Origin of the sequence: Bacillus sp. B1-WWTP-T-0.5-Post-4, from assembly GCF_009183795.1 — a bacterium.
GTDB lineage: Bacteria > Bacillota > Bacilli > Bacillales > Bacillaceae_G > Bacillus_A > Bacillus_A cereus.
The window spans coordinates 1-57,671 of sequence record NZ_WEIJ01000009.1 but is presented as its reverse complement, the minus strand read 5'-3'; the positions used below and the strand labels follow the sequence as shown (position 1 = coordinate 57,671).

The following is a 57,671-nucleotide window of genomic DNA, read 5'->3' as shown; positions in this document are numbered from 1 at the left end:
TATTTCGCTCTGCGAATATATAGTCTTTTTATATGATTTGTGCTGCCTCCTGTTCAGAACATGAAATAGGAGGCTTTTTTATGTCGACAAATGTAGTAACGAAACAAAACAATGGGGTATCACAAGTATTAAAAAATCGGTTTGTTCAAGGGATTTTAGCATCAGCATTATTTTTACAAATAGGAATATGGGTTCGAAACTTTGCGGTATTACTATATGTAATGGAAATGACAAAAGGTGATGCTTTTGCTATTTCGATGATTTCAGTTGCTGAATTCGCTCCAATTTTTATTTTTTCATTTATTGGCGGTACTTTTGCTGATAGGTGGAAGCCAAAGAAGACAATGATATGGTGTGAAACGTTAAGTTCCATTTCAGTATTCGCTGTATTAATTACGCTTATGTTTGGAACGTGGAAAATTGTGTTTTTTGTGACACTCATCTCTGCAATCCTTTCACAGTTTTCACAACCATCTGGAATGAAATTGTTTAAACAACATTTATCAACGGAACAAATTCAATTAGCAATGTCTATATATCAAACGATATTTGCAATATTTATGGTATTAGGACCAATACTAGGGACATTTATCTTTCATAGTTTTGGAATTTATATTTCAATCATCATAACAGGTATCTCGTTTTTACTTGCGGCAGTTGTATTGTTATTTCTTCCGAAAGATCTTGAAAACGACGTAGAAAAGAAGGATATCACTCTGTTGCAAGAGATGAAGGATGGTATTAAGTATGTCAAAAAGAAAAAAGCATTAACTTTGCTAGGGCTTTGTTTTATGGCTGCAGGACTAGGTATAGGATTAATTCAGCCATTAGGTATATTTATTGTGACTGAGCAGTTAGGATTATCAAAAGAGAGTTTACAGTGGCTACTAACAGTAAATGGTGCGGGAATGATTGTTGGCGGAGCATTAGCAATGGTATTTGCGAAAAATGTTGCTCCGCAAAAGATGTTAATTATCGGTATGCTTGGTCAAGCAATTGGTATTGGCATTATAGGATATTCTACAAATTTATGGGTGACACTTACAGCGCAGCTTTTTAGTGGTTTAGCTCTTCCTTGTATCCAAATTGGTATAAATACACTTATTATTCAAAATAGCGATACCGATTTTATAGGTCGTGTAAATGGTATTTTAAGTCCGCTTTTTACCGGTTCAATGGTAGTAACGATGAGTATAGCTGGCTCATTAAAAGAGATGTTTTCATTAAGTATGATGTATGAAGGGACGGCTTTACTTTTTATAATTGGATTATTGTTTATTTTACCTATATACAATTTAAAGCCAGTAATAGCGGTAGAAAGTGAAATAAGTGGTAAAGGAAGTGCCGTACAAAATGAATCCTAATCCAAATGTTAAATACCCTATTGAAGGAAATCAAAACGTTCAATTTATAAAAAATATAATAACAAAACCTAATATACTTGTTGGTGACTATTCTTATTATGATGCGAAAGATGGAGAAACATTTGAAGATCGAGTATTACATCATTATGAATTTCTTGGAGATCGCCTTATTATTGGAAAGTTTTGTTGTATTGCATCTGGAGTTAACTTTATTATGAACGGAGCCAATCATCGGATGGATGGATTTTCGGCATATCCATTTAATATATTTGGAAATGGGTGGGAGAAGTATACACCTAGTTTGTCTGATTTACCTTATAAAGGTGATACAGTTATAGGAAATGACGTTTGGATTGGTATGGATACAACAATTATGCCCGGAATAAAAATAGGGGATGGTGCAATCATTGCAGCTAAATCTGTTGTGACTAGAGACGTCGCACCATATACAATTGTTGGTGGAAACCCTGCAAATAAAATAAAAGAGAGATTTTCAAATGAAATAATTCAAGAATTATTGCAAATTCAATGGTGGCATTTTGATATTGAAAAAATAACTGGAAATATTGATGCTATTGTACGCGGAGATATTGAACCATTAAGAAAGCTAAAAAGGGAATGAAAAATGGATGACAAATAGTATCATACCTCCGAATTTTGTTAATGATAATAGAACAAGGAGGTGTGATACTATGGCACAAGACGTTTTATGTGAAGTAAACAACTGTAAATTTTGGGCGAACGGTAATAAATGTAGTGCAGAGGCAATTTACGTAGTAAGTCATAAAGGTAAACATGCATCTACAACGGAAGAAACAGATTGCAAAACATTCGATCCAGAAGTGTAAATTTTTTAAGGGTAGCCAAATCGTGGTTGCCCTTTTATTAATGATAGTATTGATAATAAATATCATTTTCATTCATTGTTTTTAACTTTTCTTGTTATTTTTTCATATTTTCTTCATAAGTGATGTAATCCAACTCAATTCATGTTCAATTCGTGATTTACTAAATTCAATGACTTCAGTAATAAAGGGTGAGGTAACCTCTAGAGACTGAATAGCGGTAAGTTGATTATGTAGTACGTTTTGACGTACAGTCAAAATCTCTTTTCTAGCTTCATATTCAAGTTTTTCAAATAGCGCGATACGAACAAGAAATTCTGCATTATTTGTCGCAAGTTTTTCGGGAAACTCTCGTAACATTTCAGAAAAAATTTCTTCTCCTGTTTCTGTTATATCGTACATATTTCGGTTTGGTTTTCCAACTTGTTTATGTATTTTTTTCGTTATAGCACCCATATTTTCAAAGCGCCGAAGGGCAGGGTAAAGCATGTTGTGATTTAACTCAAAATTCTCACCTAAACGATTTTGAACATTTTTTTTGATTTCATATCCATGTTTTGGTCCTGTCGTTAATTCTGCTAGCAGTAAAATGTCAACGTACATAAAAATCCCCCTTATATATTTCTCAAGTTCTCTAATGAAAAATCTCTTTTTGTATATGTTAAAATAACATATGATAGTTTATACAACTTTGAACTGCCGACCTATCACTTTTATTGTAAAAGAAAAGGGAGGAAAGAACTATGGCTTCACCTGAAAATGTTATTTTAGTTCATGAAATTTCAAAGCTGAAAACAAAAGAAGAATTATGGAATCCATATGAATGGTATCGTTTGATGAGGGATAATCACCCAGTTCATTATGATGAAGAGCAGGATGTATGGAATGTTTTTTTATATGATGATGTAAATCGTGTTTTATCAGATTATCGCTTATTTTCAAGTAGAAGGGAGCGCAGACAATTCTCAATCCCTCCTTTAGAAACTAGAATAAATATAAACTCTACAGATCCACCAGAACATCGCAATGTACGTTCCATTGTTTCTAAGGCATTTACTCCAAGAAGTTTAGAACAGTGGAAACCTCGAATACAGGCTATCGCAGATGAACTTGTACAACATATCGAAAAATGTAGTGAAGTTAATATCGTTGAACAGTTTGCTGCACCTTTACCTGTTACCGTTATTTCTGATTTATTAGGAGTCCCAACAACAGATCGTAAAAAAATTAAAGAATGGTCTGATATTTTATTTATGCCGTATAGTAAAGAAAAGTTTAATGATCTGGATGCCGAGAAAGGGATAGCATTAAATGAATTCAAAGCATACCTTTTACCGATTGTTCAGGAAAAGAGATATCATTTAACCGATGATATCATATCTGATTTAATTCGAGCTGAATATGAAGGCGAAAGATTAACCGATGAGGAAATTGTAACCTTTTCATTAGGTTTACTAGCGGCTGGGAATGAAACCACTACAAATTTAATTATTAATAGCTTTTATTGCTTTTTAGTAGATTCACCTGGAATTTATGAAGAGTTAAGAAAAGAACCTAACTTAATTTCAAAAGCGATTGAGGAAGTATTACGCTATCGCTTTCCTGTTACATTGGCCCGGAGGATTACAGAGGATACAAATATATTTGGTCCTTTAATGAAAAAGGATCAGATGATTGTTGCGTGGGTTAGTGCAGCGAATTTAGACGAGAAAAAATTTTCACAAGCCTCTCAATTTAATGTACATCGAACAGGAAATGAAAAGCATTTAACCTTTGGGAAAGGTCCTCACTTTTGCTTAGGAGCACCACTTGCACGTTTAGAGGCTGAGATTGCATTAACTACCTTTATAAATACTTTTGAAAAAATAGAGCTATCTCCATCTTTCTGTTTAGAAAAATGTATATTGGAAAATGAACAAACATTAAAATACTTACCTATTCGTTTGAAAGCTAAATAAAAATCTTAACAAGGTGCATACATTTGCATCTTGTTTTTTGTTTCTCAATTGTGAGTTTTCGGTAATTACCTTAATATGGAATTGTATAAAACGTAGAGGAGGATTCTTATGTTGACTTGTAATGGAAGTAAATCATTTCAAAAGTTTATTAAAGGTGTTACAGATCTTATGGAAAACGGTTTATTTGAAGAAGAAATAGTGTGTGGCATTGAAAAGTTACTAGAAGAACTTTTAGAAAAGAAAACATGGCTTCCGTTAGATAAACAGAAGGCCAATTTGACTCAATATGCACGACATTTATTGTATGAAGATCCGCTCAAACGTTTTGAAGTACTAGCTCTCGTATGGAAAGATGGACAATCTACACCTTTACATGATCATGACGGCACATGGGGAGTAGAAGGCGTTTTTTCAGGAAGGATTATGGTGCAGAACTTTATACAAACGAAACAACTTGGAAATTCACTTGTTTATTTAACACATACAGGAAATCTTTATTTGGGAGAAGGAGAAACAGATAAAGTAATTCCACCAGCGGATTGTCATATTCTTGAAATTAGCAAAAATGAAAGCGTTATTACGATTCATGTCTATGGAAAACGGTTAGAAAAGTTTAAAGTATATATCCCAACTGAAGAAAAAAATGTGTACATGTGTGAGACGAAATACATTAGTTATAATTCATAGTTTAAAATCCAAAGCTTTTTTAAAAAGAAAAGCTTTGGATTTTATTTTAAATTATTTCTTGACCTGAAACGCTTTTCATAAATTATAAATAAGAAGTACCTCACGAGGATTGTATGAAAACGATACCTAATAATTAATTAGAACTCGTGTATTTATAGAAAGTGGTGAAGAAATAATGAAATTAATTGCAATTGATTTAGATGGAACTCTTCTTTCGGGGAATAAAATGATAAGTAAAGAAAATGCAGAAGCAATTCGAACATGTCAAGAAGCTGGCCATGTTGTAGCAATTTGTACAGGACGTTCAATTGTTGACATTGAGCGATTATTGTTAGAAGTTGATTTAGAGTGTCCAATCATTGCGGAAAATGGTGCTCTTATATATAAAGATAAAAAAATGATGAAGAGATATCCAATTCAAAATATGCAGGCACTTGAAATTGTAGAATATCTTGAAGAGAATGGTTTATATTATCAGCTCTATACTGATAAAGGTGTGTATGTACCGGATTATGGAGTAGAGAGTGTACGTAATGAAATTGAGCATGTGAAGAATTCAAAAGAAAATTTCGACTTGAAAGAGTTAGAAACAATCGCAGCATTATATCTTGAGCATACAGCGTTTCATAGTGCGGAAAGTTGTAAACCAATTGTAGAAACAGATATACATGTGCATAAACTATTACCATTTTCTTATGAAATTGAGAAATTAAAAAAACTCAAAGAAACATTTCTTCATAATACAGATTTAGCAATTACATCTTCATATTGGCACAATTTAGAGATTAATCATCGAGATGCTCAAAAAGGGAATGGATTATATACTTTAGCAGAACATCTTAATATTCCGGTTGAAAACACTGTAGCGATAGGTGATGGGCTAAACGATGTTTCTATGATGGAAAAAGCGAACATATCAATTGCAATGGGGAATGCAGTAGAAGAAATAAAAGCAATGTGTAAATACGAAACGTTATCAAATGAAGAACATGGTGTGGCACATGCTTTATATAAATATGTAATGTAATTAAAAAAGAAAAAAGAATCCAAATGGATTCTTTTTTCTTTTTTATTAGGGGTAAGGTATTCTATGAGATTCATAGAAGCCTTATTACATTTTATTATATAGAATATATTGGAATAAATGTTTATATTTTTCATAAAAATTGTGAATATTTTATGAACTTTATACTTATTGCATGTTTATACCGCTATTAGTAACGTGTATGACTCTCAAGTGAAAATTCAGTGAATGTATGGAGGAATTCAAGTTACTAGACAATAAGTGAGGAATCAACGAAATATATACTAATTAAAGGTATATTCAGTATATATATTCTTTTCTTATTTTAATTGAAAAATAAAATTTGTTCGAATAATTATTCTACAGCTATATACCTACACTAGCTTTCTTCGTATAATGGAGAAGTATGAATTTTAGATTTGTATTAATTTTACATATTGAGGTGAAAAAGGAATGAATTCGCGGCTAATGGAACTTATTGATGTGAGTACAATAGAAACCATGGCAGAACAATTTTATAAATTAACTAATATATCACATCAACTTCTTGATGCTGAAAAAGAATGTGTTTTTTCATTCGGAATGAATGAGATAAAAAAGAGTAAACTTCCAAAGATTGAAATCCCCATTTTCTTATACAATCAACATTTAGGATCTTTTGTTGTATGGTCCAAAAAAAGTGAAATTTTCAGTTGTCAAAAATACTTTGAAATGCTCTCAAGTTTAATTTTAGATAGCGCAATAAAAGTATTTCAAAGTAAAAATACAACGTTGCTTTCTCAGAAAGAGGAGGAACTACATACGATTTTACAAAACATGCCTGTTATGGTCGATGCGCTTGATTATAATGGAGATTTTGTTTTGTGGAATCGAGAATGCGAAATTGTAACAGGTTATACCGCTGAAGAAATAATTGGAAATCCCAATGCACTGCAATTATTGTATCCTGATCATAATTATCGCCATCAAATACAAAAGAAATTTTTAACTTGTGGAAAAAATTTCAGAGATTGGGAAATGCACTTAACATGTAAAAATGGTGAAATCAAAACAATAATGTGGTCGAATATATCAGAACAGTTTCCTGTAACAGGATATAGTTATTGGGCTGTTGGTGTAGATATTACACATTTAAAAGCGATAGAAGAGCAGTTAAAACAACAAACATCTGAACTGGAATTAATTTTTAAAGCTTTACCAGATTTATGTTTTTTAACAGAAGATGATGGCACAATTATAGATTACAAGGCAGGATCTCCTACAAAGTTTTACGTACCCGCAGAAGCTTTTATGGGAAAAAAGTTTTACGAAGTATTACCATCTTCAGTAGCACAGCAGTTTCAGGAAGCCATTAATCAAGTGAAGGAAAAAGGAACGAATGTAATTGTAGAATATCCACTCACACTTAATGGAAGTATTGATTTCTTTGAGGCTAGGTGCTTACCATTATTACATGATAAAATTATGATTATTGTACGCGACATTACAGAGCGAAAAAAGACAGAAGAATTGCTAAATAAATCAGATACGCTTGCAGCAATTGGTCAATTAGCAGCTGGCGTGGCTCATGAAGTAAGAAATCCTTTAACTGTAATTAAAGGTTTTATACAGTTATTTCAAATTAATAAAGAAGATCAAGAAAAATATTTTGATCTTATGCTCTCTGAAATTGAAAGGATAGAAGCGATCCTGCAAGAATTTCTGGCAATTGCTAAAACAGATGAGATAAATACAGAAAAGAAAAATATTTATCAAATTTTTAAAAATGTCGTATCGTTAATGAATACAAAAGCAATTATGACAAATATTCAAGTTGAACTATTTACGGATGACAAAGATATAATTATTGAATGCTCAGAAAATCAATTGAAACAAGTATTTATTAATATTTTGCAAAATTCAATCGAAGCTATGCCAAATGGTGGGGGAATTTCAATTCACATAAAAGAAATAAATGATGATGGTGTCATCATTCATGTAATAGATGAAGGAATAGGAATACCTGAAGAAAGAATTAAGAGATTAGGTGAACCTTTTTATAGTACGAAAGAAAAAGGGACTGGTATTGGATTAATGTTAAGTTATAAAATTATTGAAAGTCATCAAGGGACAATTAGTATCATGAGCGAGGTTGGTGTCGGGACAACAGTAACTATTTACTTACCGAAAGTACTAAGTAAACAATCTCTTTCTAATTGTGACGACAAATGTATAGCAATACGGACTAGTAGTAATTCTTAAATCAATTAATACCCAATAACAAAGCGATTAGTGAAAACTAAGCTTTTTGTTATTGGGTATTTTTTATATTTAATTTAGTAAACTTTACCTTTTCTTTACCTTTGTTTTAATTTCTATTAAGTTTTAAACATTATATTGATATTTGTACAAAGCAATGTATAGAAATTGTACATTACTTTTAATATAGAAATGTGATTATTATTTGAAATATTGTAAGGAGGAGATTATGACAAGGTGAAAAAGCAAGAGAAGAAAAGTGGTAGAGTAGTACCTCTCCGGTTAAATATTTTATTCCTTTGTGTATTTTTATTATTTTCTGGCATTATTATTCAGTTAGGGAAAGTGCAAATTTTTGATGGAGAAACATATAAAAATGAAGTAGAGAAGAGAGAAAATGCAACCGTTGGTCTTTCTGTACCACGTGGGAAAATATTTGATCGTGAAGGAAATCCAGTAGTTGATAATAAGTCTTTACGTACGATTACATATACAAAGGTGAAAGGTGTAAAGCAAGAAGAAATATTAAAATCAGCAAGACAACTTGCAGACATTATTGAAATGCCGCAAGAAGATATAGACAAGTTAACTGAGACTGATAAGAAAGACTTTTGGATGCAATTAAATCCAGAACTTACTCAAGACTTAGTATCAAAAAAAGAAATAGATAAGTTCCGAGATAAAGATATTACCGGAAAAGAGCTAGACAAAAAAATAGAAGATTTAAAAAGGAAGCGCGTTACAGAAAAAAATCTTCAAGAACTAACGGCTAAAGATATAGAAGTGTTAGCTATTAAAAGTAAAATGACCTCAGGTTTTCAAATGGCACCTCAAATTATTAAAAAGGACGTTAGTGAACAGGAATATGCGGTGATTAGTGAAAATTTAGCGAACCTTCCAGGGGTAGACGCATCAGTTGATTGGGAGAGAATCTATGTAAATGATGGATTATTCCGTTCTGTCCTTGGTAACGTTTCAAATGCTGATGAAGGATTGCCACGTGAACGATTAGATTATTATTTAGTGCGTGATTATAGCCGAAATGATAGGGTCGGCAAAAGTTATATCGAACAGCAATACGAAGATGTACTTCATGGTACAAAAAAAGAAGTAAGAAGCATTGCTGATAAACAAGGAAATACTATTAGAACGGAAACGGTTTCGGAAGGAAAAAGCGGTAAAAATTTAACTTTAACAATAGATATGGAATTGCAAAAAAAAGTAGAGGAGAGCATAGAAAAAATATTAAAACAATATAAAGGATCAGAATCAATGTTAGACCGTGCTTTCGTAGTGATGATGAATCCTAAAAATGGCCAAGTATTATCAATGGCTGGGAAAAGGCTTGTAGAAAAAGACGGGAAAATGGAAGTAGAAGATTATGCTTTAGGCACGCTGACAAGTTCATATGAGCTTGGATCAACGGTTAAAGGTGCGACAGTGTTAACAGGGTTTGAAACAAATGCAATAACTCCTGGAACACATTTTTATGATGCACCTATGAAGTTTAAAGGAACTAAGGAAAAGAAGTCTTGGAAAAATTTTGGTGATATAGACGATCTAAGAGCGTTACAAGTTTCTTCAAACGTTTATATGTTTAATATAGCATTAAAAATTGCTGGCGTGGATTATGTAAAAAATAGTTCACTAGATATTAAACAAGAATATTTTGATAAAATGAGGTATTATTTCAGGCAATTTGGACTAGGTGTACAAACTGGTATTGATTTACCAAATGAAACTGCAGGGCAAATTGGAAAAAAAGATAATCAGCCTGGTTTCTTATTAGATTATTCTATTGGGCAATATGATACGTATACACCACTTCAGCTTGCACAATATATTTCGACTATCGCAAATGGAGGATATCGAATGAAACCACAAATTGTTCAAGAGATTAGAGAACAAACCGTTCAAAAAGATGAGGTTGGTAAAGTAGTACAATCAATAGAACCCGTTGTTTTAAATAGAATCGATATGAAACAAGAATATATTAATCAAGTAAAAGAAGGATTTAGAAAAGTATTTCAAGAAGGAGATGGAACAGGAGTAAGAGCGTTCCAAAAAGCACCATATAAACCAGCTGGTAAAACAGGGACCGCACAAACTGTATATGGTGGAGAAAATGCAATTGGGCGAAATGCGAAAGGCGATCGTAGAGAATGTTATAACTTAACATTAGCTGGATATGCGCCATATGATGATCCAGAAGTAGCATTTTCTGTTGTAGTACCGTGGGTTGAAAATGATAAATCGGGCATTAACTCCGATATTGGAAAAGAAGTTTTAGATGCTTATTTTGATTTGAAAAATAAGCGGTTAACTGGTGAAGCGCCAAAAACAGATGCCTCTAAAGAGAATTAAAATGTACGAAACGTCTCTAGCATTCCTGTAAACTAGAGGCGTTTTTATCTGGGGATAGATTAGAAATGAGGTATATATGAAGCTGTTTATTCTAAAATATTGGAGGAACATATGTAGCTACATATTCATTATAATAGGGGTTATTTTTATTAATAAGTCCTTTTTATTTTGTATGGTAGAAGGAATTTCGATGCAACCTACTTTGAATGAAAAAGATTATATACTTGTTAATAAGGTAAATGTCTGTTTATCGTCTTTTCATCATGGAGATGTTGTCATTATAAAAAAAGAAGACGAGCCTACTTACTATGTGAAACGAATTATTGGATTATCGGGGGATAATATACAACTAAAAAAGGATGAGGTATTTATTAACGGTAAAAAGCGTGATGAGTCGTATATACATTTAGATATGTCACAAGTATCCAATCGTTTTTCAAATTTTAGAGAAATAAAAGTTCCTACGCATAAATTATTTGTGTTAGGTGATAATCGTAATCATAGTAAAGATAGTAGGAATACACTTGGACTTATTGATGAGTCAAATATAATAGGTAAAGTAGAAATGGTATTTTATCCATTTGATCATATAAAATGGATAAAATAATTCTATTAACTATTCACGTTTTATAAAATCAATCATATATTAATAGCATAGGACAAGCAAAAACGCTTGTTCTAACCTCACAGAACACTCCTTATCACGGTTAGGCATCTACATAGGTAGATGCTTTTTTTATGTTGATGACTGAAAATTATTTATCAATATAATGTAGCAAGCATATTAGGACTATTAAGGGAAGATTACTTGTACAAATAACAGTATGCTTAATTAAAACAATGAAATGTAAGGAGTGAGGAATAAGTGCTAAATATTTTAGTGGTTAATTTTCCAGCAGAGGGACATGTAAACCCTACATTAAATTTAGTAAAAGCCTTTACTGAACGAGGGGATAACGTACATTATATTACAACGGCAAACTTTAAGGATAGAATTGAAGATTTAGGAGCTACTGTACATACTCATCCGGATCTATTAAAAGAGATTTCTATTGATGCTGAAACCTCATCTGGGTTAAATGCTTTCTTTCATATGCATGTTCAGACTTCTTTATATATATTAGAAATTACGAAACAATTATGTGAAAGTATAAATTTTGATTTCGTAATGTATGATATATTTGGCGCAGGAGAGTTAGTAAAGGAGTATTTACAAGTTCCAGGTGTAGTGTCCTCACCTATATTTTTAATTCCGCCAGAATTTTTGAAGACATTACCTTTTCATCCAAATGCAGATATGCCATTCCAACCAGAGGAAATCTCTGAAAAATTACTAAATCAGATGGAACATAAATTTGGAGTAAAACCAAAGAATAATCTTCAATTTATGAATAATAAAGGTGATGTTTGTCTCGTATACACAAGTCGTTATTTCCAACCTAATAGCGAATCGTTCGGAGAAAATAACATTTTTATTGGACCGAGTATTTCAAAGCGGAAAACAAATATAAAATTTCCACTGGAATCACTTAAAGAAAAGAAAGTTATTTACATTTCAATGGGAACACTGCTTGAAGGACTCGAACCATTCTTTAATACTTGTATTGATACTTTTTCAGATTTTGATGGGATAGTTGTAATGGCAATTGGTGATAGAAATGATATTTCAAAAATAAAGCAAACGCCAGATAATTTTATAATTGCTCCATACGTACCTCAATCAGAAATATTAAATGAAGCAGATGTTTTTATTACACATGGCGGTATGAATAGCGTACACGATGCCATTCATTATAATGTCCCATTTGTAATAATACCGCATGATAAAGACCAGCCAATGATAGCGCAAAGATTAACTGAGCTTGAAGCGGCACATAGACTATTGAAAGAACATGTTAATGTGCACACTTTAAAAGAGGCCGTAACAGATGTTCTTTCAAATGAAAAGTATAAACATGGTATAAGAAAACTTAATGATAGCTTTTTAGAATGTGGTGGTTCAAAAGAAGCAATTGCAGTTATTGAATCTCTTTTAAATAAAGTAAAACTTTAATCGGTAGGGATTTTACTACCCGTAAATAGCGGGATAAATAGTCGTAACTGTATACAAGCATAGAGGTTCTCACCTTTATGCTTGTATATTCTTATCCAGCAAATTGCACAGCAGTATTTGCGTGTAAAAAAGCAGTATCAAAAACGGGAACAGTAAGATCATTTTGGGAGATAAGTAAAGGTATTTCAGTACAGCCTAATAATATACCTTCAGCGCCGTTTTGAATTAATGATTTTGTAATTTGTAATAACTTTTCTTTAGATGTTTCTGAAATGATCCCTCTACTTAATTCATCTAATATGACATGGTGGATAAAGGTTCTTTCCTCTTCATTTGGGATAATTGTCTCAATGTTATATTTCGCTAATCGTGATTTATAGAAATCTTGCTCCATCGTTTGTTTTGTTCCTAATAGTCCGATACGTTTTATACTCTGTTCTACCATTTCTTTAGCACTTACATCACCAATGTGAAGAAGCGGGATAGATATTGCTTGTTCTACTTCCTCGGCAAATAGATGTACGGTATTTGAACACATTAATAAACATTCAGCCCCAGATTTTTCAACTTTCTTTGCAACTGTAACTAGTTCATTTTTCACTTCTTCATATTGATGGTTTTGTAATAAAGTAGTTACTTCACCAAAGTCCATACTATATAAAACTAACTTTGCATTTTGATCGTATTGAGAGAGTGTAAGTGTATTAATATGTTTATAGTATAATGATGTAGATTCCCAACTTAATCCTCCAATCAAACCAATAACTTTCATAATGCATTCCTCCCGAAACGATTTTGAATTTATTATTTCATAATTCCGATAAGAATACAATGATTTAAATGATCTATTTAACAAAAAATAAAAATAGTAAGAAAAGTGTTGAAATTTACATTCTTTAGTGCCATAATACGAATTACAAATTAATACTTATCCAGAGAGGTGGAGGGAACGGCCCTAAGAAACCTCAGCAACCCCTATGCAATTTTATAGGAAGGTGCTAATTCCGCAGAGGACACGATGTGTTTTTTGAAAGATAAGAGGATTCTTGAATGTGAAAGAAAATGACCTCTTATGTAAGAGGTCATTTTTTTGTTGTATAGAAAGGGAGTGTCGATGCATAATTCATTTTTAAATTAAATATAGAGTAATAAAAGTTGACTAATATGAGAGGGGAATTGTCATGAACAAATTATCAACAAAGTTAGTAGTAGCAATCGGTATTGGAGCAGCATTATACGGGGTATTAGGACTTTGGGGATTTTCTATTGCACCGAATACATTTATTAAACCAGCATTAGCTATATTAACTGTTTTTGGAGCATTATTTGGTCCAGTGGCAGGTCTGTTAATCGGACTTATCGGTCATACCGTAACAGATACGATTGCTGGCTGGGGTATTTGGTGGGGCTGGGTTATTAGTTCAGGTATTATTGGTTTTTCAATGGGGCTTATTCAAAAAAGAGTTGGTTTTAGTGTGAAAAACGGGTCATTTAACAAGGGGGATATTTCTTATTTAGCAATTACTGGGCTAGTTGGTATTGTCATTGCTATTATATTTGCTGGGGCATTCGATATTATTGTGATGGGAGAACCATTTGACAAAATTGTTATACAAGTATTAGGAGCAACAATTTCCGATGTCATCGTTTTCTTAGTACTTGGATTGCCACTTACAATTGGTTTGGCGAAATCCAATAAGAAACATACACATTTAAAAATTGAAAAGTAGGGATGTTAACATGCAACCAATTATTTCGTTTGAACAATTCACCTTTCAATATGGGCATGCTGTGCAGCCTACTTTAAGTGATATTACCTTTCATATATACCCTGGGGAAAAAGTGCTAATTGCTGGACGAAGTGGCTCAGGAAAGTCGACATTAGCTCATTGTATAAATGGGCTAATCCCATTTTCTTACGAAGGGAATAGTACAGGTAACGTTTTAATTGCCGGTAAAGATCCGAGGGAAGGAAGTATTTTTGAACAAAGTAAACAGGTAGGAACAATTTTGCAAGATCAAGATGCTCAATTTATTGGTCTGACAGTAGAAGAAGATGTAGCTTTTTATTTAGAAAATGAATGTGTAAAGCAAGATGACATGAAAAAGATTGTTTCGGACTCATTAAGAAAGGTGAAGATGCATACGTTTCATAAACAAAGTCCACATGAATTATCAGGAGGTCAAAAGCAAACAGTTTCTCTAGCGGGTTTATTAACAACAAATGCGGATATATTATTGTTCGATGAACCGTTAGCTAATTTAGATCCACTAAGCGCCTTACATACGATAAAACTTATGAAAGATATACATGAACAATATAATAAAACGATTGTTATTATCGAACATAGAATAGAAGAAATTTTAAACCTGGATTTAGACAAAGTTATATTAATTGATGAAGGTAAAGTCATTGCGATAGGAACACCAAAAGAAATCTTAGCGTCAAATATATTACCACGTATCGGCTTAAGAGAGCCTATTTACATCGAAGCATTAAAGAGATTACATTTTGATAGTAATAATGACGTAATATATCCAATGGAAAACCTTCAAAAAGAAAAGGTAAGCAACGTTATAAAAGAGTGGATGGAGAAACAAGTCATATTAAAAGGGAATACTAAAAACAAGGAATTACTTAAAGTGGAGAATTTATCATTTTCATACTCTAATAAACAAAAAGTATTAGAAAATGTAAACCTTTCAATATATGAAGGAGAAATTGTGGCACTGTTAGGACATAATGGAGCAGGGAAATCAACATTAGCTCATAGTCTTATAGGCATAAACAAAATGAAAAATGGGAAAATCTTGTTAAAAGGTGAAGATATTAGTTCTTGGTCTATTCGTAAACGTGGGGAAATCATATCTTACGTGATGCAAAATCCAAATCATATGATTACACAGCCTACTGTTTTTGAAGAAGTTTCATTTACATTAACATTACATAATTTTTCTAAGGAAGAAATTAAGAATAGAGTAGAAGGAACTTTAAAAATTTGTGGTTTATATCCATTTCGTAATTGGCCAATTCAAGCACTAAGCTATGGGCAAAAAAAGAGATTAACAATCGCATCTGTATTAACAACAAATCCTAAACTTATCATATTAGATGAACCGACAGCGGGACAAGATTATTATCACTATAAACAATTTATGTCTTTTATTAAAAACCTAGCTAAAAAGGGAATTTCATTTGTTTTTATCACTCACGATATGAATCTCGCGCTAGAATATACAGACCGTGCAGTAGTTCTACATGAAGGGAAAATTATTGCGGATAATACAGTGTTTGATGTATTAGGCGATCAAGAAACGTTACAAAGAGCCAACTTAAGAGAGAGTTCTTTAACCAAGCTTGTTAAATTTAGTGGGATTGCATGTCCAGAAAAATTTATGGAGCTTTATTTAGACAGTAATAGGAGGGAGGAAGGTGCATAGTACATATTTTCATCGTATGGATGGGATAGTGAAATTGTTTTTATTTATTTTTTGTATGACGCTTACTTTTTTGTTTTTTGATTTTCGGGTGTTGCTAATATTATTTATTATTGGGTGTATCGGGCTCAGCATTGCTAAAATTCCATTTCGTAAAATTTTAATTGTTTTTAGTGTCATATTTACATTTAGTTTATTAAACTCTGTCATGATTTTATTGATTACACCAACTCATGGATCTGAATTAACTGAATCATATACCGCGTTTTTACATGTTGGATATGCAACGATTACATATGAAACATTATTTTATGCAGCTACACTTTCATTAAAGTATTTTACGTTATTACCATTTACACTTCTTTTTATTTACACGACAGATCCAAGTGAATTTGTAAGTAACTTAAGTAAACTTGGTATTCATTATAAGATTACTTATGCAATAAATATTGCACTACGTTATATTCCTGACATCCAGTCTGAGTATAAAATTATTAAACACGCGCAAGAAGCGAGAGGAGTGGCTTTTGAAAAAGGAGAAGCAAGTTTATGGGTTCGTATGAAGAACCGTGTTTTAATTTTCTGGCCACTAATCATTCATTCTCTAGAAAGAATAGATACGGTTTCAAATGCAATGGATTTAAGAGGATTTGGAAAGAAGGATAAACGTACATGGTTTTATACAAGTAAGGCGAAACGTGAAGATTTCATCGCTTTATTTGCCGGTATTTTCATATTTATTGTTGCGGTATATTTAAAATTAAACGTATTTCAAAACTTTTGGTATCCATTTTAAAGCACTCTTACATGAGTGCTTTTACTTATTTTTATGTAGACATGCTCAAAAAAGGGATATACACATAATGTATAATACGAACCAGTTAAAATGATCAACTACCTATTAGTTTTCAAACCAAAAGGAGGAGAAAATATGAGTTACGGTGGTTCTTGTGGTTTTGGTGGAGGTTTCGCTTTATTAGTTGTGTTATTCATTCTATTAATAATTGTAGGATGCAGCTGCTGGGGCGGAGGATACTAATTTTTAATTAGTCTTCACAAATGTAAACTAAAAAAACATTGAAGATACTTATGTATCGAAACAAATAAAAAAGGAGCGACTATGCTCCTTTTTTATTTGTTTTAATGCGTATTCTTACTATATTTCGGGAACGTAATCGTTAAAGTCGTTCCTTTACTAACGATACTTCTGATTTTTAAACTTCCATGCATCGTCTCAATAATCTTAACAGCAACCATTGTACCTAAACCGGTTCCTTTTGTTTTTGTACTAAAATACGGTTCACCGAATCGATGTATTTGCTCCTGTGACATTCCAACTCCGCTATCTTCAATTCGTATTTCAACTTTACTATTATTGATAGATGAGGAAATATTTAAGGTACCACCATTAGGCATTGCTTCAATACTGTTTTTGATTAAGTTTAAAAAACATTGTTGAAAGTGCTGTTTATTACCAACAATGGTTGCCTCAGAAAAATCCTGTGTAATATGTATCGTATTCATATTACACAATGGCAATATCATATTAATAACTCGATTTAACTCTTGTTTTACTGAAATTTGATCTAATTTTTCTGGAGCAGGTTTGGCAAACGTTAAGTAATCATCGATAATTTCTTGGGCACGATTTAACTCTTCAAGTATATGTTTAATATATTCGTCTCTTGATTCAGGAGTTAAATTTTGTGTTTTTAAAAGCTGTGTAAATCCTTTTACCACCGTTAAGGGATTCCTTACTTCGTGCGATATACTTGCAGCGAGTTGGCTAACAATCTCCATTTTTTCCATTTTAATTAATTTTGAGCGCATTAATACAGCATCTTTAATAACTTCATTTATATAAACAATAAATAACATTAAAGTAGTCGGTAATACCATGAAATAAATAATATACAAATTATTCACTTCAAAATCTGATAAGGTTAATACAATTAAAGTTGTAAATATTGCTAGGAAAAAGGTTAAAAACATGGAAAAAGCTACTTTAAGTTTTCTATTATATGTATTAAATTTTGAAGATGCGAGTGCTGTAACGATGAACATTATTCCGTAAACAACGACTGTTAGCATGTTAAAGCCATAAAATAAAAATCTTGTAATTAATAAAATTGTAAACAATATGATACCGACAGGGAATCCACCATAAAGCGTACCTATTATGACCGGAATTTGTCTTAAATCATGAATACAACTTTCATCCATATAGATAGGGTATCGCATACATAAAATAAGCGGGATACTAGAACAAAGGGTAATCAGTAATGTTTTGTATTTTTTCAAATAATGCCTGCTATCATATATGAAATAAAAAACAAATATACTACATAGAATGTATAGAAGATTATTTAACACGTTTTGATTAATATAAACAAAGTCCATAATATTTGCCTCGTTATTCTGAATTTACTTAACATATGTATTATACATAATAACATATGTTAAGGTGAATAAACCTTGTTAATACAAGATTTGTTTGGCTTTTTGTTATAAAATACAAACATTTTGAAAACGTTAGCTATCCAAAGATACTTTTACTAAAATTTTTTACTCCTTCTTCCTGCATGTTCGGTAAAACATGAGAATAAATCCTAAGAGTTAATGAATACACGGAGATTTCAAAGAGTTGTAGACAAGTTTTCCAATTGGGATACAGCTGAAGAATTGTGTAAGGCAGCGAGGGATAAAAAAGAAATAATTCCAGTAAGGGTTTATTTGGGAGGTGGTTTTAAAACTGATGTTGTCGAGTACATGCGGTAGTAAAAGGGAGATGGACATATGAAAAAAGTAGAAATTGATGTTAGTAGCAACAAACTTTTAATAGTTTAGGATGGAAATGTAACAGTAGTCAATCCACCAATGAGCGGATTTGGTGAGCAAGTCGCGGTTTAGATAAACGGTAAGGTTGATCGTGTAGATACTAAGTTTACTGAAAAGATAAAATGATTATTTTTAGAAAGATACCCAGACGGATTTAGTCGAGAAGCTAGTCAAAATCGCGTAGATGTGAAGTGAAAATCGTAAAAAAAAGAGTCATGAGTGGAAAGGCTCATAGCTCTTTGTATAAGGGTAATGGTTTTATAGGTAAATATTATTATTAAATTCTAAAAAATTCAATGTTAGTAAATTAATTGGTATGTGATTTGGGTTTTATAGAAAGAGATCAGCTAACAACAGCTAGCTGATCTGCAGGTTCTGTAAGACAAAACAGAAAAGAATATTAACAGAATATAGAGGTTTATCCTGGTTGTTTGAACGTAGTTAAAGAAAGAATATCACATACTATCAATTTTAATAAAAACTATCTGTGGCTTTCACTTCTTTATTTTATTCACAAATAGTTCCAGTAGCTATTCCGGTTGGAGCGACACCTACTGGGACATTAGTGATAACAGTATTCGTAGCAATATCAATAACGGAAACAGTATTACTAGCTTGATTTGTAACATATGCTCGAGTGCCATCAGGTATGATGGTTACTTGATCAGGGGATAAACCAACAGAAATTGTATCAATCACAGTATTTGTCGCCACATTTATTACCGATACATTATTGCTAACTTTATTTACAACGTAAATAAGGTTTCCACCCGGTGTAATATCTATGCCAACAGGTTCAGTACCTACGTTAATTGTATTAATAACTGCATTGGTAGCGGTGTTAATAACAGAAACCGTATTGCTGTTTTGATTCGTGACATACGCACGAGTACCATCTAGTGTAAACACGATTATTCTAGGACGAATACCAACAGGGATGGTAGCAATAACTGTGTTGGTAGCAGTATTAATGACAGAAATTGTGTTGCTTAATTCGTTTGCAACATATGCAAGGGCACCATTTGGGGAAACAGTAATCCCTTGTGGAGCGATGCCAACAGGAATGGTATTAATAACTGTGTTTGTTGCCGCATTAATGACAGAAACCGTATTATTACCATGATTTCCAACATAAACAGTTGTGTTATTTGGAGAAACAGCTACACCTATTGGATTAGTTCCAACAGGAATGGTAGCGATAACAGTATTAGTAGCAGTATCAATAACGGAAACGGTATTAGAAAAAATATTAGTAACATAAGCACGAGCTCCATTTGGTGAAACTGTTACTTCAAGTGGTGCATTACCTACAGTAATTGTATCAACTACTATATTTGTTCCGGTGTTAATTACAGATACTGTATCATTTGTAGGGTCATCTATGAGTCCTGCATTTGTAGCATATACTAGGAAATTACATGCAGGTCCGGTTGGCCCAGTAGGTCCGGTCGGTCCAGTAGGTCCCGGTGGACAATCACAATCTCCAGTAGGTCCCGGTGGTCCTTCCGGCCCTTGGATTCCTTGCACTCCTTGAGGTCCAGTGGCTCCTGGTGGTCCTTCCGGCCCTTGAATACCTGACACACCTTGAGGTCCAGTGGTTCCCGGTGGTCCTTCCGGCCCTTGAATACCTGGCACACCCTGAGGTCCAGTGGATCCTTCCGGCCCTTCCGGTCCTTGAATTCCTTGTACACCTTGAGGTCCAGTGGGTCCCGGTGGTCCGGGAATTCCCATTCCGGTCCCTGAACCAGTAGGTCCTGGTGGTCCCGGTGGCCCTTGAATCCCTTGTACGCCTTGAAGTCCTTGAGGTCCCGGTGGTCCTTCCGGCCCCTGAATACCTGGCACGCCTTGAGGTCCAGTGGATCCTTCCGGCCCTTCCGGTCCCTGAATACCTGGCACACCTTGAGGTCCCGGTGGTCCTTCCGGCCCTTCCGGCCCCTGAATACCTGGCACGCCTTGAGTACCCTGAGCTCCTCTAGGTCCAGGAAATCCTCTAGGTCCAGTGGCTCCAGTCGGCCCGGGTGTTCCGATGTTACTTAATAGCGAACTATTCAAGATTCCTTGTAAAATTAAGTTGAAAGTTTGTTGTAATAAGGGGTCCGATATATTTGAACAACTTATAAGTGAAGACAAGCTTTGGAATAGAAATTGGAATAATGCTGAGATTTGAGTGAGAGATGCGGTAGGTAAAGAATTAATTAATTGGTTTATAGTTCTTATAACTAAATTTCTATTTGGTGTATTTGGTTGTACTGCTATTAATAAATCATTTAATGCCTGTAATGCTGATTGGAGTATTTGTATAGTTGTTGGATTTGGTGTTGTGAAAAAAGAAAGGATGGCTTGATTTAATTGATTTATTATTTGCAATAATTCTTGTTGTTGAGAATTCGAGAAAAAAACAGGTGTACAGCAATTACTTTGATCACAAGGGGATATAGAAATAAAGCAGGGTTGCTGAAATTTATCACACGAATTTTGGGAATTTGATTTTCGATTATATCTCATAAATACCTCCTTTTAAAAAATGAATATTAAGTAATTTTTGATAAATTATTAGCAACTGAGTTTGTAGGTATATGTTTAATGTGAAATGTTTTTTCCTTCAAAGTATATGCCAATAAAATGGAGGTGTTCATATGGGATATATAATCAATACTTGGTTGTTAGGAGGATGTTGTAATCATAGGAAAGGAAATGAAGGTTACAAAGTTTATAGACAAGCGATTGTATTTAAAAAAAGCGTTATTGTAATAAAATTTGAAGTTTATTAAAAAGAAGGAATGAAGGAAGATGTAAAAGATTTTGAAAGATCCATAAAAAAGAATTCAGTAAAACTCTGAATTCTTCTACACGTATTTTTATTTGTTAATCCATTTAGAAATAATAGGATAATGAAAGTCTTTTTCTTGTAGCACATATAAAATTCCTTTTATAGGTCCAAAAATTAACAAGAGAAACAGTATTAGATATAAAGGAGCTACCCCGAAAATAAACAAAGCGTTATTTGAAGCCAAGTCTAAATTAGACCAAAATAGCATTAAGATTCTTATTATGAAAAGATTCCAAATTACTGTGATTATCCAAATGAATAGTTGGTAAAAAACAGCTTCAAGGATATTTTTTCGAATGTTTTGTGATTTGCATACAAAATAGAAAACCAAAGGTATATAAAAAATTGTGACACTAAAGAAAATAAGAATAAAAAAAGATAATAATGTAAGAAAATGCATAATTAATTTTATGTTCTTTTCTTGAGTTAGGATTATTAAGGTCCTCCTATATTTATGAGATTTGTTGTGCCTATTAAAATATGTACTGTTGGTAATTATAACATGAAAATGGATTGTAATAGAATAATGCATTAAAAAGAACAAGTAATAAATTAAACAAAAGCTTTATTTTATTATAGATAAATAGGTGACTCAGCAATTGTGCTAGCCGAGTCACCTAGTACTATGGAACCAAATAATGTTCTTTTTCTATATGTAGTTATGTGGAGTTCTTAGAGGCTAGCCCAATAGACAGTTAAGGGATAAATAAAATCATTTTAGAGAGTTTTACATTTTATTATGTTAATGCTACAACAGCAAGAGTTAAGCCCAATGTATTTAATGTATTAGAATATGGTCCTACATTAACAGTAAGAGTACTTGTTATACCTAAAGGTGTAGTGAAAATAGCGGGTGCTGATACAGAAGTGAATCCTGCAGTATATCCCAGAGAAGTACCAGAGCCAATGATTGGATTATTATTCAAATACATAGTGATACCTGCCGAATTACCTCCTGGTTGAATGATAACTTGCACTTCATAGATTGCCAAATAGGTTCTTCCACCTTCAAGTAAAACAGTTGTTGGTGGTGTGAATGAGATTGCCGTACCATTAGAATTTACCACGGTATCTAGTGGAATCGCAGAATTTACAGAGACTATTGATGGGGTAGTTTGAACAACATTTAAACTGTTAGCCGTGGGGGATGGACAAGTGCAAGGTTTGTGAATGTTAGAGTTATTATCATTTTGGTAATTCACAAATAATCAAGCTCCTTTGCGTAAGATAATTTTTTATCCTATATAAAACGTAGCTTTTTTGTATCTAAGTTATTTTTAAAGAGAAGTTGAATATTGTTGGTCAGTTAACTTTTAAAAGCATTTGATACTCTGGGATTTAAAAGTGCATCTGATAAATATATATGAATGTTTTTTAAGGACATTACTGTAAGTTTGGAAACATAATAAAATCGTTATTTTGTTAAATAAAAAAACATGCACAAAAATTGTGCATGTTTAAAAAAGTTATGTCTTGTCTATGTAAATATATGCTTAACTAATATATACCGTGTGTATGTTTGAACAAAATGGTTATTTATTAACAAATATAAAGAGCGCTTTTTAAGATGCTCCATGACCAAGATGTGTATCGATAAGGATACCAAAAGATTAATAATGAGATGATCATGATTATTGTATGTACATTTCTAATGAATGTGAAATCTTTAAATGCAATCAAAAAGAGCACGCATATAAGCATGCTCTTGGACAAGAAAGGTAGATTTCTATGAGTGGATATCTCCATACAATACTATATGCTTGTCCAGTTAAAAGGTGAAAAGTTTTAATGAAATCTTTATTTTATTAATTTGTAGGTTGATACAGTTCCCCAAACGAAAAGAACCAAGTAAAAAAGTCTTTGTAGTAGACCTGCAGGTAAGGGGAAAAGAAAAACAAGTGAGATAATGATTGTTATTACTATTAAGTTTAGTAAGCAGAAATATGTCCATTTTCTAGTTTTTTTAAGATTCTTTGCAAAAATAAATAGTCCTGGAAATACAGTAAGCATATCTATCCAAACTAGAATAGAATGTCCAATTAGGTTTACATCTGCAGGAATTAATCCAGAAACTATAGTGGAGACTCCTATTATAAGTATAAAAAATGTTGCTATTTTATTAATTCTAGTTTTTTCTAGGTGTTGTGAAATATATAGTACTCCAATACAAAATGTTATTCCATTAATAATAAAGAGTAAATTCATCCAAAAATGATTAGGGGAGCATATTTCATAAGGGGCTATTTCGTAGGTGAATTCTCCACAGGCTGTTACACCTAGATCACTCATTGCATGATGAAAATAGTTATAAGGTGCTGTAGAAGTGAAAATAAAGAATGGTTCAATTAAAAAGTATAAGCAAGTTGCAATCCAGCTAAATAAGTCAATCCTATTTGATATATACATTAGATGCCTCCTTTGAAAAAAGTATATTTCCATTATAGGTGGTTACATCATAAAAAGTAAAAAATTCCAAGTTGAGAGTCGATAACCCTGTTCGATAATATAGGATTTTCTAGAAAAATATGTTTATTGGAAAGACGTATAAGAAATGGATGGGGCAAAATTTAACAAAATCGTTATTTGGGAGAATTGTGATTATTCAAATGTGTTTCAGCCATTCCAGCGCCAATAATAGCACCAATAATTAATGCGCAAGCAATTAAAATACCTAAAATAATTAACATAGCAAAAGTAATTTTTTTCGCTGTATCTCCTTTCGAAGCAAGAATAGCTAAAACAATTGAGATAGGTATTAAATAAATTAAGTAATTGTTTGTATGCCCAGATAATGAAGCAAAAAACACGATTGAAGTTAAAAACATTGAAATGAAACCAAAGTATTCTCTCATTGCTTTATCCTTTCTTGAAAAAATGAATTATACAGATTATACCATAAGCAAAGAGAATCAAAGTGAGTTTTCAATAAAAACGCTATTTGAGTAGAAAATAAAAAGAGCACCATATAAGTGCTCTTTAGAAAGGTAAAAATGCCTATGAGTTTTTTACATTATATGTTCATGTTATGTAATTGTGAAAAAATAAATAAAAACTTCATTTTATACAATAAAACAGCTAGCATGATTAGCTAGCTGTCCTGTTAAGAAAAGAAAACGGTGCTTATCAAATGTGCAGTTGTAATTGCGAATTACAACTATAGTATGAACAGAGTTGTAAATGTTATGCGAAAATAATCTAATAAAAATTTCATTTTGTAATAAATAAAAAGAGCACTTACAGAAGTGCTCTTTCAAAAAAATGCTGTTATTAAATTAACCTTAGTAATAACTAACAAAAAGAAATTGGAGTTTGCTTACTGTTATATAAGTTGCAGAAAATTTATTACGGCTGGGACTATTGTAAATACTCTTAGTGAAATTGTTGTTGACCTTGTTGGCTATCCATTTGCTGACCTTGTTGGTTACCCATTTGTTGGCCACCCATTTGCTGACCTTGTTGGTTACCCATTTGTTGACCACCCATTTGCTGGCTCACTTGATCAACTTGTGTTTGAGCCTGTGCAATTGCTTGATTAATTTGACTTAATGTTTGATTAGATTGTAGGTACTGTAATCCCTGGTTTAATGTTTGAATAGCTTGTTGGATAGTTTGTTGTAATTGTTGATCCGCTTGTTGCATTTGTTGTTGAGATTGATGACTAAATTGTTGAAGTTGTTGCATTAGTTGATTAGCTTGTTGTAATCCTTGTTGTTGACCTTGTTGTTGACCTTGTTGTTGACCTTGTTGTTGACCTTGTTGTTGACCTTGTTGTTGGCTTTGAGTTGTTTGAGATAAAGATTGTTGTAATTGTTGAATTTGATTTTTAAGGCTAGTTAATTCTTGTGAAACTTCTAAATCAGCAGCTTTACGTGCTACAGCTTCAACTTTTTTCTCAGTTCGTTTATCCATGTTTAATTCCTCCTTTTGTACCCACATAATAGTGTGGAACATTTTTATAATGTACAAATTTATATTATTAATACTAAAAAATAAAATTTAGAGCCAGAGGAAGGGAGACATATAAATAGTACTTTAATTAAAATAGGACAAGCAAAATTGCTTGTCCTAGAAGGAGGAAATCTCAAAGCACCAAACTGACTCGTATTGGTAAACAGGCTCCTGAATAGTATGATTCAAATTAAGAAAGTTATACAAGAATGGCAGGCAAAGAAACTTTGCCTGCTTGTGGGGTGAATGAGTTAGCCAATTAAGATAAATTAACTTCTCATTCCTTTACAAAAAGAGTGAAGCCACTAGTATATATGGCTTATAAATAGTGTGTGTAGTGTTTGAAAGTTTATTCAAAAAATTAAAATGAGTAGTATCTTTAATAAGTTGGTTTTTCTTAGGTTTGTGTAGAGCACATGGTAGTATATGAGGATTATTTATTAACGTGCAAATATCTAATGGAATTTTCATTTTGTAGAAATAAGTAAAATAAAAAAGAGCACTATGCATAAGTGCTCTTTAAGATAGGAGGTAACACTTTGAGTTGGATACTTAGGTTAAAAGTATATGGTGTAGAAGTGAGATAAGACCTAAAATTTATAGTTAACTGAATGCAAAAGAGCAGTTAACAATTGTTAACTGCTCGGCCCTCAGAGAAAGGGGAAAAGAACATTACAGAGGTCACTGTGAATTCAAGCTGTATCAACCCATTTATAGTATTGGATCTAATTTAGAATTTTATTCGAACAAATTCAAAAAAAGCAGCTAGCAAAAGCTAACTGCCCTGGTGAATAAGAAGAACACAATGGTTATTCGTATTCAACCTTGGTGTACTTATATTGTTAACACTTTTTAGAAATTTATTCAATAAAGGAGCAGTTAGCCCAGCCTAACTGCTCTATACAGAGGTAATAATCTAGATGCATAGATATTATATGCTAAATTATTTATTCTATTCGAGACGGATTAAAGAATTTGTCCTTATTAGGGAAATATAGTTAAAGAATTTCTTTAAGAAACAGAAGCAGTAACCAAATAAAAGAGTAGCTAGCAAGAGCTAACTGCTCAACCCTCGACCAAGAGAGCTAGAGTGGGAAGAATTTAAAGCTGACTTTTTACAGTCCTATATAGTATCGGTGAAATATAGAATTTTATTCGTGTGAAACATAAAAAGAGCAGCTAGTAAAAACTAGCTACTCAGCCTTCGGGTATGAAGGGAAATCAGAAACTGTATATACATTATTAACGGAATATTGGGTTTTATTCAGGAGTTAGAGGAAAATGAATAAATTTAGACTGTTCCAACTTGGTTTTGGTCTGCAACATCAGAATCAAATGTGTTTGTTGCACTAACACCGTTAAATGTATTGAGAACAAAAGCAACGTTAGATGAACCTGAACCATTATAAGCTTTTGTATTTTCTTTTGGAGAAACGTTATAAAAATCACCTAAGTTGAAAGAACCGTTACTATTTTGCACAACCATATTTCCGACAATAGATGGCATAGCTTTCACCTTCTTTCCTAGGAAGCATTTAAATTAGTATATGGTGTATGCGTCTAGTAGTTCATTTGAAACTGAGAATTTTGAAATGAAGTTTGATTGAAAACCTAATAAAATAATCCTTTTGAAATTATATAGGTACAATTCACATCTGAGCGGCTTTTTGAATGTAAGAAGGTATTAAATTAATGAGAATGTCTAAAAATGGAAAAAACTGTTTCATAAGAAGGAGTGAGAGGATTGGATAATTTATAGAAAAAGAAACTAAAAAAGCAATTGCTCGTCGGACAAAGGTTATACAAAAATATGAGAAAGACAGAATAGATAAAGCTCGGAGGAATCTTTTTATACAGACAAGTATAATGAAATAAATATAGTCCGGCTAGAAAACTAGAGGACACCAGTTCATTAAAGCAGTCATTTAAGCTGTTTTAGGAATAGGTGTCCTTTTTATTTTGAAAAGGGAGATGGGGGGAATAAAGGTGCTAAAGGATTAATTACACGAGTGGAAAAAGCAATCAAAACAAGCAAAGAAGAAAAATAAGAAAAAGGGAAAAGAGAAATTTAGCGCTCGTGAAATTGAAGAGTTAATGGGAGTTCATGGACCACGTTATGAAAGAAGACGTGGAGCAATAAGACAAAAATAAATTAAAAATAAAAAAAGTGATCTTACATGACTAAACAGTTATCTTTTTTAACAAAGATCGATAGAACAGCAACACAATTGGTGAGAGTACGGTTTCCTCCCTTTTCCTTGCTACCGATAATGATGTGTTATGTTAACTTCATATGAATTGGTTATACATCGTTATTCCTTCGTTTCTCGCTCTATTCTATATATTTGCATACCAAGTATGTGTATATCATATATTAATACAAGTAATCATATATACCCAATCTGTATGATATATATAGATCAATACTTTAAGTAGTACAGCACTCTATTATAGTGAGAAAGGAACATCAGATTTATGAATAACCTCAACGTTCTTTGTGAACAATTTGCTAAAATACTTAATGGAAAAAGCAATATAAATCAAGGTGTTTGTTCTGTCTCCTTGCACCGTAATATCAAAGTGTTTGTTCAAGGACGACCAAGCACCTCAGTGATACCGGTCGGGATATCTTTTGAATCGTTAGATCAAAATGGTAACGCATTGAACTTTGGAGAAATTGCTATTTTACAAGAAGAAATTCCTTTATTTATGCAATCAATTGTTCAACAGGGGATTATTGTTAGTGCTTTACATAATCATTGGTTATATATGAAACCATTGATTATGTATATTCATATCCAATCTGTTGAACCACCATTAAGTTTTGCGAAAAAATTGGCAAATTCTTTTTCATTTTTAAGTAGTTATCCAATTACTGATAATGAGAGTTAATGTTAAATAAATCATATTTAGCCACTTCTTATCTTGATAATTATGTAAGTAAGCTGTCCATATGGACAGCTTATTTTATTTTTCCGCATAGCGTAGGTTATTTTACAAAATGTTGGTGGTATCCCATGCCCATCAACCTAAGATTATATAGGTTTAATTTCAAGTGAAATTATTTCATTCTTCTAAAGATCCAGTGTAAGTTCTTTAAAGATTTGCATCTCAAATAAACCAAGAGACCTTATAAATCATAATTATTTTTAACACAAAACAATTCTTTAAAATTATCAATTTTTAAATTTCGAATGGGAATTTTTCATTCTAATACCTCTTTTATTTATATAATTAAACTTTTAACGTTACTCTACAATTTTTAAAAACATGTAAATGATCTAATCCTTCTTGTATCAATTACCAAAATCATCAAAAACCTACCGTTCCATCTAAAACCAGTTACAGACCTTTGTCCTACAAAAATCGGATAATACCAAAACTGCTTACCATTATTAAGCCATATATAGGTGTTTCGAAATAAACAGAATGAAATTGCTCCTGGATCAACAGCAAATGGTGAAGCTACTGATTGTTGAAGAATAAATGATGGGGGAGGAGATGTTGGGGCTTGTGAACTTTGACCTGGTCTACCTGGAGAACTAGGGATTTGAAGACCAGGGAATTGACGATCGAAGTATTGATCATAATTTATATAAGGATAATAAATTGAATCATTATATATTAAAAGTCACCTCTTTATTTTATAATTTCCTAAATTATTAATATGTAATAGAAGGCGTATTGCGAAATGAAAGACAATTGCCAAACGGTTATGTAAGAGATGCCGTTGTATATAGTATTATCGCAAGCGAATGGCCGGTTATAAAAGAACAACTATTACAAAAACTAGCAGTATATAAATAAGGAATTATGGTCAAACATATATAACCGAGATACTCTCATTTATTCGATTTGGGGGTATCTCAATTTTGTTAGCTTGATAGCGATGGGGTAGAGCCACATCGCTATCAAGCTAAGAGAAGACAACTACCCTAAAAATGAAATTTTGTGCTAACTTGAAATAAAAAAGCTCATTTTTCTTTTTGGGTAAATCTGTTTTCTTAACATGTATGGGGACCCATATATGTTGTTATAGAATCTATATTTGTATATTCCGGAAGAAATATAAAGGAAAACGTATTAGTGTTTTTGTATTCAGGGATATATTTCTAATCAAACGAGTTTAGGAATTGGATGTGTCATTTTGTATTATGAATAACTATAGAATAGTATGGTAAAGAGACATGTAATTTCAGATCATTCAATAATTATAATGATAAGGAGCATATTAGTGAAAAAACTTACTTTTAAGGATTTGAATTCACCGGAAACCATGCGTAATCCCATTATGTTCTATAAGAATCTCATCAAGCAACAAGAGCGTTTTTTTCAAATTGATGACTTTTATGGCATGGGAGGGACATGGGTCGCATTACACTATGATGATGTGATTACTATTCTGAAAGATGCTCGTTTTATCAAAGATTTACGGAAATTCACATCACCCCATGATAAGCAACACCCAAATTCGGAAAATACAGCTGCGAGTAAACTGTTTGACTGGTTGATGAATATGCCAAATATGCTTACGGTAGATCCACCTGATCATACTCGCCTACGTCGTCTAGTCTCTAAAGCCTTTACACCACGTATGATAGAGGATCTTCGTCCCCGTATTCAGCAAATTGCCGACGAATTGTTGGTTGCTGTACAGGAACAAGGAAAGATGGAAATTATTTCAGATTTTGCTTACCCACTACCCATTATTATTATTTCAGAGATGCTCGGGATTCCCGTCACTGATCGAAACCAGTTCCGTGAATGGACACAAATACTCATGAACGCCTCTGTGAATCCTAGTCAAGGAACTGCAGTTACAACAACACTTGAAAAGTTTATTCAATACATCGAGGTATTGCTTAACGAAAAGCGTCTAAATCCTGATGTTGATTTGATAAGCAAGCTCGTTCAAACAAAAGAGCAAGAAGACAAGTTGAGTAATAACGAGCTTCTCTCGACAATTTGGCTGCTTATTATCGCTGGACATGAAACTACAGTTAATCTAATCAGTAATGGTGTACTGGCATTACTTCAACATCCCGAACAAATGAATTTACTAAGGGAAAATCCTTCCCTGATTTCTTCCACTGTTGACGAACTATTACGCTATTCCGGCCCGGTTATGTTTATTAGCCGTCTTGCTAGTGAAGATATGACAATACATGGAAAAAGGATTCGCAAAGGTGATTTAGTTCTACTCTCTCTAACTGCTGCAAATATTGATCCACAGAAATTTACTTATCCGGAAACATTGAATATTTCACGAGAAGAGAATAATCATTTAGCCTTTGGGGCTGGTATACATCACTGTTTGGGGGCTCCATTAGCACGTTTAGAAGGACAAATTGCATTAGGTACTTTGCTACAGCGGCTTCCTAACCTTCGCCTAGCAATCAAACCGGATCAATTAAATTATAATCATAGTAAAATTCGTTCTCTTGTTAATCTGCCAGTTGTTTTCTGACCTATAATTACAATGGGCTTAAGCTGTTGTTTTTATTGGATAAAATTGTTATTTTAAAATTTTATAGTACTTCCAGAATGAAGTTTTTGCTAACTTGCAACAAAACTTTATTCTAGAGTAATTCTAAATTCTTAAGTTGATGGATGTAGGGTCCCACCACATCGCCATCAAGCTAAGATTAAGTAAAATTCCGTTCAACTAGATTTTTCGGTTTTCTAAAAGATTGATATCAGTTATCTAAAAATCTGCATACAAAATTAACCTTTATAAGGTGAATTTTGTGCAAGTTATTGAAGAATATGTGGAGATAGATATTGCTGTAGTTCTTCAGCGAACAAATGAAACTTATCTTGAATCGATAGATTCATACAAAACGCCATACTTTCTGTATTTTTTTACAAAAGAATAATGCTTTCTATAAGTTATAGGTATAAATTCATCAAAGGTTTATAGTAATGTAAATTGACCCCTATAGTGTGTTGCAATTTAATAAGTTCAGATAAGTTTTTTTTAGTTGTGACTGCATTGTATAATGAAAAAGTGTGGCTTTTTGACTTTTGGTGCACGGAGAATTGTTATTATTTCCCGTCGATAAAAGTTTATGTCAGAGCTACCAAGGAGAGATCATACGATGTCCGAGAAGATGCATGCTGACGAATTGAAAATTGAAGAGCGACTTGTGCGTCGTTTGCTTGTCGATCAGTTCCCCCGCTGGGCAGAGTTGCCCCTTCGTAAGGTGGAGCCAGTTGGAACGGTAAATGCCGTTTTCCGACTTGGCGACGAATATTCCATTCGGCTAGCGAGAAGGAAAGGACCGACGACACCAGGAGGACGCGAGTTCTTATGGCTACCCAAAATCGCGCCATTAGTCCCGCTTGAAATCCCTGTACCTATCGCTCAGGGGCGCCCAAATAACGAATACCCATGGTTTTGGGAGATACATTCGTGGCTGAAGGGTGAAACGGTGCCGATAGAGGCGCTTGAAGAGATTCAGGCAGCACGCGATCTCGCAGAGTTTGTCCTAGCGTTGCAACAAGTCGATCCAACGGGAGGGCCGTTAGGACGCGGCATTCCTTTGGCCCAACGGGACAAGGACTTCCGATATTGGCTAGCACGATTTAATGGCGATCCCGCGGTGTCTGCTGTATGGGAGTCGGCTCTTTCTGCCCCTCCATGGAACGGTCCTCCTGTTTGGCATCACGGCGATCTAGATGTACGTAACTGGCTCGTACGTGATAAGCGTATTAGTGGTGTGATTGATTGGGGGACAATGGGAATAGGTGACCCTGCGTGTGATGTAATGGTTGCGTGGAAGTTGCACTCGCCAGAGGCGCGCGATGTGTTCCTTGATGCTACTCGTACGGACGATGCTACATTGGCAAGGGCCCGCGGATGGGTCGTATCACAGGCAGTTGCAATCCTTGCCTACTACACGCCGCAAAACAATCCAACTTTGTACAATGAGGCGAAATCCTGGCTAGACCTAGTGCTAGCTCAAAAGTAATTCAGTAATTTTAAGAATGAAACATATCTCAGTTATTCAACGGGCTTATTCAGAAAGCGAGAGAACCATAAAAATCGTTATCCTTTCAAGTATTTTACTGAAAGAATAACGATTTTTTCATTTTGGGGGAAATTTGTCTCCTTAACTTGATGGGCAAGTGGTTCTACCCTATATTGTAACAAAATGATATTAGGAAGTTTATCTAATTAAAAATCCCACTTGTAGTGGATTTTTGATGAGGTTGCTTAAATTTCTTCTAATAGTTGCTCGATTTTTTCAGCATTAATAGACCAGTTTAAATCTTTTTTAATCAAACCATCTTTTTTAAGCTGACTCAGAATAGCACTGGTCGTTTCTCGTGTAGAACCAATCATGTGTGCAATGTCAGCATGTGTCAATTTCATATTGATGGTTTGCCATTCGTTTATTCTTCTTCCAGTTTTTTCACTTAACTTCAATAATAAGTATATTAGACGGTATTTAACATCACTAAGAGCAATTTTCTCGCTTAAGCTATAAACTTCTTTTAAACGGTTTGAAAGTATATTTATAAATTTCAATGCAATTTTGGGGTTCCTTTCAATAAATCCCTCAAAATCATTCCTTGCAATTATACATAAATAAGTATCTGTCATTGCTTCAGCATAAACCTGGTCATTTGTTAAAGATAAGGTAGATGTTTCTCCAAAAATATTACCACTTGTTAAAATATCAACAGTAAACTGTTTTCCATGATGATTCATACGAAATAAGCGTACTTGACCTTTCTTTAAAAAAAATAATGCTTCAATTGGCTTATCTGGAGATAATATAATCGTTCCTTTTTTAACAGGTTTCATCTCACTTAATTCTTCAACGGTCTTAAGATCGTCCATTGGTAATTCTTCTAATAGACTAATTTGTGAAAGAAGTAATAAGTTATCCACTTGAAATCATTCCTTTCACTATTTTTATTTTCATTATACCGTTCTTTGTAATTTTTACTGTAATCTAAATTACTGCATAAAAGTAATTAATTAGTATAGTACCAGGTAGGGGTGGTTTTGTGGAGCCAGTTTTATATACAATGGATGGGTGCTTAAGCTGTTTTAAAGCAAAACAACATCTAATTCAAAGTAATATTTATTTTATAGAAAAAAACTATTTAATGATCTAAATGCTGCATTAGAAATAAGGGGTTTACTAGGAGAAGTTAATGCCAACGTATTTGTAGATGGAACCTTCATTTTAAAGGGACGTGAAATTTTAAGGGTAAAAAAATAGGGATAATCCAAATAAATGAAAAACATACATATTTTTGAGGGATAATTAATTACTATAAAAAATAAATCGAGTTATAGCGAAATTTTCGTTTATATATGGTTTGGCATAATGGGAAAAGAATCGCTAATCGTCCGTTAATTAATCTCACGTTCAACAACAAGCTATCTAATAAGATACTTCAATTTTTATCAACTCTAATAAAATATAAACCATGTACTTATAGTACATGGTTTATATTTTAAATTAGCACAGTAATAAGAACTAGCATGTGTATTTTCGTTGCAAAATATTAAATAGTTACCTTTTAAGATGTTTGTTTTTTGAACAGATTTTAAACGCAATTGCAACTATTATAGAGAAAAACAAATGAGTTCCTAAGGTCATTAATTGCTGAGGAGCAAAAGCATTTAAAAGGTTTGTTCCCATCCCCATCATTATAGGCATGATTACAAGAGGACCCACTATCCAAATTCCAACCCCAAAAACAATTGTGAGAACAAGACGATTTTTAATAACGGATGTTAACAATCCGAATGTAATGCCAAAAATAATACTTATCATCATATGAATAATCCAGCCACTAAGTAAGCTGCTGCTTCCCATTATCCCTGCAATCATGGCTATCTTACCCATCATTTGCATGATTATTCCAAAAATAATCCCACCAATGATGCCACCTATAATTCCAATTTTAATTGTTTTATTAACCGAAATTTGCACGTATATCACTCCTTTTTTGTTTGCATTGTTATCGTAACAGAGTGAAAAAAACAATTCTGTAATGCTAATTACAAAAATCAGAATTAGGCAATTTCCTATCCTCTATTGAATTCAAACTAGTTGTTAGTTAAGCTTAAAAATTAACTGGTTATTAAAAAATCATTAAAAAGAGCAAGCATACAGCTTGCTCTTTTCTTATAAATAGATTTATTTAGACTTTAGATTTTTACCTATATATTGAACAATCTTTCTAAGCTCTGTCGATGTTGGACGACCAAATGGACTGGTTTGCCTCTGCTGATATAGTAGTTGTCCATTTTCATCCACAAGAAAGTACGCAGGTTCTCCATGAGTACCGTGGTCTTCATAAGGTGCATCATCACCATGATAGAAAACATCGTAAGCTTTTAAAGCAACCAGGGATTCATCTGATAAAATTGGGAACGATAAGTTGTTCTCCAATGCCATCTTCTTTAAATTTTCTAACTTGTCAGTAGACACAGTAATAAGATGTACATTTTTCCCTTCAAAGAAACCTTTACTCTCTTCAAGATCCTTCAGATCATGGACGCAAACTGGGCACCAAGCTCCTCTAAAAAAAATAATTAATTTCCAACCCTTAGATTCTTTAAGATAGGTTTCTAAAGAAAATTCCTGTCCAGTTATTTCAGGGAGTGTAAAGTTTGGAACCTTTTTACCTAATGTAAAAATAGTCATTTTGTCTCCTCCTTTTCATAAATGAATGATTCCTAAATCTTCTAATGCTAAATTACACACATTATATTATCTTAATTAGCACTTAAAATATGTAAGCATCATTACATTGCTTGAGAATATCAAAAATCACACAAATTCCAGCTGTTCATAATAATTAATGGGGGCAATCCCCCTTCTATAAAGATAACCAGAATTTAGAAATCATATTTCTAGTAGAAAATAGCTATTCTAAGTAGGAAATTCATAATTATAAGGAGGGATTTGATTATGACAGTAATTACTAAGCTTAAGCAAACTATTTCTGGATTAAAAAGTGCTCAAGCATGTTTAGAAGGATTTGCTCTTGATACTGACAATCAGCAAGCAAAACAACTGTATCAAAATGCTGCTCAGCAAGCGCAGACAATTATTGATTCTTTAGAACCACGTGTTCAGGAGGTTCAACAAGATGAGCCTCAATATAAGCAATAAAAAGCTGTCATCTTCAGATTTTTTCCAGAGGTCTTATTATAGTTAGATTTATATATCTGATGGGGTTCGCTGTATGCCCATCAAGTTAAGAAATTTGTTGTTCCTCAAAACGAAAAAATCGATCTAACTCCTCATATATAGCTGTAAAACAATAAAATTTTCGTTTTGGGGGCATTTACTTTTTTTTAGTTGATAACGATGTGGTGCTACCCCATCGCCATCAACTTAAAAAATTGATTTTCCTCCAAAACGAAAAAAATGAGTTGAATTCTCATAAATAACTGTAAAAAGGTAAATTTCTCGTAATGGAGATGTCTCAAAATCTTAGCTTGATAGGTATGTGGTGGTATCCCTATACAGTTACTCATAAATTTCGTACTGTGTAACTCAAAGGAAAAAGTTAAATGAAATTACTGATAGCAAGGGATTCAGTGATAGACTCAGTTACACACAATATAAGATATGGGTAAGTGGTGTGATATAGTAAATGAAAATATATCGATATAAAATGAGTTGCAAGTGATGTGATATAAACTTAAAGAATAGGAAGATCGTTATCAGCAGTACGGGTTTTACAAATAAACCTATTAAACGAAAAGCTTTAAATATAGAGCGCACAACTTTCATGAAGATGCCCCCTAAATCAAATAATATATCAAGTATGTATCGTTATAAGTTACTCTATCACTTTGCATGTTCTTCCATTTTCTTATCAAGTGCTTTAGCATAAGCATCTTTAGTTTCCTGATTTAATTCATAAATTGCCTTATCCCACTGTTCACCTTCTACACCTGACATATGTGGAGTGCTTTTAAGTATAGCTAATTCAATCTCTTTTCCATCTTCTTTATTAGCGTCTAGTATTATCTTTGTTCCTTTTCTTGCATCTGTTACGCCTTCTAACACAAGTTTGTTAATGTCCTTGTACTTATCAGGTACTTTTATATTCTCCATACGGTCTAAAGCTTCATCCATAGCGTCTGCTGTTTTGAATACCTCTTTATATCCTTAACATTGAATTCATTTATAAACAGTATATTAAGAAGGAATGTGTGAATCATCTAAACAAAAAAGTGCTAACAAGTTTGCAAACGAACTTGCTAACACTCATACAAAATAGACATAAATTATCGCTGATATGTCTTCCTTAATAATAGCCATAATCAATTAGAACATACTAATATGAAATGCCCATACAATCATTCTTGATATACATGATAATAGTATAAACTCTATATTTCTTTTAATAATTTAGGGTTATATCTTTTCTGCATTAGACGCTTTTAACCACGCTTCATAGAATTCTATAACTGATGCATACCGTTCTGCTCGATTGGCATTTACAGCGCGATACGCTACCTCATATAATTCCTTACTTGCTTCCCATTTTATAAAAGAACGATCTTTTTCACCGCCTAAAAGTGAGAAAGCCATTGCTCCCATATTAAATACATTTGTTCTTTCATCGATTGTTGCGTTTAGTTCAAATTCCTCTGGTGACATAAAACGGGAGGAACCCCATAGCCGGCCCATTTTATTTATGTAAGGTTTCTTACTGTATAAATCTATATCACAAATTTTTGTCTCGTTTGTATTAAAATTATATAAAATACTACCGTCATAAAAATCTATTGCTACATAGTTTTTCTTTTCTACATAAGTATGGAAAGAAAAAATGGAATGTAAGGAATGAATTCGTTCTATAGCAGATAAATGTCTAAATTTATAAAATGGAGAGTTTGGATTTTTATATTTCTCAGTAGGGGGGAAACTCCAATGCGAATGAAGACATTCACCATCAAACCAATCGAAAATTAATACATATCCAGATTGAACTGGAAAATGATCAATTAGTCTTATGAGCGATTCATGCTTTAAATCTTCATAGATAGTAACTGAATTTTTTAGCCTTTTAATAGCATCACCCGTTGTTCCTTCATATGCAATTGTTTGTGCTCCTGCGTATTTGATAAATTTCTTATGCCCATCTTTTTCTACACCAAAACTTATATTCCCTGAATCTTGCTGGTCAAAAACTGCAAATACGGTCCCTAATTTAATAAGCCAATCAAAATTATGATATTCTTTTAATTGGAATGTTACGTTATTTAACTGAATTTCGACGGAATTATCTTTCATAGATTACCTCACATTTAATATAATTAAGTTGTACATTCCACTATTCGACATATTTTATGGAAATCCTATGCTAACAACATAAAATTTTATAAATATAATGATAAACACTTATAGAGGGGTGAGTATAATGGATCAACAAATTGTTATTAAACCGTATCAAAAAGACTGGGTTGAAGAGTATATAAAAGAAGAAGAGAAATTCTGTTCCTTGTTAGGACAAGAAATAATCGCTGTTGAACATATAGGGAGCACAGCAGTAGAAGGATTAGGAGCTAAACCTCTTATTGATATGATGATTGGCGTAACAGACTTACAAATTACTGAAAACTGGATTGAAGTTCTATCGGAAATTGGATATGAGTTTGTCCCAAAAGAAGCAACGAATTGGCGTTTTTTTAGAAAGGGAAAATGGAGGGCAGGTACTCATCATTTGCATGTTTATATTTATAATAGTGACGAGTGGAGAAACAATATTTTATTTCGCGACTTTCTAATAAGCCATGAATGGGCACGTAAAGAATATAGAGAATTAAAAGAGATGCTTGCTATTACATATGCTTTTGATCGTGTTTCATATACAAAGGCAAAAGCACCGTTTATTCAAAACATAATAAAGTTAGCTGAAAAAAATCAATAATAATTGTCAGTGATATTGAAATTCTCATTTTATTTTAATCTTTCTCTCATGTTCTTTTCTTTTTTATTTGATAGACTGCTTGTTACAAAGCTTTTGTGAGTAAGGAGATTAAATAAAATGGAGAAGATATTAAGAAATAAATATTTTCGTGTGTGTGTTAAAATTATGGGCATTACTATTATTATTTGTAGTGTAGTGATGCTATTTATTAATGTTATATACGGCAATGTTCTGAATGTAAAATGGTTAAATAAAAAATTAGGCTCTTTTGGTGAATATGGGGCTATTATCGCTGCTTCACTATGGTTTCTACGCCATATATGGGTGTTTTTAAAGAAGAAAAATATACAAGGATTTAAAAAAGTTAAAGAAGTGTATCTATTTGCAAAAAAGTTTCATGTATTAATTGGATACGCTATAATAGCTGTTGCAATTACTCATGGTGTTTACTTTTTTATAAAAGGGAGTCCTCATATTTTACTCATATACAGTGGTATATTTTCTCTATTAGCCTTAATCGCACTAGGGGTTGTTGGGTTTTATTTACAGAAAATAAATAAGAAAGAAAAATTTATGATGTATAGAAAATTGCATCAAATCATTGTAATTATATTTGGAATAGGATTATTTATTCATTTAATCGTCTAGGAGGAACTATCGTTGCAACACATTTTAATTATTGAGGATGAGGAAAGTTTAGCAGATTTTCTAGAATTAGAACTAAAATATGAAGGGTATAAAGTAGATATACAACTAGATGGAAGAAAAGGGTTAAGCGCAGCACTTGAAAAGAATTACGATCTCATTTTGCTTGATTTAATGCTGCCTGGATTAAATGGACTAGAGGTATGTCGTCGACTAAGAGCGACTAAAAATACACCTATTATTATGCTGACTGCTCGTGATAGTATTATGGACCGTGTGACAGGTTTAGATAGTGGAGCGGATGATTATCTTCCGAAACCATTTGCAATTGAAGAACTGTTAGCACGTATGAGAGTGATATTTAGAAGAGAAGAACATATTGAAAACAAGCAGGTTTCATTTCTTACATTCAAAGATTTGCAGCTTCAGATTGAATCTCGAACTATAACTAAAGGAAATGAAGAAATTGAACTTACAAATAAAGAATTCGAGTTATTGCTTATGTTTATGAAAAATATTAATCGCGTACTTACTCGTGATGTTTTACTGGACCAAGTATGGGGATATGATGCAATTGTTGAGACAAATATCGTTGATGTATATGTTCGTTATTTGCGAAACAAGTTACATAGTGTAGATAAGGAGGAGTATATCCAAACAGTCCGTGGTGCGGGATATATAATGAAATGATAAAAAATATTATGTTTCGAATTCGAAATCTACCTATAAAGTGGAAACTAACACTTTGGTCCACTACACTAGTATTTATTTTATTCATCTTATATAGTGCTTTGCAGTTTATTGTAATCAATAAGTGGACTATAGATTATGAACAGAAACAAATAAATAGGCAAGTGACGGAAATAGCGGCATATTTCCAAGATAAAAATGATACCCTTTCGAGTAAAACATTTGAAAACAGTAAAGATTTTCTAAACAATATGATTGATAAGCATCAAATGATTCGTATTATTGACATGGATGGGGAGCCGATTATTACTGTTTCACGAGATTTTAATGAAACGTGGATAAAGCCGAAACAGGTTATAAAAGATGAGTCATTTATAAAAAGGCATTTAGAAGATCGAATATTAGTTAAGCGCATACCAATTAAAACGAAAGAGTTTACTGGCACTATTGAACTTACGAAAAACCTAGAGACATTTGATTATTTATTAAAAGTTATTTTAGTGGTAATGCTTATTGCTGGAATATTTGGATTGATATTTAGTTTTTTAGGTGGGATTCTTATAACGAAGAAACTATTATCAAGTGTTCAAAATATAACAGATACGATGAAACGTATTAAAAAGAATGGACTAAATGAACGGGTTCCAGTACGAGAAAATAATGATGAGCTTGCAAAATTATCATTTCTCTTTAACGAGATGATGGATGAAGTAGAAACTTCTTTTGCACAACAGAAACAGTTTGTCGAAGACGCATCTCATGAACTAAGAACACCGTTAACAATTATTCATGGTCACTTAGCGATGTTAAACCGATGGGGGAAAAATGATCCAGCAGTATTAGATAAATCTCTTCAATCTAGTTTAAAGGAAGTAGAGCGTTTAAATAAATTAGTTTCAGAATTGCTAGAACTATCAAGAGCTGAATCTGAACAAATGTATCCAATAGCAGCTGAGCCAGTCCATGTAAATAGCGTATTAAAACATGTTACACAAAACTTTGTAGTACTCCAAAGTGATTTTCAATTTGATATGAAATTCGGGGATGACGAGGCTTATGTGTCAATGCCATCATCTTACTTAGAACAAATTATTATTATCATAATGGATAATGCAGTTAAGTATACAAAAGAGGTTAATAAATATATTTGCATAGAATCCAGTTTACAATCAGGGAAAGTTAAAATTCGTGTAATAGATCATGGAGCGGGAATACCTGAATCCGATTTACCATTTGTTCTTAATCGGTTTTACCGAGTTGACAAAGCGAGAAGTCGAAAACAAGGTGGAAACGGACTAGGTTTGTCTATTGCAAAACGACTTGTAGAAAAATATAAAGGAGCTATTAAAATAGAGAGTAAAGAAAATGAAGGAACAATCGTTACGATTACATTACCATGTATAATAAAATAAGCCTTCAAAGAAAGGGTGCTTCTTGCATTCCTTCTTTTTTTACGATCAAATCATTTTGTTTATTTCGAAATTTCTAGTACATTAAAATTATTAAGGGGGAATAATAATGAAAGCTATCGTACATCAATATAAAACTGGATTTGACGGTGTAGAATATAAAATATCACCTGAGAGAGCACTTAATGATGGGGAAGTTAAAGTGAAGTTAAAATCAGCAGGCTTAAATCATCGGGATTTATTTATTATGAATAATAGAAAAGAAATACAATTACCTTTAATCTTAGGATCAGATGGTGCAGGTATTGTTACGGAAATTGGAAACGGTGTTTCTGATAACATATTACATACAGAAGTTATTATTAATCCTAGTATTGGATGGGAACATGCTACTGAAGTACCGGAGTTACCGGAAGTGCTAGGTGGACCGAAAGATGGAACGTTTGCTGAATATGTAATTGTACCAGTTGAAAATGTTGTAGAAAAGCCGTCATATCTTACTTGGGAAGAATCAGGTGTTTTATCTTTATCCGCATTAACTGCATATAGAGCGCTTTTTACAAAAGGGAGATTGAAGTGCGGCGAACACGTTTTAATTCCGGGAATAGGCGGTGGTGTTGCTACATTTGCCATGTTATTCGCGAAAGCAATTGGCGCAAAAGTGAGTGTTACTTCAAGGGTAGAGAATAAAATGGAACTTGCTGCAAAATATGGTGCAGATATTTCTTTTCATAGTGCCGGAAATTGGGAAGAGAGCTTACAAGGTGAAAAAGTAGATTTAATAATAGATAGTATAGGTCCAGCAACTTTTTTGAAATATTTTGATGTATTAAAACCAAACGGAAGAATCGTGAATTTTGGTGCAAGCTCAGGAGATAAAATTGAATTACCATTACGCGCGCTATTTTACAATCAAATTGATATTATGGGAACATCCATGGGTAGCCGTGAGGAATTTAATGAGATGATAAAGTTTATAGAAAAACATCAAATTAAACCAATTATTGATAAAGTTTACTCGTTAGAAGAAGCAATTCGAGCACTAAGCCGTATGGAACATGGAGAACAATTCGGAAATATTGTACTTCAAATGAATTAAAAAATATGATTTTGCAATTAGTATATTTAAATGAACATGTTATGTATTCCAAACATGAAAAAAATACGAACCGCCTTATTATAAAGGTTTACCGGCTTTATACATAAATAGCGTATAAAATTTGTTTTATAATTGTCAAATGAGTAATAGTAAAATGAGAATTAGATGAAAAAAGTTTAAGCCCATTTTCATAATGGTATTGTATACTGTGTAAATCAAGAACACTTGTAAGTAGGGAGAGAGTATTATGAATTACACAGTATTTCAGTGGTTTAATAATTTTGCTGATTCATCCAAACTATTAGATACAATAATGGTTGCAATTACAAATAGCGCTGCATACGTAGCCATTTTATTTATGCTTATCTTATGGTTTAATAATGGAAAGAAAGAGAATGCAATTAGAAAACAATATACAGTTTTATATACGACGCTTTCGGTTATTATTGCATTAGTAGTAAATGTTCTTATACACGCAGTATATTACCATCCGCGTCCGTTCGTATCACATGATGTACACCAATTAGTACCACACGCAGCAGATTCATCATTCGTTAGTGATCATTCTGTACTTGTATTTTCAATTGCCTTTGTATTTATTCTTAGAGGAGAAAAACTGAAATATATCGCGCTCTTATGGGCAGTGTTAGTCGGTATATCACGTATGTATGTAGGTGTTCATTATCCTTTAGATATACTTGGTGCAGCTTTCATAACACTTGTTACGAGCGGTTTAGTAATGCAAAGTACACGTATGTTTGAACCAATAGCGAAATTCGTATTCAAAATGTATGCATTAGTAGCGAATCGAATTCCTTTCTTAGCAAAATATAACCATATCGCATAATTTTCTTATAAAAAGTTCCCCTTTGGAAATCCAGAGGGGAACTTTTTATAGTAAATAAGAAAAGAGTTTAGAGTGCTATGCAATCAAGTTTTGGTGAAGTTAATATTCAGAAATTTCACGCACCGTATTTTAATGAAATAAAACAAAAACAAAAAATAACAATAGTTAGTTTCGTATTGTTTTAAAGGAATTAAAAAGAAAACTTCGAAACATATAGTATCGTAAACAAAAACTACAAATTATAAAACGCATCTTCGTACGAATCCATTCCAAAAGAGAGGAGATAAGTATGCAAAAACTTCAAACGAATAAAGGCGCTCGATATATGATGATTGCTTTTATTGTTTTGTTTCTTATTATGATTTTGCGTATAGTCTATATTCAGGCAGTAGGAGTCGTGCATAATGTAAATGTAAAGGACCTCGCGGATGAACAACATAATAAAAAAGGTGTTTTAGAAGCGAATCGTGGCACTATCTATGACCAAACGGGAAAGGTGTTAGTACAAGATTCTACAACATATCGAGTTGTTGTGAATTTAAAAGGAAAAGATAAAGTGAAAAATAAAGATGAAACCGCACAACAATTAGCCGATGCGCTTGAAATTGATAAAGAAGAAGTATTAAAAAACTTTCATGAAGGGCGTACGCAAGTTGAAATTGGGAAAATTGGTCGGAACTTATCTAGGGAAAAGAAGGGAAAAATTAATGATTTAAAAATACCAGGTGTATCTTTTATGTCGGAAAAAGCAAGAGTGTATCCGAATGAAGACTTTGCATCCTATATACTGGGTTTTGCTAGACCAGATGATAAAGGGAATACGGAAGGGAAGTTTGGGCTTGAAAAGAGTTTGGATAAATATTTGCGCTCGACAAACGGGAATATAGAATATGTGGGTACACGAAGGGGGATTCCGCTTACAAATGATATAGGTAAAGTAGAACCTGCTAAAAATGGGAATAACGTGTATTTAACGCTTGATAAACAAATTAATAGCTTTTTAGAAGAAGCGATGAACAAAGCACAAGAGCATTATGATCCTTCTATGTTAATTGGCATTATTGCTGAGCCAAAAACAGGAAAGGTTTTAGCGATGGCTAGTAAACCTAGTTACAATCCTAATGTAGGTGATATCGAATACTTTTTAAATGATCCGATTGCAAATGCATATGAACCAGGTTCAACTATGAAAGTTTTTACGTTAGCAGCTGCCATTAATGAAGGTGTATATAACGGAAAAGAATATTTTCAATCTGGAAAATATTCCGTTGGTTCCTCTGATATAAAAGATCATAATGGTGGATTTGGATGGGGATCAATTACATTTGATGAAGGTTTTGAAAGATCATCAAACGTAGCTTTTTCTATTTTAGAAGATCAGTTACTGAAACCAAATAAATTTAAGCAATATATGAATAAATTTGGATTCAATCAAAAAACAGGAATAGATTTACCTGGAGAAAGTAAAAATACTTTATTATTAAATACGCAAATTCAACAGGTTACAACTTCTTTCGGTCAAGGTTCTACAGTAACTCCGATTCAATTAATCCAAGCGGCTACTGCTATAGCAAATGACGGGAAAATGATGCAACCATATATCGTTGATAAAGTTGTAAATCCAACAAATAAAGAAGTTATTATGGAAAATCAACCGAAAGAAATTGGGAATCCGATAAAAAAAGTAACAGCGGACAAGGTTAGAAGCTTAATGGAGCGTGTTATAACATCTTCAAAAGGAACTGGTACAATGTATAAAGTGGATGGTTATCCAATTGGAGGTAAGACAGGAACAGCACAAATCCCGAATCCTGAAAACGGCCGATATATGGAAGGGAAAGAGAATTACATTTTCTCCTTTTTAGGAATGGCTCCAATTGATGATCCGGAGTTAATCGTATACTTAGCTATTAAGCAGCCAAAGTTAAAAGGAGATGAGTATGGAGCTCAGCCTCTTGCTGAAATATTTAAACCTGTTATAAAAAACAGCCTTGAATATTTAAAGGTGAAACCGTATACCGAAAAACAAATAGCTGATGCAGCGAAACAATCTCAATTAAAAGTACAAAATTATGTAAATCAATCGATGGGTACAGCAGAGAAAAGTGTAGAAAAAGAGAAGCTACAGCCGGTAATTTTAGGAGAAGGAAAAATAATAAAACAATATCCACAGTCTGGCGAGGTAATGAGTGAAGGTGATCGTATATTTTTATTAGGGAATAACGCACAAATGCCAAATGTAAAAGGTTGGTCCATGCGTGATGTTATGTATTTCTCTAAGCTTTTGAAATTAGATTTGAAAACTTCTGGTACAGGTTATGTAACGAGCCAAAGTATTGAAAAAGGACAAGATTTACATGAAGGAGATACACTAGAACTAGAATTAGAACCGCCGTTACAACCGTTAACAGAGGCGAATACGAATTAATTCAGGTATTTGGAAGGAGCTAGATGCAAATGGCTCTTTCTTTAGAGCTGTAAGTAATTTCACGCACCGTAATTTTCAGAAAAAACAATAAATAAAATACTTAACAGTTACTAAAACAAAAAAACTTACATATATTGAAATTAGAACGATTGTTCAATTTTTGTATTAAACGATGGAAGGAGTCTACATTGAATAAAAGACGATATGATAGTGATTTAGCCAAAGAAATAATAGGAGAAAAAGCGATAGAGTTATTTTCCTTAAAAGGGTATACAAGAACCTCCATTGATAACATTGCTAAAGCCTCTGGTTATAGTAAAGGACATATATATTATCATTATAAAAATAAAGAAGAATTATTTGTTTATTTAGCTAAAGACAGTATGAAAAACTGGCATGATAAATGGAAAATGGCAGAAAAAAAGTATACAAACGCAACTGAAAAATTATATGGAATGGCTAAATTTGTACTTTATAATTACAAAACGCCGTTATTAAGAGCGGGGCAAGAACTTGCCTCTGATCCGAGCACGAATCCTTCTACAGTTCAACAACTTTATGGTTTAGCTGTTGTCCCTTTAAAGGTATATCAACAAATTTTAGATGAAGGTATAAAAAGTGGTGAGTTTTATATGAAAAATGTTGAGGGTTCATGCCTTTTATTAGGTGCATGGCTAGGTGGATTATGTCAATTCATTCATTCAATTGAAATGGAGAAATTAGAAGTTTTATTTGAAGAAGCTATTAAAATTTTTTTACTCTCTATTTCAAACAAATATATGTAGCGTGACAAGCGAATTAGAACGATTGTTCAAATCCTTACACTCGTCCGTTTTCATTATATGTATAAACAACAGGAGGTTATTTATATGGATGAGCAAAGAGTCGCAATTATAACTGGCGGCGCTTCTGGTATTGGTAAAGCTTTAGCCATTCAATTAGCAAATAAAGATATATTTGTAATTATCGCTGATATTAATGAAGCCTGTGGCCAGAACCTTGTGAATAATATAAAAAATAATAATCAACTAGCTAGGTTCGAATATTTAGATGTTACTAACGCTGGATCCATAGAAGAACTTATTATAAAAATAGTTAATGAGTTTGGTAGAATTGATTATATGTTTAATAATGCAGGAATTGCTATGTATGGAGAAGTATACGATATGTCTTTGGATGATTGGAAACATATTATTGAAATAAATTTATTAGGAGTAATTTTCGGGACACAATTGGCTTACCAATTCATGAAAAAACAAGGGTTTGGTCATATCATTAATACTGCTTCTGCAACTGGTTTAGGACCAGCTCCCCTTTGTACCGCGTATGCAACAACCAAACATGCTATCGTAGGTTTAACAACTTCATTACATTATGAGGCGGAAGAATACGGTGTAAATGTAAGTGTGCTTTGTCCAACTTTTGTAGATACACCCATATTTGAAAAATCAATTGCAATTAATATGAATAAGAATCAAATTATAAAACAACTAAAAACAAATAAGCCAATTTCAGCTGACAAGTTTGCTGAAATTGCACTGAAAGCTATTCATAAAAATAAATTAGTAATTTGTCCAATGCCATTAAAAAAAACGATGGACGTATTCTTTACTTTATTTCCTTATCTTCATAAAAAGCTAATGCGTTTCGTATGTCGAATTGGTCGTAAAGCAAAAATGACGAAAATATAAATATCTGATTATTTTTTATTTACAGTTAAATGGATATGTGATAATATGGAAAAAATTAAATGCAGTGAAGAGAAGAGTAAATAAAATGAATTTTTCACAGAGAGCTCCATTTAGCTGAAAAGGAGTAAAAATTCTTTATTGAACCAAGCCTCTGAGCAGCGCATCGGAACCTATTATTAGGGGATGGTGTGACGGGAGCTCCCGTTATAGAGCTATGGTATAAGCATGAGTTAGAATGCAGTACCTGATAAGGTTAATATGGTGACATATTAACAAACTAGGGTGGCACCGCGATGATAAATCTCGTCCCTAAGATTAAAAGTCTTGGGGGTGGGATTTTTTTATTGTTTTAAAACAATTTGGAAAGCGGGGGCCAAAAATGAAAAACTTTCTTAAAGATTGGAAATATCCTTTATTACTACTGTCCGGTGTTGGTATTGCGAATTTAGGGGCATGGATTTACTTAATAGCACTGAATGTACTTGTCTATAATATGGGTGGATCAGCCTTAGCTGTTGCTGCTTTATATGTAATAAAACCATTAGCCACTTTATTTACAAACGCTTGGTCTGGGAGTATGATTGATCGTTTAAATAAACGGAAATTAATGATTCACCTCGATATATATCGGGCGTTATTTATCGCTATTTTACCTTTACTTCCGTCACTTTGGATTGTTTATGTATTTGTATTCTTTATAAGTATGGCCAGTGCAATTTATGAGCCAACTGCTATGACGTATATGACGAAATTAATTCCAGTAGAACAAAGACAACGTTTCAACTCATTACGTAGTTTAATAGGATCTGGTGCATTTTTAATTGGTCCAGCGATAGCAGGGGTTTTATTAATTGCGAGTACACCAGAGATTGCTATATATATAAACGCTATAGCATTTCTCTTATCAGGATTCATTACATTACTTTTACCTAATCCTGATAAGAAAGAAGATTTGGATACAACTAGTAATACATTATCTCTTACAGTATTAAAAAAAGATTGGAACACTGTTATAAATTTTAGTAGAAAACATGTGTATGTCGTATGTGTGTATTTCTTATTTCAAAGTATGTTCGTATTAGCAACTGCTACTGATTCACTTGAACTATCGTTTGCGAAAGAGGTATTACTACTAACAGATAGCGAATACGGTTTTCTAGTTAGTATAGCTGGTGCAGGAATTATTTTAGGTGCCATAACAAATACAATTTTATCAAAGAAATTAGCACCTTCATTTCTAATTGGAATAGGATCATTATTCATCGCAATTGGTTATTTAATTTATGCTTTTTCAAATGTATTTTTAATAGCTGCTATTGGATTCTTTATTTTATCTTTCTCTATGGCATATGCAAATACAGGATTTTATACATTTTACCAAAATAACGTTCCCGTTCATATAATGGGACGGATCGGGAGTATATATGGACTTGTTATTGCGTTAGTAACAATCTTTATTACAATATTATCTGGTGTTGCGACTCAGTTCATTTCTATACAACTTGTAGTTATTGTAGGTTCATTCATCATGTTATTTATTACTATCGTCTTGTGTGTGTTTACTTTATTCCCATCACAATCTAAGTTGTATTTTACTGAATCAATAAAGTGAAACTTTAATCAGGGGGCATCCCCCCCACTGATTATCAGCCCTCACCAAGCGGGCTTTTACGGGCAGCCCGATCCCTACTTAACTTCTTTGCTTTCGCTGAATTTTGAGATGGGGGTCTTACTGCCCACAAATAGCGGGATAAATTCGAAATGAACTTTGTGTTCTCATTAACAATTTATCGTATTTAATAAAAGGGTTCTTTCCCCTTTATATGGAAAAATCAATAAGGGGAAAGAACAATACCGAAAGATAAGGGTGGTTGTCGTGATAAAAACAAAAGATGAAATTGATAAAATTATAAAAGAAATACAAAAGAAAATAGATTTCTCTGGAGTAGTTTTAGTAAAAAAAGAAAAAGACTTAGTCTATGAAAAAGCTTTGGGTTACGCAAACCAAAGTGAATGTATAAACAATACGATACAAACAAGATTTGGCATTGCCTCAGGATGTAAAATTTTCACTGCAATTGGCATCTGTCAACTTGTTGAAAAAGGTTTTATTTCTTTTCATACAAAATTAAAAGATTGTCTAGAGATAAAATTTTCAAACTTCGATGAAGATATTACAATACATCAACTACTAACGCATAGCGCTGGTATACCAGATTATTTTGATGAAAGTATTATGGATAACTTCGAAGATCTTTGGAAACAAACACCTATGTATCTATTAAAGAGCTTAAAAGACTTTTTACCATTATTCCAAAAAAGTAATATGATGTTTGCACCTGGAACTAAGTTTCACTACAACAATGCAGGTTTTATTATACTTGGATTAATAATAGAAGAACAGACGGGACTTAAATTTACGGAGTATATAGAAAAGAACATTTTTAATCCGATTGGCATGAATGATTCTGGCTATTTTTCGTTAGATAGATTACCAAGACATACAGCTCTAGGATATATAAAGGACGAAACCAACCAAAATTGGAGAACAAACGCCTACTCTATACCGATAAAAGGAGGAGCTGATGGAGGTGCATATGTTACTGCGCCAGACATGCTGAAATTTTGGGCGGCCCTATTAATAATGAAATTTTAGGAAAGGAATATACAAAATTACTTTTAACTCCTCACATTCAAGTAAATGATAAACAGTCCTACGGCTATGGAATATGGATTGAAACACGAGAGAACAAGGTATTCAAATATCATGTAATGGGATATGATCCAGGCGTCAGTTTTCGCTCGGCTATATATCCAGAATTAGGAATAACTTTAGTTATTACGTCGAATAAAGGGGCAGGACCTGAAAAATTAATGACAGAAATAGAAAGAGCTTTTTAATTATATGGATTTAAAAGAAGAGATACGAAAATAATTTAAACGGGTTCATGATTGTTTCTGTTTTGAAAAATATTTTAGTTAACGAGGAACCCTTTATTTATTAAATAAGTTTTTTTGTAATTCTGTACAATTATATATAATTATATGGATTTTTAAATTAGAAAACATTACTATATAGTTGTAAATTTTTATTATTAATTCATATGAAAGGATGTGTTAACAATTTGTATATGATTAACGGTAGTGTGTTTATTATTTTAGGAGTTATTTGTTATTTAATTGTACGTGGAATATTAATTGGTACCAAAAATACAAAACATGTAATTTGGTGGAAAGAAATAATAAGTTTTTTATTTGTGATCTACATTTGTATGGTTGTTGCAGTAACTTTATTCCCTTTACCAATCGGTTTTCCTTTTAATATTGAAAATCTGAATCGCTCGGTCAATATAATACCATTCGCATCAATTATTAAAGACATCAATCAAATTGGTAGTGCTTATGATGGAGATACCCTATTTATGATTGGTCTAATTGTAAGAAATGTAGGCGGGAATATTTTATTATTAATGCCTTTAGGATTTTTAGCACCAATCCTATGGGATAAATATAAGAAATTCAAAAATACAATTTTATTAGGATTTTCTATATCAGCTAGTATTGAATTGCTACAATTAATTGAGTCTTTATTTAGTGGAGTGGGACGTATTACTGATATTGATGATGTGATCTGTAATGTTATAGGTTCTATTGTTGGATATTGTATTTATATTATCTTTTTAAAAGCTATTAATAAATTTAACATTCGAGTGTTGGGTAAAGCTAATTCTAAAGGTGTGGAATTAGTTGATAAATAGGAGTTTAAACGAGTTATTAAAGGCGTACGAGTAAAAAGTACGTTTTTTTATTTTTATAAATAATGCTTAAGGCTGATGAGAAATCACATTTTCCATCTTACACTTGAAAGTAGCTATCGTATTTCAAGTATGGAATGAAAAGAGGAGAATATAATCTTTAAAGATAAACAAGTTTATAGGAGGATTCTAAATGGATATTTTACTTGTTGTTCTTATTATTGTTTTGATGCAAAGTAAAGAACGAAAAGTGAAAATAAACCGTATTTGGCTCATTCCGGCTTTGTTGTGTTTTGTAACAGTTCAATCCATTATTCATATGGGACAAATAACTTTGCTGCAAGGACTACTGTTTGTTGTAATGCTTGGAATTGGCTTATGTCTTGGGATTATACGGGGAAGAGCTTTAACATTTCGATTAGATAGTGAAACAGGTCATGTACTACGAAAAGGAAATTGGGTAAGTACAATAATCCTTTTTGTTATTTTAGGAGCAAAAATTATGATTAAACAAAGTATGTTTTCGGGTAGTACGCACCAGACATTAATGGTTGTAACAAATGCCTTTTTATGTATTACATTAGGCACTGTGATTAGTAGACGTTATTATATTTGGAAAAAATATAATGAATTAACACAAAAAGCGTAAATACATTCATCCCTTGTTTAACATTGCTAAGAACGGTAATACTAATTAACATTGAACTTTTACAACAAGGGATGATAATATGATATACATTTACACAGATTTTGGTGGAACACATACTACCTCACTAGCTGCAGCGTATCATTTAAATAAATTACCAACGGATCGCAAGTTAACGAAAGAAGAAATTTTGAATGTAGATTACTTTAATAAATTGAAAACAGAAGATATGGGAAAAATTATTTTTCATGGCATAGATGAACATGGTCATCCTGTATATACGATTGGATGCGGCGCATCAAAAGTTGTTGTACCAGCGATGAAGCATTTAGGAGAAATCTTGCAAAAACATTATCAAAGTCATGAAAAGATTATTTTTTCTAATACATCACCAACCGTACCTTTACCAATGACTTTCGGTGGGCTGTTTTCTAGAAGGTTCCATATCGATTTTATTGGCGTACCGTTACTCGTATGGGGAGCAAAAATTTGCTGTGATAATATACAAAGGCTTGTTAGTTATACAAAAGAAGCTGGCCGATTAACGAATGATTATGTTGTAATTTTAGATAATGAAACTTTTAAATAGTATATGATAAAAAGAAAATCGAGCAAATTCCTTGATTTTCTTTTTTATTTGTGAAATAGACAAGAAATAGTCACATTTAATATACATCTACTATAGCCAAAACAATAAAGTCCTGTTACTATTACAGGGATATTCTCTTTTCATAACATAAATATATAGAAAAATTAGAAAAGAGGAATTGAATTAAGGGAGGAACAACATGAAGCGTGTTGCTTGGATTACTGATAGTACAACTGCGAATTTTAAAACAGAAGGAGATAACTTTGTTATCCCAATCGAAGTTATTATTGATGGAATTTCGTACAAAGATTGTGAAGAAGGTGTACGTGAACGTGTTTATAATGCGTTAAACGAAGGTAAAACAGTCACTACTTCACAACCTAATATTGGAGAAATGGTAGAGTTATTTACGAAATGCAAAGAAGAATATGAAGAAGGATTTGCAGTTGCTATTAGCGGAAAAGTAAGTGGAACCTATCAAAATATGAAGTTAGCTGCAGAAATGGCAGGTTTTCCATTAACGGTATTAGATAGTGAAACAACAAGTTATCCAATGGATGAACTAATTAGAAAAGCAAAATCGTTATACAATGATGGTATGACTTTACAAGATATACACAAAACATTAGTAGATGAAAAAAGAAGACCTTTTCATGTATTCCCAAAGAGTTTAAAAGGTCTATATGCAAGTGGCCGTGTAAAGGGCATGCAATTTTTACTTGGAAGTTTATTAAGTGTTAACTTAATATTAGAAGTAAAAGGTGGAGAGCTTTTACTTGAAAAGAAAGTTCGTAAAATCCAAAAATGTCGAGAATATATTAAAAATGAACTTGAAAAAGAATTACCAAAAGTACTTCACATGTTCCATGCTAACGATAAAGCTGGAGCTGAAGAATGGATTGCAGATATTAGACAAGCATTCCCTGAAATGGATTTCAAATTATATCCATTACCAATTTCATTTGCGGTTCATGCAGGTGAAGGAACAATAGCAATTAGTTATTAAGAAGAAAACCCGTGAATAATTCGCGGGTTTTTTTATTTATAAATGGTGCACACCACGCCACCATCAAGTTGAATTTTTATAGCACTCTAGAACGAAATTTGTGTTAACTCGAAACAAAAATCTTATTTTATCGTTTTTTGGGAGCAACCGCAATTTCTTGACTTGATTTGAGATTAAAAATATAAACCTTTTCCTACTGGCTGAACAGTTTCTAGTACAATATCAACCATTTCTTCATTAAGTAGGGTCCTTATAATCCAAGCTGATAGTTCTTGAGCAGCAAAACAACCCGCGGCAGTCGAGATATTTCCTTCGTTTACGAAACTTTGCTCAATAACGTCTACATCAAATTCTTTTAGCTGTTCTACTGCGGAGGGATATGTAGTAGCTTTTTTACCAGTTAGTAATTTTTTAGCTCCTAATAGTAGTGAACCAGAACACATAGATCCTATTAATTGTCTTTGAGGATCTACATGAATGCTATTAATATATTGTTGATTTTTATATAAATCCTTTACACCTTTACCACTTGCAAATATTACAGCGTCGGCAAAAGGGATATCAGATATGCTTCCTGTCATGGGAATACGCAAGCCAGACATAGATATATGAGTTTCTGCCGTTCCTAAAAGCTGGACATCCCAATCAGAAATACCACCGACTAAACGTACACGATTTAATAAATCCCATGGTAGAAAAACATCTATATCGGTAAAGTTATCGAAACAGACTATTGCAATTTTCATTTTCTAACCCTCCACTTATGTATATCATTTTATTAATAATATAAACATCTCTTTTTTATGTTCTATATGCAGTTATAAATCCCTGTATATTACACGTATATGAAGGAGGTGTAGTGATTTTTTAACTCCTCTAAACATAAAAAGATATAAAATCTTTTTCTTGGTTTCTATCGATTTTTTGTACAAAACCAAGATCTGTAACAATAACTCGTAAGGTATTGGGGATGAAAACCTTTAAAATTCTCAAGGAAATGGGTGTAATTTATTACACATACAAATAGAAATAAAAACGTCATCCTTTCTTATGAATTCTCAGATAGAAACACGTTTTTCGTTTTTTTTTTTTTGCATTTTTTCATTAGCTTGCTAATCTATATATAATATGATTTGTATAATTTCCCTAAAATAATTTTGACGTATTTATTTTTTCAATATAAAATAATATTCATCCAAATTTAACCAACAGTATATAAAAGATGTATCTTTTTATATGCATAGGTATAAATCTCTTTAGTTTTAAGGGAAAAGGTTAATATGAAAGTAAAGAAACTAGTTACGCTTGCAGTACCATTTATGCTATTATACGTGTCAGTTCAATTAACCAGAATTCTTCAAGGCCATTTCAGCAACTGAACGAAATCGGACTGGATATTAATTTCAAGAAAAAGTTTCCATATAAACAAAGTATTGTAATAAACCCCGAAAAATGTTAGAGGGTATACAAGAAGGTGACATCATTTATGTTACGGACTTAACTCGAATTACTCGTAGTACAAAAGATTTATTTGAATTAATCGATAACATACGGAGTAAAAAGGCAAATTTAATATCCTTAAAAGATACATGGCTAGATTTATAAGAAGATAATCCCTACATCCAATTCTTAATTACTGTTATGGCGGGTGTAAACCGATTAGAACGTGATCTTATCCGTATGCGATAGCGTGAAGGCATTGAACTAGCTAAGAAATAAGGAAAGTTTAAAAGTCGGTCAAAGAAGTACCATAAAAATCATGCAGGAATGAATTATGCAGTAAAGCTTTATAGAGAGGGAGATATGACTGTAAATAAAAACTTATGAAATTACAAATGTGTCTAGGCCTCATTATATAGAAAGCTATCGGAAAGGAACAGTTGATGAGTTATACCAAATATCGGAAATATATAATAGAAAATAAGTTTCATATAGAGGTGAAATTATATGCCTAAAATTGACAATATGCTAGCAATTCTATGGATGCTACGTTCAGGTGAAAAAATTACTGCAAAACAGATTTCAGAAAAGTTAGAGATAAATATAAGGACTGTGTATCGTTATATTGATACAATTTCAACTAGTGGCGTACCTATAATTTCAGAACCAGGCCATAACGGTGGATACACTTTATTGAACAATTTTGTAGAGGCTCCTCTTTTTTTTGATTTTGAGGAGCAAACTTCACTATTTCACGCTGCTGTTTTTGCAGAAGAAGCCGGATATTATGGAGGTGAAGCGTTAAATAGGGCCATTTCAAAACTAAGTAAATACTCAAATCAAGAGCAGGAAACAAAAATAAACCAACATTTAACTAGTCTTGAAGTAATAAGTCGATTAAATTCACTCTCTGTAGAAACTTTTTTGAAGGAGTTGGAGCAGGCCGTAGCTGACGGGTACTCAGTAAAAATTCTTTACCATAAAAGTGGCGAAAAGCAATTAAATTATAGATTGGTCGATCCATACAGAATTATCTATTGGAATAATAAATGGTATATGATTGGATTTTGTCATCTTAGGAATGATATACGTAGTTTTAGAGTAGATCGAATTGAAAGTTTAATGTTAACCGAAAATAAGTTTAACCAGCCAGAAAATTTTTCAGCACGTGACTTTTTTATAAAAAGTCTTCTTCCACCTATAGAAGATAAGGAAATTATTATTTCTTTGGTTATTAATGGGGATAAAAGTGTATTGGCTGATATTTGCCAACATTGGTTTTTAGGACATTATTTACAAGAACGGACTTCAAATCAAGCAGTGTTTCTTCTTGAAAAAGACATGATACACACATATGTACCTTATTTACTTTTACCGTACAATAAATCTATTAAAGTTATTGAGCCAATAAGTCTTAAGAATAGAATTATTGAAGTTCTGTCTGAATTAATAAAATTTCATCAAGTATGATAACTTCCCTGACGTTAACTGTCAGGGAAGTTATATTATAATAGCTATATAAATTGTGATTGGAGTGTTATTAGATGCAAACAAAAAAAGCTTTTTTATATGTATTTAATACAATGTCGGACTGGGAATATGGATATTTAATTGCTGAACTAAACTCAGGAAGATATTTCAAAAAAGATTTAGCACCTTTAAAAGTAATTACAGTAGGAGCTAATAAAGAAATGATTACTACTATGGGAGGACTGAGCATAAAACCAGATATTTCCCTTGATGAATGTACTCTTGAGAGTAAAGATCTTTTAATTTTACCCGGAGGGACTACTTGGAGTGAAGAAATTCATCAACCTATCTTGGAAAGAATTGGCCAAGCTTTAAAGATTGGCACTATTGTTGCTGCAATTTGTGGTGCAACTGATGCCCTCGCGAATATGGGATACTTGGATACTAGAAAGCATACAAGTAATAACTTAGAATATACTAAAATGGTATGTCCTAACTATAAAGGAGAAAAGTTCTATGAGTTGGAATCTGCGGTATCTGATGTGAATTTAGTTACTGCATCAGGAATAGCTCCTCTGGAATTTGCAATGGAGGTACTTAAAAAAATAGATGTATTTACACCAGATGCATTACATTCATGGTATAACCTAAATAAGACTTATAAACCTGAATACTTCTTCCAGTTAATGAATTCAATAAAGAAATGAAATAACTAAAAAGCTCAATTTCTCTATTTTGATTTGCAGAGAAGTTGGGCTTTTTAATTTTGAATTCCCTTATCGTTGTAAATTGGCATTTTCCTGATGCTATCCCTATGTAACCTTCTATAGTAATCCTACCCCAATAGTTCAATAAATCGATGCTATAATGTCCGTTTATAGGTACATTTCATTAAGTAGAAAGTAATAAATTTATTGAGGTTTAATAATTTTAATACTGATATTTTGACATACATAAAACCAAAAGTTGCATGTTATATTATTAGGCACAACAATATAAATAATGTTGATAAAAAAGGTGAAAGGATTTTTAAAGGTAAAAATAGAAATCTATATAAAAAAATATCTAAATGGTAGGGATATTATGAAAATCGGTAAGTTTGGAGAAGTAAATAACATAAGTATTGATACAATTAGACATTATATGGATCTCAGTCTCATTATTCCTGAAAAAAAAGGAGGACACTATTTTTTTGATGAGTATTGTCAAACAGATTTAGAACTTATATTACATTACAAAGATTTAGGATTTAGCTTGAATGAAATTAAAGAACTATTTTTTTATAAAAATTTAGCAAAATCTATGAATTACGAAAAAAATACCTTTTACCAATCTTTATTTAAACTAAAATATGACAAAATGGAACAGGAAATAGAACTTTTGGAGAAGAAACGGGATAAATTAAAGGGAGTATTACATGATTTATTATTAATAAATGAAACTTCTAATTC

The 57,671-nt window shown here is 32.5% G+C and carries 51 protein-coding genes, 9 pseudogenes, 1 riboswitch and 1 other annotated feature; of the genes and pseudogenes, 43 read left to right on the top strand and 17 right to left on the bottom strand.

Features of this window, described 5'->3' with window-relative positions:
• The first annotated feature begins 80 nt into the window (after positions 1 to 80).
• From GBN91_RS23150 to GBN91_RS23140, 3 genes are all read left to right on the top strand, one after another.
• A complete protein-coding gene (locus GBN91_RS23150; RefSeq protein ID WP_000106396.1) occupies positions 81 to 1,364 on the top strand; it encodes an MFS transporter in 1,284 nt (427 codons plus the stop codon).
• Complete coding sequence (locus tag GBN91_RS23145) at positions 1,354 to 1,986, top strand: Vat family streptogramin A O-acetyltransferase (protein ID WP_001069247.1); 633 nt, start codon at positions 1,354 to 1,356, stop codon at positions 1,984 to 1,986. The genes GBN91_RS23150 and GBN91_RS23145 overlap by 11 nt, the downstream gene beginning before the upstream one ends.
• Positions 1,987 to 2,056: 70 nt before the next feature.
• Positions 2,057 to 2,212, top strand: a complete 156-nt coding sequence (locus GBN91_RS23140) for a DUF1540 domain-containing protein (RefSeq protein ID WP_000046095.1) — start codon at positions 2,057 to 2,059, stop codon at positions 2,210 to 2,212.
• 102 nt (positions 2,213 to 2,314) lie between these two features.
• On the opposite strand, the gene GBN91_RS23135 is transcribed toward GBN91_RS23140, so the two are convergent.
• Complete coding sequence (locus GBN91_RS23135; protein ID WP_000289121.1) at positions 2,315 to 2,812, bottom strand: PadR family transcriptional regulator; 498 nt, start codon at positions 2,810 to 2,812, stop codon at positions 2,315 to 2,317.
• A gap of 140 nt (positions 2,813 to 2,952) precedes the next feature.
• On the opposite strand from GBN91_RS23135, the gene GBN91_RS23130 reads away from it, so the two are divergent.
• The 7 genes from GBN91_RS23130 (at position 2,953) to GBN91_RS23100 (ending at position 12,533) form a co-directional block, all read left to right on the top strand.
• Positions 2,953 to 4,167 carry a cytochrome P450 gene (locus GBN91_RS23130; RefSeq protein WP_000168013.1) on the top strand — a complete coding sequence of 405 codons (1,215 nt, stop codon included), beginning with the start codon at positions 2,953 to 2,955 and terminating at the stop codon, positions 4,165 to 4,167.
• A 108-nt stretch (positions 4,168 to 4,275) separates the two neighbouring features.
• The gene (locus GBN91_RS23125; protein WP_000954437.1) at positions 4,276 to 4,854 is read left to right on the top strand and encodes a cysteine dioxygenase family protein; all 579 of its coding nucleotides are present in this window, start codon (positions 4,276 to 4,278) and stop codon (positions 4,852 to 4,854) included.
• Positions 4,855 to 5,029: 175 nt separating this feature from the next.
• On the top strand, positions 5,030 to 5,881 hold the full coding sequence (locus GBN91_RS23120) for a Cof-type HAD-IIB family hydrolase (RefSeq protein WP_000766385.1): 852 nt from the start codon (positions 5,030 to 5,032) through the stop codon (positions 5,879 to 5,881).
• Between the two features lie 450 nt (positions 5,882 to 6,331).
• Complete coding sequence (locus GBN91_RS23115; RefSeq protein ID WP_001088559.1) at positions 6,332 to 8,119, top strand: ATP-binding protein; 1,788 nt, start codon at positions 6,332 to 6,334, stop codon at positions 8,117 to 8,119.
• A gap of 234 nt (positions 8,120 to 8,353) precedes the next feature.
• Positions 8,354 to 10,480, top strand: a complete 2,127-nt coding sequence (locus GBN91_RS23110; RefSeq protein ID WP_152122454.1) for a peptidoglycan D,D-transpeptidase FtsI family protein — start codon at positions 8,354 to 8,356, stop codon at positions 10,478 to 10,480.
• Positions 10,481 to 10,556: 76 nt separating this feature from the next.
• On the top strand, positions 10,557 to 11,087 hold the full coding sequence (gene lepB, locus GBN91_RS23105; RefSeq protein WP_152122452.1) for a signal peptidase I: 531 nt from the start codon (positions 10,557 to 10,559) through the stop codon (positions 11,085 to 11,087).
• A 258-nt stretch (positions 11,088 to 11,345) separates the two neighbouring features.
• Positions 11,346 to 12,533, top strand: a complete 1,188-nt coding sequence (locus GBN91_RS23100) for a macrolide family glycosyltransferase (protein ID WP_152122450.1) — start codon at positions 11,346 to 11,348, stop codon at positions 12,531 to 12,533.
• A gap of 91 nt (positions 12,534 to 12,624) precedes the next feature.
• Here the strand turns inward: GBN91_RS23100 and GBN91_RS23095 are convergent, their stop codons facing one another.
• Positions 12,625 to 13,305: an aspartate/glutamate racemase family protein gene (locus GBN91_RS23095; RefSeq protein WP_000864399.1), complete on the bottom strand. Its 681-nt coding sequence runs from the start codon at positions 13,303 to 13,305 to the stop codon at positions 12,625 to 12,627.
• A gap of 153 nt (positions 13,306 to 13,458) precedes the next feature.
• Positions 13,459 to 13,574: riboswitch (SAM riboswitch) on the top strand.
• A gap of 140 nt (positions 13,575 to 13,714) precedes the next feature.
• Here GBN91_RS23095 and GBN91_RS23090 point away from each other — a divergent pair.
• The 4 genes from GBN91_RS23090 to GBN91_RS23075 all read left to right on the top strand — a co-directional run bounded on the left by GBN91_RS23090 (position 13,715) and on the right by GBN91_RS23075 (position 17,010).
• The gene (locus GBN91_RS23090; protein ID WP_152122448.1) at positions 13,715 to 14,263 is read left to right on the top strand and encodes an ECF-type riboflavin transporter substrate-binding protein; all 549 of its coding nucleotides are present in this window, start codon (positions 13,715 to 13,717) and stop codon (positions 14,261 to 14,263) included.
• 10 nt (positions 14,264 to 14,273) lie between these two features.
• Positions 14,274 to 15,974 carry an ABC transporter ATP-binding protein gene (locus GBN91_RS23085; protein ID WP_053513675.1) on the top strand — a complete coding sequence of 567 codons (1,701 nt, stop codon included), beginning with the start codon at positions 14,274 to 14,276 and terminating at the stop codon, positions 15,972 to 15,974.
• Entirely contained in the window at positions 15,967 to 16,767 is an 801-nt protein-coding gene (locus GBN91_RS23080; protein ID WP_000556362.1) for an energy-coupling factor transporter transmembrane component T family protein, read from the top strand. Before GBN91_RS23085 ends, GBN91_RS23080 begins: the two co-directional genes overlap by 8 nt.
• 135 nt (positions 16,768 to 16,902) lie before the next feature.
• Positions 16,903 to 17,010, top strand: coding sequence for a YjcZ family sporulation protein (locus GBN91_RS23075; protein WP_000120182.1), 108 nt, complete (start codon positions 16,903 to 16,905; stop codon positions 17,008 to 17,010).
• 101 nt (positions 17,011 to 17,111) lie between these two features.
• Here GBN91_RS23075 and GBN91_RS23070 read toward each other — a convergent pair whose 3' ends face one another.
• Positions 17,112 to 18,371 (bottom strand): LytS/YhcK type 5TM receptor domain-containing protein, encoded by a 1,260-nt coding sequence (locus GBN91_RS23070; protein WP_152122446.1) that lies wholly within the window; start codon positions 18,369 to 18,371, stop codon positions 17,112 to 17,114.
• A 136-nt stretch (positions 18,372 to 18,507) separates the two neighbouring features.
• Positions 18,508 to 18,594: pseudogene (locus tag GBN91_RS23065) on the bottom strand (tyrosine-type recombinase/integrase); the annotation flags it as partial.
• Between the two features lie 173 nt (positions 18,595 to 18,767).
• Between GBN91_RS23065 and GBN91_RS23060 the strand changes: the two are divergent.
• A pseudogene (locus tag GBN91_RS23060) lies at positions 18,768 to 18,881 on the top strand (DUF3954 domain-containing protein).
• 435 nt (positions 18,882 to 19,316) lie between these two features.
• Here the strand turns inward: GBN91_RS23060 and GBN91_RS23055 are convergent.
• The gene (locus GBN91_RS23055) at positions 19,317 to 21,314 is read right to left on the bottom strand and encodes a YVTN family beta-propeller repeat protein (protein WP_152122444.1); all 1,998 of its coding nucleotides are present in this window, start codon (positions 21,312 to 21,314) and stop codon (positions 19,317 to 19,319) included.
• A gap of 131 nt (positions 21,315 to 21,445) precedes the next feature.
• Here GBN91_RS23055 and GBN91_RS29505 point away from each other — a divergent pair, with 131 nt between their 5' ends.
• Positions 21,446 to 21,580, top strand: coding sequence for a hypothetical protein (locus GBN91_RS29505; protein WP_264299199.1), 135 nt, complete (start codon positions 21,446 to 21,448; stop codon positions 21,578 to 21,580).
• An 87-nt stretch (positions 21,581 to 21,667) separates the two neighbouring features.
• Here the strand turns inward: GBN91_RS29505 and GBN91_RS23050 are convergent, their stop codons facing one another.
• The 3 genes from GBN91_RS23050 to GBN91_RS23040 form a co-directional block, all read right to left on the bottom strand.
• Positions 21,668 to 22,075, bottom strand: a complete 408-nt coding sequence (locus tag GBN91_RS23050) for a magnetosome magnetite crystal formation protein family (protein WP_097966432.1) — start codon at positions 22,073 to 22,075, stop codon at positions 21,668 to 21,670.
• Positions 22,076 to 22,376: 301 nt separating this feature from the next.
• On the bottom strand, positions 22,377 to 22,841 hold the full coding sequence (locus GBN91_RS23045) for a hypothetical protein (RefSeq protein ID WP_001109248.1): 465 nt from the start codon (positions 22,839 to 22,841) through the stop codon (positions 22,377 to 22,379).
• A gap of 595 nt (positions 22,842 to 23,436) precedes the next feature.
• On the bottom strand, positions 23,437 to 24,045 hold the full coding sequence (locus GBN91_RS23040; protein WP_152122442.1) for a DUF998 domain-containing protein: 609 nt from the start codon (positions 24,043 to 24,045) through the stop codon (positions 23,437 to 23,439).
• A 240-nt stretch (positions 24,046 to 24,285) separates the two neighbouring features.
• Between GBN91_RS23040 and GBN91_RS29745 the strand changes: the two are divergent.
• Positions 24,286 to 24,513: pseudogene (locus GBN91_RS29745) on the top strand (hypothetical protein); the annotation flags it as partial.
• Between the two features lie 495 nt (positions 24,514 to 25,008).
• Here GBN91_RS29745 and GBN91_RS23030 read toward each other — a convergent pair.
• Together GBN91_RS23030 and GBN91_RS23025 are read right to left on the bottom strand one after the other, a co-directional pair.
• Positions 25,009 to 25,548: a hypothetical protein gene (locus GBN91_RS23030; protein ID WP_152122487.1), complete on the bottom strand. Its 540-nt coding sequence runs from the start codon at positions 25,546 to 25,548 to the stop codon at positions 25,009 to 25,011.
• A gap of 1,330 nt (positions 25,549 to 26,878) precedes the next feature.
• The gene (locus GBN91_RS23025) at positions 26,879 to 27,094 is read right to left on the bottom strand and encodes a spore germination protein (RefSeq protein WP_001139345.1); all 216 of its coding nucleotides are present in this window, start codon (positions 27,092 to 27,094) and stop codon (positions 26,879 to 26,881) included.
• Between the two features lie 228 nt (positions 27,095 to 27,322).
• Between GBN91_RS23025 and GBN91_RS29625 the strand changes: the two are divergent.
• Positions 27,323 to 27,462, top strand: a pseudogene (locus GBN91_RS29625) (DUF3983 domain-containing protein).
• Positions 27,463 to 28,062: 600 nt separating this feature from the next.
• The gene (locus GBN91_RS23015; protein ID WP_033692076.1) at positions 28,063 to 28,479 is read left to right on the top strand and encodes a DUF1259 domain-containing protein; all 417 of its coding nucleotides are present in this window, start codon (positions 28,063 to 28,065) and stop codon (positions 28,477 to 28,479) included.
• Positions 28,480 to 28,849: 370 nt separating this feature from the next.
• On the opposite strand, the gene GBN91_RS23010 is transcribed toward GBN91_RS23015, so the two are convergent.
• The gene (locus tag GBN91_RS23010; RefSeq protein WP_080353323.1) at positions 28,850 to 29,212 is read right to left on the bottom strand and encodes a transporter; all 363 of its coding nucleotides are present in this window, start codon (positions 29,210 to 29,212) and stop codon (positions 28,850 to 28,852) included.
• Between the two features lie 44 nt (positions 29,213 to 29,256).
• Between GBN91_RS23010 and GBN91_RS23005 the strand changes: the two are divergent.
• The 3 genes and pseudogenes from GBN91_RS23005 to GBN91_RS22995 form a co-directional block, all read left to right on the top strand.
• Positions 29,257 to 29,394 (top strand): annotated as a pseudogene (locus GBN91_RS23005) (GNAT family N-acetyltransferase); the annotation flags it as partial.
• A 427-nt stretch (positions 29,395 to 29,821) separates the two neighbouring features.
• Positions 29,822 to 31,054: a cytochrome P450 family protein gene (locus tag GBN91_RS23000; protein WP_152122440.1), complete on the top strand. Its 1,233-nt coding sequence runs from the start codon at positions 29,822 to 29,824 to the stop codon at positions 31,052 to 31,054.
• 601 nt (positions 31,055 to 31,655) lie between these two features.
• A complete protein-coding gene (locus GBN91_RS22995; protein ID WP_347400311.1) occupies positions 31,656 to 32,558 on the top strand; it encodes an aminoglycoside phosphotransferase family protein in 903 nt (300 codons plus the stop codon).
• Positions 32,559 to 32,803: 245 nt separating this feature from the next.
• Here the strand turns inward: GBN91_RS22995 and GBN91_RS22990 are convergent, their stop codons facing one another.
• From GBN91_RS22990 to GBN91_RS22980, 3 genes are all read right to left on the bottom strand, one after another.
• Positions 32,804 to 33,484, bottom strand: a complete 681-nt coding sequence (locus tag GBN91_RS22990) for a Crp/Fnr family transcriptional regulator (RefSeq protein WP_152122435.1) — start codon at positions 33,482 to 33,484, stop codon at positions 32,804 to 32,806.
• A gap of 634 nt (positions 33,485 to 34,118) precedes the next feature.
• Entirely contained in the window at positions 34,119 to 34,541 is a 423-nt protein-coding gene (locus tag GBN91_RS22985; RefSeq protein WP_152122433.1) for a hypothetical protein, read from the bottom strand.
• 207 nt (positions 34,542 to 34,748) lie between these two features.
• Positions 34,749 to 35,258, bottom strand: coding sequence for a peroxiredoxin family protein (locus GBN91_RS22980; protein ID WP_006919912.1), 510 nt, complete (start codon positions 35,256 to 35,258; stop codon positions 34,749 to 34,751).
• Between the two features lie 267 nt (positions 35,259 to 35,525).
• Between GBN91_RS22980 and GBN91_RS22975 the strand changes: the two genes are divergently transcribed.
• Positions 35,526 to 35,729, top strand: coding sequence for a DUF1657 domain-containing protein (locus GBN91_RS22975; protein WP_006919911.1), 204 nt, complete (start codon positions 35,526 to 35,528; stop codon positions 35,727 to 35,729).
• Positions 35,730 to 36,413: 684 nt separating this feature from the next.
• Here the strand turns inward: GBN91_RS22975 and GBN91_RS22965 are convergent.
• Both GBN91_RS22965 and GBN91_RS22960 read right to left on the bottom strand, forming a co-directional pair.
• Positions 36,414 to 36,734 (bottom strand): annotated as a pseudogene (locus tag GBN91_RS22965) (hypothetical protein); the annotation flags it as partial.
• A gap of 252 nt (positions 36,735 to 36,986) precedes the next feature.
• A complete protein-coding gene (locus GBN91_RS22960) occupies positions 36,987 to 37,868 on the bottom strand; it encodes a protein kinase domain-containing protein (RefSeq protein WP_152122429.1) in 882 nt (293 codons plus the stop codon).
• 127 nt (positions 37,869 to 37,995) lie between these two features.
• Between GBN91_RS22960 and GBN91_RS22955 the strand changes: the two genes are divergently transcribed.
• The 16 genes and pseudogenes from GBN91_RS22955 to GBN91_RS22880 all read left to right on the top strand — a co-directional run bounded on the left by GBN91_RS22955 (position 37,996) and on the right by GBN91_RS22880 (position 53,310).
• The gene (locus tag GBN91_RS22955; RefSeq protein WP_152122427.1) at positions 37,996 to 38,505 is read left to right on the top strand and encodes a GrpB family protein; all 510 of its coding nucleotides are present in this window, start codon (positions 37,996 to 37,998) and stop codon (positions 38,503 to 38,505) included.
• Between the two features lie 117 nt (positions 38,506 to 38,622).
• The gene (locus GBN91_RS22950) at positions 38,623 to 39,153 is read left to right on the top strand and encodes a hypothetical protein (protein ID WP_152122426.1); all 531 of its coding nucleotides are present in this window, start codon (positions 38,623 to 38,625) and stop codon (positions 39,151 to 39,153) included.
• A gap of 12 nt (positions 39,154 to 39,165) precedes the next feature.
• Positions 39,166 to 39,840: a response regulator transcription factor gene (locus GBN91_RS22945; protein WP_001163828.1), complete on the top strand. Its 675-nt coding sequence runs from the start codon at positions 39,166 to 39,168 to the stop codon at positions 39,838 to 39,840.
• Positions 39,837 to 41,252 carry a HAMP domain-containing sensor histidine kinase gene (locus GBN91_RS22940; protein ID WP_152122424.1) on the top strand — a complete coding sequence of 472 codons (1,416 nt, stop codon included), beginning with the start codon at positions 39,837 to 39,839 and terminating at the stop codon, positions 41,250 to 41,252. Before GBN91_RS22945 ends, GBN91_RS22940 begins: the two co-directional genes overlap by 4 nt.
• Positions 41,253 to 41,358: 106 nt before the next feature.
• Entirely contained in the window at positions 41,359 to 42,348 is a 990-nt protein-coding gene (locus GBN91_RS22935; RefSeq protein WP_152122422.1) for a zinc-binding dehydrogenase, read from the top strand.
• Between the two features lie 247 nt (positions 42,349 to 42,595).
• On the top strand, positions 42,596 to 43,195 hold the full coding sequence (locus tag GBN91_RS22930; RefSeq protein ID WP_152122420.1) for an undecaprenyl-diphosphatase: 600 nt from the start codon (positions 42,596 to 42,598) through the stop codon (positions 43,193 to 43,195).
• A 289-nt stretch (positions 43,196 to 43,484) separates the two neighbouring features.
• Positions 43,485 to 45,623, top strand: a complete 2,139-nt coding sequence (locus GBN91_RS22925) for a penicillin-binding protein (RefSeq protein WP_152122418.1) — start codon at positions 43,485 to 43,487, stop codon at positions 45,621 to 45,623.
• Between the two features lie 188 nt (positions 45,624 to 45,811).
• Positions 45,812 to 46,408: a TetR/AcrR family transcriptional regulator gene (locus GBN91_RS22920; RefSeq protein ID WP_098286901.1), complete on the top strand. Its 597-nt coding sequence runs from the start codon at positions 45,812 to 45,814 to the stop codon at positions 46,406 to 46,408.
• Positions 46,409 to 46,492: 84 nt separating this feature from the next.
• Positions 46,493 to 47,314, top strand: a complete 822-nt coding sequence (locus tag GBN91_RS22915; protein ID WP_152122417.1) for an SDR family NAD(P)-dependent oxidoreductase — start codon at positions 46,493 to 46,495, stop codon at positions 47,312 to 47,314.
• A gap of 55 nt (positions 47,315 to 47,369) precedes the next feature.
• Positions 47,370 to 47,628 (top strand) — a binding site (T-box leader).
• A 65-nt stretch (positions 47,629 to 47,693) separates the two neighbouring features.
• Complete coding sequence (locus GBN91_RS22910) at positions 47,694 to 48,926, top strand: MFS transporter (RefSeq protein ID WP_000787868.1); 1,233 nt, start codon at positions 47,694 to 47,696, stop codon at positions 48,924 to 48,926.
• 264 nt (positions 48,927 to 49,190) lie between these two features.
• A pseudogene (locus GBN91_RS22905) lies at positions 49,191 to 50,215 on the top strand (serine hydrolase domain-containing protein).
• A 13-nt stretch (positions 50,216 to 50,228) separates the two neighbouring features.
• Positions 50,229 to 50,297, top strand: a pseudogene (locus GBN91_RS29620) (GNAT family N-acetyltransferase); the annotation flags it as partial.
• A gap of 142 nt (positions 50,298 to 50,439) precedes the next feature.
• Positions 50,440 to 51,072, top strand: coding sequence for a VanZ family protein (locus tag GBN91_RS22895; RefSeq protein ID WP_000281849.1), 633 nt, complete (start codon positions 50,440 to 50,442; stop codon positions 51,070 to 51,072).
• Positions 51,073 to 51,262: 190 nt separating this feature from the next.
• Positions 51,263 to 51,718 carry a CcdC protein domain-containing protein gene (locus GBN91_RS22890; RefSeq protein WP_152122415.1) on the top strand — a complete coding sequence of 152 codons (456 nt, stop codon included), beginning with the start codon at positions 51,263 to 51,265 and terminating at the stop codon, positions 51,716 to 51,718.
• A gap of 79 nt (positions 51,719 to 51,797) precedes the next feature.
• Complete coding sequence (locus tag GBN91_RS22885; protein WP_000639421.1) at positions 51,798 to 52,304, top strand: DUF3189 family protein; 507 nt, start codon at positions 51,798 to 51,800, stop codon at positions 52,302 to 52,304.
• A gap of 199 nt (positions 52,305 to 52,503) precedes the next feature.
• Positions 52,504 to 53,310, top strand: a complete 807-nt coding sequence (locus GBN91_RS22880; RefSeq protein ID WP_000831921.1) for a DegV family protein — start codon at positions 52,504 to 52,506, stop codon at positions 53,308 to 53,310.
• A gap of 173 nt (positions 53,311 to 53,483) precedes the next feature.
• Here GBN91_RS22880 and GBN91_RS22875 read toward each other — a convergent pair whose 3' ends face one another.
• Positions 53,484 to 54,056, bottom strand: a complete 573-nt coding sequence (locus GBN91_RS22875; protein ID WP_087875417.1) for a DJ-1/PfpI family protein — start codon at positions 54,054 to 54,056, stop codon at positions 53,484 to 53,486.
• Positions 54,057 to 54,625: 569 nt separating this feature from the next.
• On the opposite strand from GBN91_RS22875, the pseudogene GBN91_RS29320 reads away from it, so the two are divergent.
• From GBN91_RS29320 to GBN91_RS22850, 4 genes and pseudogenes are all read left to right on the top strand, one after another.
• A pseudogene (locus GBN91_RS29320) lies at positions 54,626 to 55,194 on the top strand (recombinase family protein).
• Positions 55,195 to 55,257: 63 nt separating this feature from the next.
• Positions 55,258 to 56,220 (top strand): helix-turn-helix transcriptional regulator, encoded by a 963-nt coding sequence (locus GBN91_RS22865; RefSeq protein ID WP_152122413.1) that lies wholly within the window; start codon positions 55,258 to 55,260, stop codon positions 56,218 to 56,220.
• 74 nt (positions 56,221 to 56,294) lie between these two features.
• Positions 56,295 to 56,927 carry a type 1 glutamine amidotransferase family protein gene (locus GBN91_RS22860; protein ID WP_048567649.1) on the top strand — a complete coding sequence of 211 codons (633 nt, stop codon included), beginning with the start codon at positions 56,295 to 56,297 and terminating at the stop codon, positions 56,925 to 56,927.
• A 295-nt stretch (positions 56,928 to 57,222) separates the two neighbouring features.
• Positions 57,223 to 57,671, top strand: a 449-nt coding sequence (locus tag GBN91_RS22850; protein WP_152122409.1) for a MerR family transcriptional regulator, incomplete at its 3' end; no start/stop codon positions are given.

Coding starts and splice junctions, on each gene's coding strand:
- GBN91_RS22890 (WP_152122415.1), top strand. CDS start 51,263: ATGGATATTTTACTTGTTGTTCTTATTATTGTTTTGATGCAAAGTAAA.
- GBN91_RS22955 (WP_152122427.1), top strand. CDS start 37,996: ATGGATCAACAAATTGTTATTAAACCGTATCAAAAAGACTGGGTTGAA.
- GBN91_RS22885 (WP_000639421.1), top strand. CDS start 51,798: ATGATATACATTTACACAGATTTTGGTGGAACACATACTACCTCACTA.
- GBN91_RS23120 (WP_000766385.1), top strand. CDS start 5,030: ATGAAATTAATTGCAATTGATTTAGATGGAACTCTTCTTTCGGGGAAT.
- GBN91_RS22975 (WP_006919911.1), top strand. CDS start 35,526: ATGACAGTAATTACTAAGCTTAAGCAAACTATTTCTGGATTAAAAAGT.
- GBN91_RS23125 (WP_000954437.1), top strand. CDS start 4,276: ATGTTGACTTGTAATGGAAGTAAATCATTTCAAAAGTTTATTAAAGGT.
- GBN91_RS22910 (WP_000787868.1), top strand. CDS start 47,694: ATGAAAAACTTTCTTAAAGATTGGAAATATCCTTTATTACTACTGTCC.
- GBN91_RS22865 (WP_152122413.1), top strand. CDS start 55,258: ATGCCTAAAATTGACAATATGCTAGCAATTCTATGGATGCTACGTTCA.
- lepB (WP_152122452.1), top strand. CDS start 10,557: ATGAAGCTGTTTATTCTAAAATATTGGAGGAACATATGTAGCTACATA.
- GBN91_RS23040 (WP_152122442.1), bottom strand. CDS start 24,045: ATGTATATATCAAATAGGATTGACTTATTTAGCTGGATTGCAACTTGC.
- GBN91_RS22960 (WP_152122429.1), bottom strand. CDS start 37,868: ATGAAAGATAATTCCGTCGAAATTCAGTTAAATAACGTAACATTCCAA.
- GBN91_RS23145 (WP_001069247.1), top strand. CDS start 1,354: ATGAATCCTAATCCAAATGTTAAATACCCTATTGAAGGAAATCAAAAC.
- GBN91_RS29505 (WP_264299199.1), top strand. CDS start 21,446: ATGGGATATATAATCAATACTTGGTTGTTAGGAGGATGTTGTAATCAT.
- GBN91_RS22925 (WP_152122418.1), top strand. CDS start 43,485: ATGCAAAAACTTCAAACGAATAAAGGCGCTCGATATATGATGATTGCT.
- GBN91_RS22875 (WP_087875417.1), bottom strand. CDS start 54,056: ATGAAAATTGCAATAGTCTGTTTCGATAACTTTACCGATATAGATGTT.
- GBN91_RS22860 (WP_048567649.1), top strand. CDS start 56,295: ATGCAAACAAAAAAAGCTTTTTTATATGTATTTAATACAATGTCGGAC.
- GBN91_RS23075 (WP_000120182.1), top strand. CDS start 16,903: ATGAGTTACGGTGGTTCTTGTGGTTTTGGTGGAGGTTTCGCTTTATTA.
- GBN91_RS22880 (WP_000831921.1), top strand. CDS start 52,504: ATGAAGCGTGTTGCTTGGATTACTGATAGTACAACTGCGAATTTTAAA.
- GBN91_RS23015 (WP_033692076.1), top strand. CDS start 28,063: ATGAATAACCTCAACGTTCTTTGTGAACAATTTGCTAAAATACTTAAT.
- GBN91_RS23095 (WP_000864399.1), bottom strand. CDS start 13,305: ATGAAAGTTATTGGTTTGATTGGAGGATTAAGTTGGGAATCTACATCA.
- GBN91_RS22995 (WP_347400311.1), top strand. CDS start 31,656: ATGTCAGAGCTACCAAGGAGAGATCATACGATGTCCGAGAAGATGCAT.
- GBN91_RS22980 (WP_006919912.1), bottom strand. CDS start 35,258: ATGACTATTTTTACATTAGGTAAAAAGGTTCCAAACTTTACACTCCCT.
- GBN91_RS23130 (WP_000168013.1), top strand. CDS start 2,953: ATGGCTTCACCTGAAAATGTTATTTTAGTTCATGAAATTTCAAAGCTG.
- GBN91_RS22930 (WP_152122420.1), top strand. CDS start 42,596: ATGAATTACACAGTATTTCAGTGGTTTAATAATTTTGCTGATTCATCC.
- GBN91_RS22950 (WP_152122426.1), top strand. CDS start 38,623: ATGGAGAAGATATTAAGAAATAAATATTTTCGTGTGTGTGTTAAAATT.
- GBN91_RS23115 (WP_001088559.1), top strand. CDS start 6,332: ATGAATTCGCGGCTAATGGAACTTATTGATGTGAGTACAATAGAAACC.
- GBN91_RS22915 (WP_152122417.1), top strand. CDS start 46,493: ATGGATGAGCAAAGAGTCGCAATTATAACTGGCGGCGCTTCTGGTATT.
- GBN91_RS23030 (WP_152122487.1), bottom strand. CDS start 25,548: ATGGATAAACGAACTGAGAAAAAAGTTGAAGCTGTAGCACGTAAAGCT.
- GBN91_RS23150 (WP_000106396.1), top strand. CDS start 81: ATGTCGACAAATGTAGTAACGAAACAAAACAATGGGGTATCACAAGTA.
- GBN91_RS23070 (WP_152122446.1), bottom strand. CDS start 18,371: ATGGACTTTGTTTATATTAATCAAAACGTGTTAAATAATCTTCTATAC.
- GBN91_RS22935 (WP_152122422.1), top strand. CDS start 41,359: ATGAAAGCTATCGTACATCAATATAAAACTGGATTTGACGGTGTAGAA.
- GBN91_RS23025 (WP_001139345.1), bottom strand. CDS start 27,094: ATGCCATCTATTGTCGGAAATATGGTTGTGCAAAATAGTAACGGTTCT.
- GBN91_RS22940 (WP_152122424.1), top strand. CDS start 39,837: ATGATAAAAAATATTATGTTTCGAATTCGAAATCTACCTATAAAGTGG.
- GBN91_RS23135 (WP_000289121.1), bottom strand. CDS start 2,812: ATGTACGTTGACATTTTACTGCTAGCAGAATTAACGACAGGACCAAAA.
- GBN91_RS23090 (WP_152122448.1), top strand. CDS start 13,715: ATGAACAAATTATCAACAAAGTTAGTAGTAGCAATCGGTATTGGAGCA.
- GBN91_RS23140 (WP_000046095.1), top strand. CDS start 2,057: ATGGCACAAGACGTTTTATGTGAAGTAAACAACTGTAAATTTTGGGCG.
- GBN91_RS23085 (WP_053513675.1), top strand. CDS start 14,274: ATGCAACCAATTATTTCGTTTGAACAATTCACCTTTCAATATGGGCAT.
- GBN91_RS23055 (WP_152122444.1), bottom strand. CDS start 21,314: ATGAGATATAATCGAAAATCAAATTCCCAAAATTCGTGTGATAAATTT.